The organism is Paludibaculum fermentans (genome assembly GCF_051172195.1).
Classification (GTDB): Bacteria; Acidobacteriota; Terriglobia; order Bryobacterales; family Bryobacteraceae; genus Paludibaculum; species Paludibaculum fermentans_A.
Window position 1 is genome coordinate 411,200 of the sequence record NZ_JBPJAQ010000001.1, and the last position, 56,582, is coordinate 467,781.

Annotated in this window: 48 protein-coding genes and 1 pseudogene (2 of these 49 running past the window's edge); 26 read left to right on the plus strand and 23 right to left on the minus strand. The window is 64.2% G+C overall.

Features of this window, described 5'->3' with window-relative positions:
- The 6 genes from ACR9Y2_RS01660 to ACR9Y2_RS01685 all read left to right on the plus strand — a co-directional run.
- Positions 1–2,969 carry the 3' portion of a TonB-dependent receptor gene (locus ACR9Y2_RS01660; protein WP_435039282.1) on the plus strand. Its footprint begins 76 nt before the window's first position, so the window shows 2,969 of its 3,045 coding nt (coding positions 77–3,045); the start codon falls outside the window, past its left edge; the stop codon is at positions 2,967–2,969.
- A 285-nt stretch (positions 2,970–3,254) separates the two neighbouring features.
- Positions 3,255–5,036 (plus strand): hypothetical protein, encoded by a 1,782-nt coding sequence (locus tag ACR9Y2_RS01665; RefSeq protein ID WP_435039283.1) that lies wholly within the window; start codon positions 3,255–3,257, stop codon positions 5,034–5,036.
- The gene (locus ACR9Y2_RS01670) at positions 5,037–6,044 is read left to right on the plus strand and encodes a tetratricopeptide repeat protein (protein ID WP_435039284.1); all 1,008 of its coding nucleotides are present in this window, start codon (positions 5,037–5,039) and stop codon (positions 6,042–6,044) included. It abuts the gene before it with no gap.
- Positions 6,041–6,943, plus strand: a complete 903-nt coding sequence (locus tag ACR9Y2_RS01675; RefSeq protein WP_435039285.1) for a pseudouridine synthase — start codon at positions 6,041–6,043, stop codon at positions 6,941–6,943. Before ACR9Y2_RS01670 ends, ACR9Y2_RS01675 begins: the two co-directional genes overlap by 4 nt.
- A 33-nt stretch (positions 6,944–6,976) precedes the next feature.
- Positions 6,977–7,741, plus strand: a complete 765-nt coding sequence (locus ACR9Y2_RS01680) for a c-type cytochrome (protein ID WP_435039286.1) — start codon at positions 6,977–6,979, stop codon at positions 7,739–7,741.
- Positions 7,738–9,327 (plus strand): PQQ-dependent dehydrogenase, methanol/ethanol family, encoded by a 1,590-nt coding sequence (locus ACR9Y2_RS01685; protein ID WP_435039287.1) that lies wholly within the window; start codon positions 7,738–7,740, stop codon positions 9,325–9,327. The genes ACR9Y2_RS01680 and ACR9Y2_RS01685 overlap by 4 nt, the downstream gene beginning before the upstream one ends.
- Before the next feature lie 19 nt (positions 9,328–9,346).
- Here ACR9Y2_RS01685 and ACR9Y2_RS01690 read toward each other — a convergent pair whose 3' ends face one another.
- Together ACR9Y2_RS01690 and ACR9Y2_RS01695 are read right to left on the minus strand one after the other, a co-directional pair.
- Complete coding sequence (locus ACR9Y2_RS01690; RefSeq protein WP_435039288.1) at positions 9,347–9,781, minus strand: glyoxalase superfamily protein; 435 nt, start codon at positions 9,779–9,781, stop codon at positions 9,347–9,349.
- Between the two features lie 37 nt (positions 9,782–9,818).
- Positions 9,819–10,538 (minus strand): YciI family protein, encoded by a 720-nt coding sequence (locus ACR9Y2_RS01695; RefSeq protein WP_435039289.1) that lies wholly within the window; start codon positions 10,536–10,538, stop codon positions 9,819–9,821.
- A gap of 146 nt (positions 10,539–10,684) precedes the next feature.
- On the opposite strand from ACR9Y2_RS01695, the gene ACR9Y2_RS01700 reads away from it, so the two are divergent.
- From ACR9Y2_RS01700 to ACR9Y2_RS01710, 3 genes are read left to right on the plus strand one after another with little or no spacing between them, the layout of a single operon-like run.
- Positions 10,685–11,074: a BlaI/MecI/CopY family transcriptional regulator gene (locus tag ACR9Y2_RS01700; protein ID WP_435039290.1), complete on the plus strand. Its 390-nt coding sequence runs from the start codon at positions 10,685–10,687 to the stop codon at positions 11,072–11,074.
- Position 11,075: 1 nt separating this feature from the next.
- Positions 11,076–12,851, plus strand: coding sequence for a M56 family metallopeptidase (locus ACR9Y2_RS01705; protein WP_435039291.1), 1,776 nt, complete (start codon positions 11,076–11,078; stop codon positions 12,849–12,851).
- A 40-nt stretch (positions 12,852–12,891) separates the two neighbouring features.
- Positions 12,892–13,938 (plus strand): hypothetical protein, encoded by a 1,047-nt coding sequence (locus ACR9Y2_RS01710; RefSeq protein WP_435039292.1) that lies wholly within the window; start codon positions 12,892–12,894, stop codon positions 13,936–13,938.
- A gap of 58 nt (positions 13,939–13,996) precedes the next feature.
- Here the strand turns inward: ACR9Y2_RS01710 and ACR9Y2_RS01715 are convergent, their stop codons facing one another.
- From ACR9Y2_RS01715 to ACR9Y2_RS01725, 3 genes are all read right to left on the minus strand, one after another.
- Positions 13,997–15,553, minus strand: coding sequence for a choice-of-anchor I family protein (locus tag ACR9Y2_RS01715; protein ID WP_435039293.1), 1,557 nt, complete (start codon positions 15,551–15,553; stop codon positions 13,997–13,999).
- A gap of 94 nt (positions 15,554–15,647) precedes the next feature.
- Complete coding sequence (locus ACR9Y2_RS01720) at positions 15,648–16,691, minus strand: RcgR family putative quorum lactone hydrolase (RefSeq protein WP_435039294.1); 1,044 nt, start codon at positions 16,689–16,691, stop codon at positions 15,648–15,650.
- 84 nt (positions 16,692–16,775) lie between these two features.
- Positions 16,776–17,366: a TetR/AcrR family transcriptional regulator gene (locus tag ACR9Y2_RS01725; protein WP_435039295.1), complete on the minus strand. Its 591-nt coding sequence runs from the start codon at positions 17,364–17,366 to the stop codon at positions 16,776–16,778.
- 118 nt (positions 17,367–17,484) lie between these two features.
- Here ACR9Y2_RS01725 and ACR9Y2_RS01730 point away from each other — a divergent pair, with 118 nt between their 5' ends.
- Genes ACR9Y2_RS01730 through ACR9Y2_RS01740 form a run of 3 tightly spaced genes read left to right on the plus strand, consistent with a single transcriptional unit; the run spans position 17,485 to position 20,858 of the window.
- Positions 17,485–17,871, plus strand: a complete 387-nt coding sequence (locus ACR9Y2_RS01730; RefSeq protein WP_435039296.1) for a hypothetical protein — start codon at positions 17,485–17,487, stop codon at positions 17,869–17,871.
- A 60-nt stretch (positions 17,872–17,931) separates the two neighbouring features.
- A complete protein-coding gene (locus ACR9Y2_RS01735) occupies positions 17,932–18,273 on the plus strand; it encodes a PadR family transcriptional regulator (protein WP_435039297.1) in 342 nt (113 codons plus the stop codon).
- Complete coding sequence (locus ACR9Y2_RS01740; RefSeq protein ID WP_435039298.1) at positions 18,270–20,858, plus strand: ABC transporter permease; 2,589 nt, start codon at positions 18,270–18,272, stop codon at positions 20,856–20,858. The genes ACR9Y2_RS01735 and ACR9Y2_RS01740 overlap by 4 nt, the downstream gene beginning before the upstream one ends.
- 3 nt (positions 20,859–20,861) lie before the next feature.
- Here ACR9Y2_RS01740 and ACR9Y2_RS01745 read toward each other — a convergent pair whose 3' ends face one another.
- The 3 genes from ACR9Y2_RS01745 to ACR9Y2_RS01755 all read right to left on the minus strand — a co-directional run bounded on the left by ACR9Y2_RS01745 (position 20,862) and on the right by ACR9Y2_RS01755 (position 22,797).
- Positions 20,862–21,632 (minus strand): SDR family NAD(P)-dependent oxidoreductase, encoded by a 771-nt coding sequence (locus ACR9Y2_RS01745; RefSeq protein ID WP_435039299.1) that lies wholly within the window; start codon positions 21,630–21,632, stop codon positions 20,862–20,864.
- Between the two features lie 65 nt (positions 21,633–21,697).
- Positions 21,698–22,099: a GtrA family protein gene (locus ACR9Y2_RS01750; RefSeq protein ID WP_435039300.1), complete on the minus strand. Its 402-nt coding sequence runs from the start codon at positions 22,097–22,099 to the stop codon at positions 21,698–21,700.
- Complete coding sequence (locus ACR9Y2_RS01755; RefSeq protein WP_435039301.1) at positions 22,096–22,797, minus strand: CDP-alcohol phosphatidyltransferase family protein; 702 nt, start codon at positions 22,795–22,797, stop codon at positions 22,096–22,098. The genes ACR9Y2_RS01750 and ACR9Y2_RS01755 overlap by 4 nt, the downstream gene beginning before the upstream one ends.
- Positions 22,798–22,863: 66 nt before the next feature.
- Here ACR9Y2_RS01755 and ACR9Y2_RS01760 point away from each other — a divergent pair, with 66 nt between their 5' ends.
- The 4 genes from ACR9Y2_RS01760 (at position 22,864) to ACR9Y2_RS01775 (ending at position 26,812) form a co-directional block, all read left to right on the plus strand.
- A complete protein-coding gene (locus ACR9Y2_RS01760) occupies positions 22,864–23,685 on the plus strand; it encodes an energy transducer TonB (protein WP_435039302.1) in 822 nt (273 codons plus the stop codon).
- A gap of 127 nt (positions 23,686–23,812) precedes the next feature.
- Positions 23,813–24,808, plus strand: coding sequence for a ThuA domain-containing protein (locus tag ACR9Y2_RS01765; protein ID WP_435039303.1), 996 nt, complete (start codon positions 23,813–23,815; stop codon positions 24,806–24,808).
- The gene (locus ACR9Y2_RS01770; RefSeq protein ID WP_435039304.1) at positions 24,805–25,797 is read left to right on the plus strand and encodes a 3-hydroxyacyl-CoA dehydrogenase family protein; all 993 of its coding nucleotides are present in this window, start codon (positions 24,805–24,807) and stop codon (positions 25,795–25,797) included. The genes ACR9Y2_RS01765 and ACR9Y2_RS01770 overlap by 4 nt, the downstream gene beginning before the upstream one ends.
- A 64-nt stretch (positions 25,798–25,861) precedes the next feature.
- The gene (locus tag ACR9Y2_RS01775; protein WP_435039305.1) at positions 25,862–26,812 is read left to right on the plus strand and encodes a PmoA family protein; all 951 of its coding nucleotides are present in this window, start codon (positions 25,862–25,864) and stop codon (positions 26,810–26,812) included.
- Positions 26,813–26,883: 71 nt separating this feature from the next.
- Here ACR9Y2_RS01775 and ACR9Y2_RS01780 read toward each other — a convergent pair whose 3' ends face one another.
- Positions 26,884–27,858: an alpha/beta fold hydrolase gene (locus ACR9Y2_RS01780; RefSeq protein WP_435039306.1), complete on the minus strand. Its 975-nt coding sequence runs from the start codon at positions 27,856–27,858 to the stop codon at positions 26,884–26,886.
- Positions 27,859–27,950: 92 nt separating this feature from the next.
- Between ACR9Y2_RS01780 and ACR9Y2_RS01785 the strand changes: the two genes are divergently transcribed.
- Positions 27,951–28,898, plus strand: coding sequence for a helix-turn-helix domain-containing protein (locus ACR9Y2_RS01785; RefSeq protein ID WP_435039307.1), 948 nt, complete (start codon positions 27,951–27,953; stop codon positions 28,896–28,898).
- A gap of 292 nt (positions 28,899–29,190) precedes the next feature.
- Here the strand turns inward: ACR9Y2_RS01785 and ACR9Y2_RS01790 are convergent.
- The 4 genes and pseudogenes from ACR9Y2_RS01790 to ACR9Y2_RS01805 form a co-directional block, all read right to left on the minus strand.
- Positions 29,191–29,538: pseudogene (locus ACR9Y2_RS01790) on the minus strand (ankyrin repeat domain-containing protein); the annotation flags it as partial.
- Between the two features lie 237 nt (positions 29,539–29,775).
- Positions 29,776–30,609 carry a winged helix-turn-helix domain-containing protein gene (locus ACR9Y2_RS01795; RefSeq protein WP_435039308.1) on the minus strand — a complete coding sequence of 278 codons (834 nt, stop codon included), beginning with the start codon at positions 30,607–30,609 and terminating at the stop codon, positions 29,776–29,778.
- Between the two features lie 29 nt (positions 30,610–30,638).
- Positions 30,639–31,094 (minus strand): ester cyclase, encoded by a 456-nt coding sequence (locus ACR9Y2_RS01800; RefSeq protein WP_435039309.1) that lies wholly within the window; start codon positions 31,092–31,094, stop codon positions 30,639–30,641.
- A 56-nt stretch (positions 31,095–31,150) separates the two neighbouring features.
- A complete protein-coding gene (locus ACR9Y2_RS01805) occupies positions 31,151–32,887 on the minus strand; it encodes an ankyrin repeat domain-containing protein (protein WP_435039310.1) in 1,737 nt (578 codons plus the stop codon).
- A 208-nt stretch (positions 32,888–33,095) separates the two neighbouring features.
- Between ACR9Y2_RS01805 and ACR9Y2_RS01810 the strand changes: the two genes are divergently transcribed.
- The gene (locus ACR9Y2_RS01810) at positions 33,096–33,947 is read left to right on the plus strand and encodes an aldo/keto reductase (RefSeq protein ID WP_435039311.1); all 852 of its coding nucleotides are present in this window, start codon (positions 33,096–33,098) and stop codon (positions 33,945–33,947) included.
- 24 nt (positions 33,948–33,971) lie between these two features.
- Here the strand turns inward: ACR9Y2_RS01810 and ACR9Y2_RS01815 are convergent, their stop codons facing one another.
- From ACR9Y2_RS01815 to ACR9Y2_RS01825, 3 genes are read right to left on the minus strand one after another with little or no spacing between them, the layout of a single operon-like run.
- The gene (locus ACR9Y2_RS01815) at positions 33,972–34,352 is read right to left on the minus strand and encodes an RNA-binding S4 domain-containing protein (protein ID WP_435039312.1); all 381 of its coding nucleotides are present in this window, start codon (positions 34,350–34,352) and stop codon (positions 33,972–33,974) included.
- Positions 34,353–34,403: 51 nt separating this feature from the next.
- On the minus strand, positions 34,404–37,073 hold the full coding sequence (locus ACR9Y2_RS01820) for an ADOP family duplicated permease (RefSeq protein WP_435039313.1): 2,670 nt from the start codon (positions 37,071–37,073) through the stop codon (positions 34,404–34,406).
- The gene (locus ACR9Y2_RS01825; protein WP_435039314.1) at positions 37,070–37,432 is read right to left on the minus strand and encodes a PadR family transcriptional regulator; all 363 of its coding nucleotides are present in this window, start codon (positions 37,430–37,432) and stop codon (positions 37,070–37,072) included. Before ACR9Y2_RS01825 ends, ACR9Y2_RS01820 begins: the two co-directional genes overlap by 4 nt.
- Before the next feature lie 116 nt (positions 37,433–37,548).
- Here ACR9Y2_RS01825 and ACR9Y2_RS01830 point away from each other — a divergent pair, with 116 nt between their 5' ends.
- A complete protein-coding gene (locus ACR9Y2_RS01830) occupies positions 37,549–39,048 on the plus strand; it encodes an alkaline phosphatase D family protein (RefSeq protein WP_435039315.1) in 1,500 nt (499 codons plus the stop codon).
- 55 nt (positions 39,049–39,103) lie between these two features.
- Here the strand turns inward: ACR9Y2_RS01830 and ACR9Y2_RS01835 are convergent, their stop codons facing one another.
- The gene (locus tag ACR9Y2_RS01835; protein WP_435039316.1) at positions 39,104–39,478 is read right to left on the minus strand and encodes a nuclear transport factor 2 family protein; all 375 of its coding nucleotides are present in this window, start codon (positions 39,476–39,478) and stop codon (positions 39,104–39,106) included.
- Between the two features lie 85 nt (positions 39,479–39,563).
- On the opposite strand from ACR9Y2_RS01835, the gene ACR9Y2_RS01840 reads away from it, so the two are divergent.
- From ACR9Y2_RS01840 to ACR9Y2_RS01850, 3 genes are all read left to right on the plus strand, one after another.
- Complete coding sequence (locus ACR9Y2_RS01840; protein ID WP_435044811.1) at positions 39,564–40,367, plus strand: helix-turn-helix domain-containing protein; 804 nt, start codon at positions 39,564–39,566, stop codon at positions 40,365–40,367.
- Between the two features lie 63 nt (positions 40,368–40,430).
- Positions 40,431–43,676, plus strand: a complete 3,246-nt coding sequence (locus ACR9Y2_RS01845) for a hypothetical protein (protein WP_435039317.1) — start codon at positions 40,431–40,433, stop codon at positions 43,674–43,676.
- An 87-nt stretch (positions 43,677–43,763) separates the two neighbouring features.
- Complete coding sequence (locus tag ACR9Y2_RS01850; protein WP_435039318.1) at positions 43,764–45,011, plus strand: DUF3500 domain-containing protein; 1,248 nt, start codon at positions 43,764–43,766, stop codon at positions 45,009–45,011.
- A gap of 3 nt (positions 45,012–45,014) precedes the next feature.
- On the opposite strand, the gene ACR9Y2_RS01855 is transcribed toward ACR9Y2_RS01850, so the two are convergent.
- On the minus strand, positions 45,015–47,402 hold the full coding sequence (locus tag ACR9Y2_RS01855) for a DNA polymerase domain-containing protein (RefSeq protein WP_435039319.1): 2,388 nt from the start codon (positions 47,400–47,402) through the stop codon (positions 45,015–45,017).
- A 107-nt stretch (positions 47,403–47,509) separates the two neighbouring features.
- On the opposite strand from ACR9Y2_RS01855, the gene ACR9Y2_RS01860 reads away from it, so the two are divergent.
- The gene (locus tag ACR9Y2_RS01860) at positions 47,510–48,010 is read left to right on the plus strand and encodes a hypothetical protein (protein ID WP_435039320.1); all 501 of its coding nucleotides are present in this window, start codon (positions 47,510–47,512) and stop codon (positions 48,008–48,010) included.
- A 10-nt stretch (positions 48,011–48,020) separates the two neighbouring features.
- Here the strand turns inward: ACR9Y2_RS01860 and ACR9Y2_RS01865 are convergent, their stop codons facing one another.
- The 3 genes from ACR9Y2_RS01865 to ACR9Y2_RS01875 are packed head-to-tail and all read right to left on the minus strand — an operon-like array spanning position 48,021 to position 49,980.
- The gene (locus ACR9Y2_RS01865) at positions 48,021–48,599 is read right to left on the minus strand and encodes a class IV adenylate cyclase (RefSeq protein ID WP_435039321.1); all 579 of its coding nucleotides are present in this window, start codon (positions 48,597–48,599) and stop codon (positions 48,021–48,023) included.
- Complete coding sequence (locus tag ACR9Y2_RS01870; protein ID WP_435039322.1) at positions 48,550–49,530, minus strand: SPFH domain-containing protein; 981 nt, start codon at positions 49,528–49,530, stop codon at positions 48,550–48,552. Before ACR9Y2_RS01870 ends, ACR9Y2_RS01865 begins: the two co-directional genes overlap by 50 nt.
- Positions 49,531–49,548: 18 nt before the next feature.
- Positions 49,549–49,980 (minus strand): NfeD family protein, encoded by a 432-nt coding sequence (locus tag ACR9Y2_RS01875; protein WP_435039323.1) that lies wholly within the window; start codon positions 49,978–49,980, stop codon positions 49,549–49,551.
- A gap of 128 nt (positions 49,981–50,108) precedes the next feature.
- On the opposite strand from ACR9Y2_RS01875, the gene ACR9Y2_RS01880 reads away from it, so the two are divergent.
- From ACR9Y2_RS01880 to ACR9Y2_RS01890, 3 genes are all read left to right on the plus strand, one after another.
- A complete protein-coding gene (locus ACR9Y2_RS01880; protein ID WP_435039324.1) occupies positions 50,109–51,446 on the plus strand; it encodes a Gfo/Idh/MocA family protein in 1,338 nt (445 codons plus the stop codon).
- 149 nt (positions 51,447–51,595) lie between these two features.
- Positions 51,596–51,937 (plus strand): PadR family transcriptional regulator, encoded by a 342-nt coding sequence (locus ACR9Y2_RS01885; protein ID WP_435039325.1) that lies wholly within the window; start codon positions 51,596–51,598, stop codon positions 51,935–51,937.
- A gap of 3 nt (positions 51,938–51,940) precedes the next feature.
- Complete coding sequence (locus tag ACR9Y2_RS01890; RefSeq protein ID WP_435039326.1) at positions 51,941–54,568, plus strand: ADOP family duplicated permease; 2,628 nt, start codon at positions 51,941–51,943, stop codon at positions 54,566–54,568.
- A 1-nt stretch (position 54,569) separates the two neighbouring features.
- Here the strand turns inward: ACR9Y2_RS01890 and ACR9Y2_RS01895 are convergent, their stop codons facing one another.
- Positions 54,570–55,919, minus strand: a complete 1,350-nt coding sequence (locus tag ACR9Y2_RS01895) for a Gfo/Idh/MocA family protein (RefSeq protein ID WP_435039327.1) — start codon at positions 55,917–55,919, stop codon at positions 54,570–54,572.
- A gap of 2 nt (positions 55,920–55,921) precedes the next feature.
- Positions 55,922–56,582: the 3' end of a M2 family metallopeptidase gene (locus tag ACR9Y2_RS01900; protein ID WP_435039328.1), read on the minus strand. 1,130 nt of this gene lie beyond the right edge of the window; the window shows 661 of its 1,791 coding nt (coding positions 1,131–1,791); its start codon lies beyond the right edge, outside the window; it ends in the stop codon at positions 55,922–55,924.

Here is a 56,582-nt window from a genome sequence, read left to right on the forward strand (position 1 = left end):
ACGCATCCGGATCAGTCATCCCCGGTGTTTCTGTTACTTTGTTAAACTCCGAAACCGGTCGTCCCACAGCCGTTGAAACCAACGACACTGGCATTTACATCGCCCGCAACCTCGAACCCGGCCGCTATGAGATCAAGTTCGAGAAGACCGGCTTTGCCCGCGTCGACCTCAAGGAAGTCTCCCTCAACCTGGGCCGCGAAACGACGGCCGACGCAGTACTGGAGATCGGTGCTACCCAACAGGCGGTGCAGGTCACTGAAGCGGCTCCGCTCATCGATACGGGCGGCGTCACCATCTCCTCCAACGTCACCGCTGAAGAGTTCAACCTGCTGCCCAAGGCGCGCAGCTTCCAGTCCGTCGTGCTCCTATCTCCCGGCGTAAATTCGGGTCAGATTGAGGGCGGCTTCCAGATCAATGGAGCCAGCGGCGCGGAAAACCAGTTCTTCGTCGACGGCGTCTCCACCAATAGCCTGGTGGATGGCCGCTCGCGTCAGAACGGCGCCTTTGAATTCCTGCAGGAAGTCCAGGTGAAGACCGGCGGCATCGATGCCGAATACGGCGGAGCCCTGGGCGGCGTCGTCAGCGCCATCACGAAATCGGGCGGCAACCAGTTCCATGGCGAAGCCCACTACTTCTACGGCGGCAGCGGGATCTCCGCGGGCCCCGTCGAACGCCTGCTGCTGCTCAACCCCTATTCGAATGCCGGCGTCAATCCCACCTACCAGCAGGATGCGAAGAACCCCAACAACCAGCACGAAGTCGGCGGCTCCCTGGGCGGCTACATCCTGAAGGATCGCCTCTGGTTCTTCTCGTCTTACTCACCTCAGTTTGCCCGCCGCGAGAATACTTATCTCTTCAGCAGCGGCACCGAACGCGACACCATCGAGAACAAGGTCACCAGCCAGCAGCTCTTCAACAAAGCGAGCTGGAACGCGGCCAAGAATGTTCGGGTCACCGCCAGCTGGCTCTGGACCCCCACCAAGAACACCGGCATCCTGCCGGCCTACAACGGCTACGGCAATGCGGTCATCTCCTCTAAAGCCGCCAATGCCCCGCTGAAGACCCAGGGCTGGACCCAGCCGCAGAGCAACTACAGCGGCCAGGTCGACTGGACCGTTTCCAGCACTGCGCTGCTCAGCTTCCGCGGCGGCCGCTTCTGGGACAACTTCCGCACCTGGGGCATCCCCACTACGGCCAGTGTCACCTACCAGACCTCCAGCGTCGGTATCCCCGACGTGCCGTCCAACCTGCAGCAGGCCGCGGGCTACCTCAACACCCCCCGCACCCAGCAGACGTTCTACGACATCACCACCCGCACCTACTTCCAGACCGACTTCAGCAAGTTCCTGAGCGGTTTCCTCGGCAGCCATGATATTAAGATTGGCGCCGGCGTCCAAAAGAACGTAAACTCCGTCGACGTCTCCTATCCGGGCGGCGGCTATGTCTGGGTTTACTGGGGCACCCCGCTCAACATCCCAGGCGGCGGCACCGACGGCGGCAAGTACGGCTACTACGAAGTCGACAACACCGGCACCCGCGGCGGCACCGGCGGACGCATGGTGAACATGTACATCCAGGATCACTGGCGCCTGACACCCCGCCTCAGCCTGACTCTCGGCCTGCGCACGGAGAACGAGCATGTCCCGTCCTTCAACCGCGCGGTCCGCGACGACGCCTTCTCGTTCGGCTTCTCCCAGAAGCTGTCGCCCCGCCTCGGCCTCAGCTGGGATGTCACCGGCAAGGGCAAGATGAAGGTCTACGCCAGCTACGGCCGCTACTACGATTGGGTCAAGTATGAGACCTCGCGCGGCACCTTCGGCGGCGACTTCTGGACCGTCAAATACCGCTCGCTCGATACCACCGACGTCTTCTCGCTCAGCGGCGTCAACATGCCCGGCCGCAACATCTGGCCCTTCGGCGACTACGAAGACCGCCGCCTCGCCAGCTTCGATGCCGTGGCGAAAGACCTGAAGCCGATGTCCACCGACATCTACAACGCCGGCATTGAGTACATGCTCTCCAACACGCTGGCCCTGCGCGCCGGTTACGTCCGCAACCACCTGGTCCGCACCATTGAAGACATGGGCGCCCTGGTGAACGGCAGCGAAACCTACATCTTCGCCAACCCCGGCGAAGGCGACGCCAAGAAGTTCGCTACCAGCACGGCCACTCCGGTGTTCGACACCCCTAAGCCGCAACGCGACTACGACGCGCTGGAACTCTCCATCAACAAGCGCTTCTCCAGCCGCTTCTTCGCCTCGGCCAACTACGTCTACAGCCGCCTCTATGGCAACTACGCCGGCCTGGGCAATTCGGACGAGATCCGCACCCCCACCACCGGCACCTCCTCGGCCACCACCCAGCAGTCCGGCGGCAGCATTGCCCGTCCGGGCAGCACCGGCAGCCGCGCCTGGGATCTCGACCAGTACCTGTTCGACGCCCACGGCAACTTCGTCACCGGCCGCCTCGCCACGGATCGCCCGCACGTCTTCAAGGCGTACGGCAGCTATAAGTTCAAGTGGGGCACCGACGTCGGCGGCTTCTTCTACGGCGGCAGCGGCACCCCGATGAGCACCGTCGTCATGCAGCGCCAGCGCATCCCGCTGTTCGTGGAAGGCCGCGGCTCCATGGGCCGCAGCCCCATCCTCACCCAGACCGACCTGGTTGTCGGACACGAGCTCAAGTTCGGCGAAACCAAGCGCCTCCGCTTCGAGTTCAATGCGCAGAACGTCTTCAACCAGAAGACTTCCCGCCATACCTTCAGCCAGCTCAACCGCGGCAACGCCAGCGGCGACCCCGCCTCGGCCCTCGACCTCACGAACACCAACCTTTTCAACGGCTACGATTACGCCGGCATGTTGAAGTCCATCGCCGCCACGGGCAAGGATCCCTACGATCCGCGCTACGGGATGGCCGACCTCTTCAACCCCGGCTTCACCGGCCGTGTCATGGTGAAGTTCGTCTTCTAGGTCAGACAGAGGTAGTACCTAAGGCCCTGAGGCTCCTACTGGAGTCCCAGGGCCTTTTTGCGTAGGACTTGACCTGTCGCCGTACCACTTACGGAAGATGTGGAGTGAACTGACCTAAATGGACCTACGACGGCTAAAGTGCTAAAGCTATCCGCCGATTTACTCAAGTAGACACTGCTGTTTAGATGGCAGTACAGGACGCGGTGCGGATCCTCCTCTCTGATCTCACATTGAGACGCAGGACCCCAGAGACAGGCCACCCAGGCTGACGCGCAGGCGAGATCGATGAAATGTAGATTCTGTGGAGCACGGATCGGGATTCTGGAGCGTTGGCGCTTTGGCGACTTCTGTTCTAAGGATCACAAAGACGAATTCGCCGTCGATCTCGTTCGGCTGAACGAACAGATCGTCAAGGACCTCCGCCGCATCCCTACGCTCTACAAGTCCGGCACGCATGAAACGGAAGCGGTGGCGGGCCAGCCGCCAGTCGTCGACCAGGCCGATCCGCCCGAAGCCATCTTCCTGTTCGAGGCCGATCCTGACCCCTTAGTGGAGATTCCTCAGCCCAAGGCCGCCGAAGATAACCCCGAGAAGAAGACGAAAGCCAAGCAGTGGCGCATCTTCAGCCAGATGGCCGACATCGAAGGCCTGCCGCCCAGCGCCCTGGCGGCCAGTAAGGAAAAGGAAGACGGCGATAAATTCCTCTGGGTGCAACTGGGCGACGAGCCCCAGCAAGGCCCGCAAGGCGTGCTCCTCGCCACATCGTTTCCCGCCATCCTGCCCCAGCACGTGCTGCGCCGGCTGCAAGGCCATTTCCCGGACTCGCCCATCTGGGTTCCGCCGGACCCGCGCCGCGCTGCCGCCGAAGACGCCCGCCGTTATGCCGTAGGCAAGACCGCCCAGCAATGGATCCAGGAACATGCCTGGAGTTGGATGGCGGAAGCACTCGCCGCCGCCGTACCAAGCCTGGCGCCTGTACTGTCGGCTTACCCGCTCACCGCGCCCTGGAACAATTGGGCCATCGTACCCCCTTCGCGGCCCCAGATGGCGCCCCAGCCCCAGCACGCCATGCCGATGGGCGCGCCACCTTCACCGGCCGGCCAGCCGCAACCGTCCGCTCCCCTGGGCGGCATGCCACCGCCTGCCTCCGCGGGCGGAATGATGGAGCAGCCTCCCACGCCCGGCGGTATGCCCGGGCAGTCCATGCCGCCCGGTGGCATGATGGGCCAGTCTATTCCTCCCGGCGGGCCCATGGGCGGGCAAATGGGCCAGCCCATGCCGTCCAGCGCGATGCTCGGCCAGCCCATGCTCCCCGGAAACCTGCCGCTGCCGGGCGCCCACCCCCCCGGCATGAGGATGCCGCCGCCCACCATGGCCGGCGTACCCATGCCTCAGCCGGTCGGCTTGAATTTTCCAGCTCCGCCCATCGCGGGCATGCCTTATCTCACCAGCGCCCCTGCCGGCGTACCCGGTGTGGTCACCGCGCCGCCCGGCCGCGCCGCCGCCCCGCCGCCCGGCGTCGCCACCGGCTGGCCCATCGCCACACAAGGCCTGACACCGCTTGGGCTCGCCCCCACCGGCGCAGTTCCAGCCGGCGTTGCGCAGGGCTACGCATACGCCGCCCCCAGGATTGTCGAATCCGGACTCACCTGGCGGGAATTGCCGCCGCCGCTGTTTAGCGCCCTCGTCGACCTCGGTGGACTGCTGAAAGCGTCACCGCTGCCATTCGTACAGCTCGTTCCGGAATACTCCAGCCTTCGACCCACACTGCTGATCGCCGGCCATCAGCCGCGCTTCCACGCCGAACTCTCCTGCGGCCTGCCCTTCGTCGACTGCCAGGGCGATCCGTCGGAAGATATGGTCCCGGCAGCCCCCCGGCCGTTCCGTCCACGCAGCCACCCCAGGACCCTCTGGAGACGGTTCCTGGTCCTTCCCCAAGCCTATGGCGACGTGGGCCAGACCCAGGTCCCGCACATTCCTGGACCCGCCTTCGTCTTTTCGCTGCGTAATTCGGTCTCCGCGCCGGAATCACGGCCCCAACTCCAGATCGGGAGGTGGCGCGCCTAAATGTCCGCCCAATCGGCCCGTGTCATCCCGTTGAACCAGAAACCGGCCGCGGCTGGCTCCGCCCCCGGTACCCGCTACCTCACCCCGCTCGAGCCCGATTCCTTCCAACTGGAGGGCGTAGCCCGGTCGGAGCCGGCTGAACGCACGACCACCGCCGTCGAATCGCTGCTGGCCGAGGCGCTGGACGCCCTGGAGAAGGGCAACGCTCCGGAAGCCGCCCGCCTGCTGGAACAGAGTCTCCGCAACTCGCCCAACCACACCGAAACCCTGCTCGCCCTGGGCTACCTCCGCCACGAGGAAGGCAAGCTCGACGACGCCTCCGACCTCTACCGCCGCGCCGCCCTCTCCGATACCTCCGCCTGGCAGCCGCGCTACAACCAGGCCTTGATCCTCGAAACACAAGGCGAAACCGCCGAAGCGATCGCCATGCTGACGCACGCCTGCGCCATCAGCCCCAGTGAACCCGCGCCGCTTTACCGTCTTGCCTGGCTGCTGGAATCGTCCGGCTGCGACTCCGAGGCCGTCTACTGGTACAAACGCGCCACCACCGCCGCCCCGAATCTCTTTGAAGCCTGGCTCCGGCTCGGCTTGCTCCAACTGCGGATGGGCGCTTGCGCCGAGGCCATCGAAAGCCTCGACCGCGCCATGGGCGACGACGCCAACCTGCCCCTGGCGGCCTATCACATGGGTCTCTGCCACCTGAATCTGGCACAGCCGGAACTGGCCCAGCAGGCCTTTGAAGCCTCCTGCAGCGCCGAACCCACCGCCACCGATTCTCTTCTCGCCCTGGCCGCCCTGGCCCTCGCACAAGGCGACCTCGACGCCGCCGAACGCCACGACCGCGCAGTCCGCGCCCTCGGCCAGGTCTCCGCTCCGCTCTCCCTCCGCCTCGCCCAAGCCTGGCAGGCATGCGGCGAAAACGAACTCGCCCGGCTGCACTTCCGCAGGGCCGTCCAGGCGGATCCTTCGTTGGCGGTGGGCTACTTCGGGGTACAATCGCATTCTTGAGGCATCGTAAGCCCGAAAAGCGGCCGGTCGCCCCGGCTCCGCAGAAAACCGCAACTCCCAAGCAGTCCACGCTGAAGACCCTGGATCGCGTTTTGTCCAAGGCCGGCATCTGCTCTCGCACCGAAGCAGCCGACTGGATCGTACGCGGTCGTGTGAGGGTCAACGGCAAACCCATCAAGGATCCCGGGCACTGGGTTTCCGTCGACCACGACAAGATCAGCCTCGACGGCCGCCCCCTGAAGGCCGAGAAACGCCTGCATCTCCTGCTCTACAAACCCAAAGGCTTCCTGACCACCTACCGCGACCCCGACGGCCGCCCCACCGTCTACAATCTCCTCACCGACCTCGACCAGTGGGTCTTCCCCGTCGGCCGCCTCGACCAGGACACCTCCGGCCTGCTCATCCTCACCAACGACACCGACTTCGCCGAGTACGTCACCAATCCGGATCACCACGTCCCCAAGACTTACCTCGTCAAGTCCTCCACTCTCCTCACCGACGAGCAGTTGGACCAGCTCCGCAATGGCCTGGAACTCAAGGACGGCCCCACCCGGCCCGCCAAAGTGAAGCGCATCCGCGACTCCGAGACCCGCACCTTCTTCGAAATCACCATCACCGAAGGCCGCAACCGCCAGGTCCGCCGCATGGTCGAAGCGCTCGACAGCAAGGTCCTCAAACTGGTCCGCGTCGCCATCGGCCCCGTCCGCATCATGGACCTCAATATCGGCAGTTGGCGCCACCTGACCCCCGACGAAATCCGCCAGCTCCGCAAAGCCGGCGGAGGCCGCACCGAGCGTCCGCCCAACAAAGGCGAGGCCCGCGAACGCGCCGGCCAAACCCAGGCCGTTGAGGAAGAGCCCATTCAGGAAGAACCCGTTCACGAAGAACCCCAGGAATAGGTCCGCGAACCTCCGAAGAAGGACGAGCTCGGTATGCGTCTCCTGCTGTTACTGATGGCTGCCGGCGCTCTCTCGGCGCAATCCGGCGACTTGGCGGCAGGCCGCGCCGCCTTCGTCTCAAACTGCGCTTTCTGTCACGGCACCACCGGCGAGGGCGGCCGCGGACCCAACCTCACCACCGCCCAGTCCGTCCACGGCCGCGATGAAGCCAGCCTCCGCCGCGTGATCACCAAAGGCGTCCCGGGCTCCCAAATGCCGGGCTTCGGCAATTTCGAAGAGCCATCCCTCACTGACCTCGTCTTCTACGTGAAGTCGCTCTCCAGCCGCTCCGCCTCGGGCCCGGCCATTTCCGGCGACCGCGCCCACGGCACCGCCCTCTACCAGTCGAACAAGTGCGCCATGTGCCACCGCATCGGCAGCGAAGGCAGCGTCTTTGGACCCGACCTCAGCCGCGTCGGCGCTGGCCGTTCCGCCGCCTACCTCCGCGAATCCCTCACCAAGCCCGCCGCCGACATCATGCCGGAATACCAGGGCGTCATCGTCACCCTGCGCGACGGCACGCGCGTCTCCGGCATCCGCATCAATGAGGACACCTTCAGCGTGCAGCTCCGCGACCTCACCCAGAAGTTCCGCCTCTTCCAGAAGGACGAGGTCCAAACCGTCCAGGACGCGCCCCGCTCCCTCATGCCGCCCTACAACCTGCCGCCCAAAGACCTCGACGACCTCGTCGCCTACCTCGCCTCCCTGCAGGGCGGCCCCGCCGGCAATCAGACCAAACAAGCGGAGGGCATCCGATGAGACCCGTCTGCCCCGCCCTGTTCCTGGCGGCCGCCGCACTAGCCCAGAACGCTCCCTATCCCGTCGACGTGCCCGCCGCCCGCATCGTCAAAGCCCTCGACGAGCCGCAGAACTGGCTCACCTACTTCGGCGACTACAAAGGCGTGCGCCATCGCGCCCTGAACCAGGTCAACACGGCCAACGTCAGGAACCTGCGCGTCGATTGGATCTTCCAGATCCCCACCACCGGCCGCTTCGAAACCGTACCCCTGGTCGTCGACGGCGTCATGTTCTTCACCGCCCAAAACGGCCATGCCTTTTCTGTCGACGCGCGCAGCGGGCGCCAGCTCTGGCACTACCAATACAAGCCTACGGAAGGCACCGCCGACGGCCTGAACCGCGGCCTGGCGATCCTCAACGACAAGCTCTACATGGGCACGGTCGACGGCCACCTGGTCTGCCTTGACAGCAAAAACGGGCAGCTTCTCTGGAACGCCGAAGTAGCCTCGGCCAAGGCGGGTTACAGCATCACGCTCGCGCCGCTGGCCGTGAAGGACAAGATCATCGTCGGGGTCGGCGGCGGCGAGTTTGGCATCCGCGGCTTCATCGACGGCTACGACGCCAAGTCCGGCCAGCGCGCCTGGCGGCTCTACACGATCCCCGAAAAAGGCGAGCCCGGCGGCGACACCTGGCAGGCCGACTCCTGGAAACGCGGCGGAGCGCCCACCTGGATGACCGGCACCTACGACCCCGACCTCGACACCGTCTACTGGGGTGTCGGCAACCCCGGCCCCGACCTCTACGGCCAGGACCGCCTGGGCGACAACCTGTATTCCTGCTCCGTCGTGGCCCTCGATCCCACTACGGGCAGGATGAAATGGCACTACCAGTTCTCTCCGCACGACACGCACGACTGGGACGCCAACGAAACCCCGATGCTGCTCGATCTCCCCTGGAAGGGCCAGATGCGCAAGCTCCTGGTGCAGGCCAACCGCAACGCGTTCTTCTACGTGCTGGACCGCACCACCGGCGAATTCCTCATGGCCAAATCCTACGCCCGCCAGACCTGGTTGAAGGAGTTCGACGCCAAGGGCCGCCCCACGCCCCTGCCCGATACCGAGCCCAGCGAACAAGGCACCCGTCTCTGCCCCGGCCTGGCCGGAGGAGCCAACTGGATGGCGCCCTCCTACAACCCAGACCTGCAGCTCTTCTACGTCCCCTACCGCGAGCAGTGCGACATCTACTTCAGCACCCCGCCAAAGTTCGTGGAAGGCAAAGCCTACTGGGGCACGGCGACCCGGGGCGTGAGCGACGAAAAGGAATGGGGCGTGGTGAAGGCGCTGGATCCGTTGACCGGCGAAGGCAAATGGGAATTCAAGTTCTACCACGCCGGCTGGGGCGGCACGATGTCGACCACGGGCGGCCTGGTCTTTGCCGGAGATGCCGACGGCTACCTGGTAGCGCTGGACGCAAAATCCGGCCAGTTGCTATGGAAACTCCAGACGGGCGCGGAAATCGCCACGGCCCCCATCACCTACATGGTGAACGGTAAACAGTATGTGACCATCGCCTCCGGAGCCGCGCTGATCACGCTGAGCCTGCCGTAGACAGGGCTTCGCCAGAACATCACTCCACCCGCACGCGGTTCAACCACCGCCGCCCGTACATATCCAGCCACTCTCCATCCGGCTCACCGGCGCGTGGATCCGACCCCAGCCGCAGGATATTCCCATCCAGATCCTCCACCTGCATTTCCAGAGCCCAGGAGTAATTCGTGGGCGGATGGCGGATCTTGGCTCCCGAAGCCTGGTACTCCTCATACACCGCATCCACATCGTGCCCATCGATCCAAACCCAACAGCCCGGATGCCCCTGGTCGCCTTCACACAAAAACAACGTGCATCCGCCGCGAGACACGGACACGAAGTCCTCTGTCTCAAAATTCACGCTGAAACCCAGAGCCCGGACATAGTAGTCGCGGCTCGCCTTTGCATTGGCCACCCGCAACACCGGAGTAACGCCGCCAAACACAACCGGCACGGGCTTCGCGGAATCACTCATGGGCACACCCTCCTCGTATCGATCCACCCCAACCACCTCACTTCGGGAACACATGCGCCGCCGACCACCAGCGGTGCGCCTCCACCGTCAGCAAACCACCGCTCACCGCTGGATCTCCAGCCGCCAGCTTCGCCGCCTCGGCATCCGCGATCCGGTCGAAGATCACCAGCCCCACCGCCGAAGCATCCCCATCCACCGCCCCGGCCGCCAGCACCTTCCCGGAGGCCCGCAGCGCAGCCCAATAGGCCGAGTGCTTCGCCATTACCGCCTTGTCCAACCCTTGCCCGGCCCGCCGCAGAATCACAAACGGATGCACGCCCATGTCCTCCGGAGTCGCCGGATTCTCCTTGTGCAGCCGTTTGTACTCGTCCCCCAAACCGGCCGGACCATGCCACGAAAACGCCTCCACCGTATTGCGATGCTCCACCACAGTCGGATCCGCCTCCGCGATCTTCCTGGCCTCCTCCATCGTCGAAGTATTGAAGAAGAAGACGCCGCTGATCACGGAAGGCTTGTCATCGAACGGACCCGCCGAAACGAGCACACCCCGGTCCGCCATGGCGTGGATATTGGCCATGTGGGCAGCCTGGATCCGCTCGCCTTCTTCCTTACTCAACGTCGTCCGGGCGGGATTCCGCTTCAAAAAGACGACCTGATAGACCCGGCCAGGGTGGGCGGAAGAAGCACCCGACTGGCCCCAAACAGACAGCCCGAGCCCCAGTGACAGCACGGCGAGAACGGTACGGCGATAAAGCATAGTGCCCATTATCACCGGACCTCGCCACTTCAGAAATCAACTTTTCGCCCCTGGCCCTTCCGACCCCCACACATCCGCCCGCCCTCTCAATTTTTGTTACGAATAACTTCGTTGACACACGAAAGTATTCGTAATACCCTCAACTCATGCCACGACCCAGCAGCTCCCGCCCCACAGACTCCGAACTCGAAATACTCGGCGTCCTCTGGGATAAAGGCGCCGCCACTGTTCGCGAAGTTCACGAAGAGCTCTCTCTCCGGAAACCAACCGGCTACACCACCGTATTGAAGTTCATGCAGATCATGATGGACAAAGGCCTGATCACCCGCCGCGAACAGCACCGCGTCCACGTCTACGAATCTGCCGTCCCCCGCGAAGCCACACAGAGCGAACTCGTCCGCGACCTCGCCCAGCGCGCCTTTGGCGGCTCGGCGCTCGAACTCGCCATGCGCGCCCTCGAAAGCAACCGCGCCACCCCTGGCGAACTGGATCAGATCCGCCGTCTGCTCGATCAAGCTGAGAAAGGAACGCGCTGACATGCTGAACACACTCGCCTGGACCCTCCTCCACTTCCTCTGGCAGGGAACCCTGCTTGCGCTCCTCTTCGCCCTGGCGCAGCGCTTCCTCGCCTCGTCCTCCGCCCGGGCCCGCTACGCCGCCGCCGCGGCCGCTATGCTCGCCATGCCGCTCTGCGGACTCGCCACCTTCCTCTATCTGGCGCCCTCCACCGCCCCAGCTTCGGCCTCCGCCACGCGTTCGTTCGCCGCAGCCCTCGCGCCCACAGTGCACACGGCCCAAGCCCTCGCCGCCTCCAGCCGCGACTACCTCCCCTGGCTCGCCTACGCCTGGATGACCGGAGTCATCCTCCTCAGCCTGCGCATGCTCGGCCAATGGACCGTCCTCCAGCGCTACCGCCACATCGCCATCCGTCCCGTCCAGCAACAGTGGCAACGCAGCGTCCACATGCTGGCTGAACGCCTGCGCCTGCGCCGCCCCATCCGGCTGTATGAGTCCGCCATCGCCGACGTGCCCGCCGTCGTAGGCTGGCTGCGGCCCGTGATCCTGATCCCGGCCAGCGCCCTCACCCAGCTGACGCCCGGCCAGGTGGAAGCCCTCCTCGCCCATGAACTCGCCCACATCCTCCGCCACGACTACCTCATCAACCTGCTCCAGACCTCCGTCGAAACGCTCTTCTTCTATCACCCCGCCGTCTGGTGGGTGGGCCGCCACATGCGGCAGGAACGCGAGAACTGCTGTGACGACATCGCCGTGCAAGTCTGCGGCGACCCGGTGGTCTACGCCCGCGCCCTGGCCGACCTGGAACAACTCCGCTTTCAGATGCCCGCCTTAGCGATGGCCGCCAGCGGCGGATCCCTGCTCCAGCGCATCGAACGCCTCATCCTGCCCCAGCCCGCCCGCACCGCGCCCGCCGCCCTCTGGCTCACTGCCTGCGGCCTCTTCGCCGTCACCCTGGCCGTCTGGGCCGCTCCGTCGCTGCGCGTCTCCGCCCGGGTTCTACCCTTCGCCGCACAGGCCGCGCAGCCGACCCCCAAACCCGCCACCCAACCAGCCCCCAAACCCAGCCCGTCGCCCAAACCCTCGAACGCCAACGGCGAGAGCTTCCTCGATAATCTCGAGCGCGCGGGCCTCAAAGACCTCACCGTCGACCAGATGGTCGCCTTCAAGATCCACGGAGTCACCGGCGACTTCATCCAGTCCATTCGCTCCGCCGGCTACCAGCCCGATCCCGACCAGCTCGTCTCCCTTCGCATTCACGGCATCACGCCCGAGTTCATCCGTGAGATCAAGGGGCTTGGTTGGTCGCCCTCGCTCGATGAACTGGTCGCCTTCAAGATCCATGGCGTCGATTCCGCCAGCATCGCCTCGATGAAGCAGCTCGGCTATCAGCTCGATCCCGAGAACGCCGTCGCCATGAAGATCCACGGCCTCACGCCGGAAGTCGCCCGTGCCCTCAATGGCCTGGGTTACGGCAAGGCGACCTTCGACGAATTGATCTCCATGCGCATTCATGGCGTCGACCCTGAGTTCGCCGCCTCCTGGAAACAGGCCGGGGTCCAGGATCTCGACATCGACAAATTGATCGCGCTTCGCATCCACAACGCCACCATCGCCGAAGTGAAGGCCGTGGAAGCGCTCGGCTACCGCAATCTCTCGGCCGACAAAATCATCGAGATGCGCATCTTCGGTCTCACTCCGGACTTCATCCGGGAGGCGCAGAAGCGCGGCTTCAAAAACCTCGACTTCGACCGCCTGGTGAAGCTGAAGCAGTTCGGCCTGCTCGACAAGGAATAGCGGCCCGCCCATTAACTCCGGTCACGGAAAGGACAACGCAATGACCCTCAACAAAGCACTGGCCACCAGTGCGCTCACAGCCGCGCTCCTCTGCGCGGGCCTGCTCCAGAAGGCTCCGGCCGCACAGACCATCCAGGGCGGCTGGGCCATCAGCCCCTCCAATCAGGCCGATGAAGTGGAGCTGATGCTCTTCCGCCGCACTGAGCACAGCAACATGAACAGCTCCAATTCGTGGAAGCTGAATCAGCTCACCGGACTGACCGCCGCCCAGCTCAAGGCCGCCTCCAGCCCGGTCCGCTTTGCCATCGCCCGCGAAGCCGGACGCATTGAATGCGCCGGTAACCTGCAGGCCGGCACCGGCGGCGGCTCGTTCACGTTCACACAGAACCCGGCCTTCCTCCAGAACATGCGCAGCCTTGGCTTCGACGGAATCTCCGACGACCTCGTTTTCGCCATGGCCCTCCACGATGTCTCAACGGCCTTTGTGAAGGAGATGAAAGCCGAGGGTGTGCAGATCCCGAACAAGGACACGCTGCTCGCCCTCCGCATTCACAACGTCACCGGCCAGTATGTGCGCGAAATGAAGAGCCTGGGCGCCAGCAATCTCTCGGCGGACAACCTGGTCGCCATGCGCATCCACGGCGTCTCAGCCGCGTTCGCGAAGAGTCTCAAGGATATGGGTTACGACCCCAAGCCGGACAGCCTCATCGCCCTGCGCATTCACGGCGTCACCCCCGATTTCGCTCGTGAAGTGAAGAAACTCGGCTATGGCTCGGTGTCGCTGGACCAGATGGTGTCGATGCGCATTCATGGCGTCACCCCTGAGTTCATGAAACAGTCCTCGGACCTCGGCTATGGCCGCCCAGGCATTGACCAACTCGTGGCCATGCGCATCCACGGCGTCACCCCGGACTTCATGAAGCAGGTTTCCGACCTGGGCTACGGCCATCCCTCCATCGACCAGCTGGTGTCGATGCGCATCCACGGCGTCAGCCCCGAATTCATCCGCAAGGTCCAGGGCCGGGGCATCCGCAAAGCCTCCATCGACGATCTGGTGGCCATGCGCATCCACGGCATAATGGACTAGCCAGCAGCCCGCGCGTGGCAGGGCGCCCCCTCCAGCGCCCCGCCGGCCCGGTCTCCTCCTAGTCGATCCGCCAGACAGTGGTTGTCCCGCTGATCTCGTTCGCCACCACCAGCAAAGGCTTACCCACGGGACTGTCCGCCGCCGGGATGAAGATCAGCCCTTCCGGCCCCAAGTCGCCCGCCTCGGCCGTATCCGTCTTCGCCGTCATGTTCCTGTTCCAGGCCATGCCCACATACTTCGGCGAGTAGGGATCCGTCATGTCGTAGATCATGATGTTGCCGGCCCGCTCATTGCCGATGAACGCATAGTTCTTCCCGTTCACAACGCCTATCACCACGCCTTCCGGCTCAGGTCCTTTGTCGTCGCTGCGCGAATCCACAGTTTGGTCTGTGTTGCTCACGTTGAACGACTCCGGGCGCTCCTTCGCGATCAGAACCTCGAACTGGTTGTGACTGTCCCAGGCAAGCTGGACATCGGCGGTCCAGACGCTGATCGACCGGGCGCCGAACGAGAAAAGCATGTCGTAGTCGCCGTCTCCATCCAGGTCGCCTGAGGCTTTCGACACATTCAGGCGCCCCAGCCAGGACGCCTGCTGCAACTCGCTGGCGTTGGGATAAAAGGCCGGATCCAGCTTCAGCGTCGAGACGCGCCCCGCCTCCACGAAGTTGTCGTACTCACGGGCATCGCCCTCATTGGCCGTCACCAGGTACAGCCGGTTGTCCGGCCCGGTAAACGACGCAACCCCGTCCGGCATATACATGCCCCAGACGGTCCACGTCCGCAGCGATTTCTCATTGTCCCTGTCGCTCGAATCGATCTCGTTGCCCGCCTGCCAGTGAGGCTTCACGCCCAGGGCCGCGATTCTCTGGAACGTCGCCGTCTCCACGTCCAGCACGCCCATCGCATTGTTCTCCTGCAGCGTGACGTAGGCCGTCTTCGAATCGGGCGAAACAGCGATGTACTCGGGCTCCAGGTCCTGCGCCACCGAGGCGTTGGGTCCGAAAATGCGCACACCTGGCTCCAGCGAGGGGAGCGGGAACTGCCCAAACCCGGCCGTCCGCACCTTCGCCTGCGTCAGGCTCGCAATGCCGCCGCTGATGTCGATCACACTCACGCTGCCTTCCGGATCCACAGAGTAGTCCGCCGATGGTTCACCCTCGTTGGCCACCAGGACGTACTTGCCATTCGGCGTAAAGGTGAGCATGTCCGGCAGCGCCCCCACCGTCACCGCCTTCAGTACGCGCCCCTCGGCATCCACGAAAATACAGGTGCCCGGATCCGTCTTGGTTTCCGCCTGCACCGCTATCGCAATCACCCCGTTCTTAGCCGCCACACTGTTCGCGGAGAATCCATACTCGGATGGGATCTGGAACTGCGTGATCCGCACCAGCTTCGTCGGATCCGACATGTCCAGGATGTCGATGGTGCGGTCCGCGCCATTCACGACGAACAAGCGCTGCGACACGGCATCGTGAGCGACGATCTCGGCCGCGCCCTTATCGTAAGGACCGGCCCGGAAACTGCCGAGCAGGCTCAGCTTGGGGGTCTGTGCCTGCGCTACCGCAACTACGCACAGGGAGAGGACGGAGGCGATCCGCGGAAAAAATGTACCCATGAGTAGGGAAGCATAGCAGTTGCAGGTTTCAATACCGTTACTTCGACCCTACTTTCGATAGCAGCCTTCGGTACCCCCCAAAGGTCCCGCTGGCCTATAGGTTCCGGAGCACGAAACTGATCAGCTGATACCCGTCAATGAACTTGAACGGCGACTCGCCCAGTGTGTAATGCCCGCACGGCAGCACGACTTTCTTGAAGTCCAGCTCGTAGTCGTCGCACATCTTGATCGTTTCCTTCGACAGCTCCGGCAGAAACGTCGTGTCGTACTTGGCGTAGAGGAACAGCGACTTGTTCTTCTGCGCCTTGAATTTGTCGAAGTAGACGGTCGGACTGATCGCCAGCCACAGTTCGCGCAGCGTCTCCCGGTCCACCTGGCCCTCCAGGCCCTGCTTCACATGGATCGTGGATAAACCCGTCCACACCACATCGGCAAAGTAGGTGGAGCAGTGGTTGAAGGCGTTCACCCGGAACCGCGAGTCATGCGCGCTCGCCAGGAACGCATAGCACGACCCCAGGCTCGTTCCGACGATGGCGATCTTTTCCGCCCCCTGCGACTCCAGCCAGTCCGCGGCGCACCGGATATCCAGCACCGCCTGCCGCGTCGCATCGATCGTCCTTCCGACATTGGAACTCACCGCATAGTCGGCCCTCTGTAGCTCGGCCGGCATCCGGTAATCGTGATACGGCAGACTCAGCCGGAGAGCGCTCGCCCCGAACTTCTGGAACCCGCGCGCCAGCGCGTTATGCGCATCGTGCGGAGCGTTCCAGTGCGGCAGCACCAGCACCGCCTTCTTCGGGTTCTTGCCCGGAAACCATTGGCCGTGAACTACATTGTTCTCTTCATAGCGCGTCTGGACGCAAGAACTGAAGCGCAGCAGGTTGCCGCTCAAATGGTAGTCGCTGGGTGTACGGTGCCGGAAGAAATCGTCGCTGTGCTCGATCGCGGCACGGTTGATCTTCTTCAGATACTCCAACGGGGAGTCGCCGTTTTGATGCACCTGGTCCGCAATGGGCCAGCGTTGGGACCAGTCCAGCCCCCAGTCAAATGGCCGCACGACACGATTCGTGGCGGCAAAACAGAGGCGTTCTTCCCACTGGCTCATCCAGCGGCCGTACAAAGATCCCATCAGCGGCATGTCAGGAGTAGAAACCTCTAGGGTACCATCCCATCGAATGGGAGTACCTCGGATGGACAGGATTGGCCGGGATTCCGAGACCGTTCAATACCCCGGCTCCGGGTCGTAGATCAGCCGCAGCATCGGCGTCAGCAGGATCGCCACGGTGTCCGCCAGTTCTTCCGGCTTGCCGCGCTCCGGCATGCGGAACGATTCCTTCACAGTTCCGTACAGCGCCCAACTGGCGGCGGCCGCGATCATCTCCGTCGGCGCCTCTGTCGAGGGCAGGTGTTTCTTCAATCCATCCAATAAGATACGACGGACCACCGCGAGGATCGCACGCTCCGTATGCGGTTCCAGGGGCCGCTTCCCGTCGACCCCCTGGAGCATGGTCAGGTAGTCATTCACCGCCAAAACCATCGCCTGGAGTGCCGTAGAACAAGTGTTGTCAAACCGGACGTGGCGCTCCGCCAGCAGTTCCTGGAACCGGTCACCCACCAGGCTCTCCAGCAGGCAATACTTGTCGCCGTAATGGTCGTAGAAGGTCGCCCGGTTGAGTTCCGCCGCTTCCGCGATGTCCTGTACTGTGATCTGCTCAAACTCTTTCTTTTGAAGGAGTTTATCCAGTGCTGACTGCAGCATTTTGCGGGTGCGGCGGGTGCGGCGGTCCAGGCTTGATTCCGTTTCGTGCGTCATGGCAACCGTCTCCAGAATATCAAACCAGAAGACACTCGTTGTTTAAACGACACTTGTTGTTTATTGGTGAATCGACAACTGTTGTTTAAACATCAGATGTCGTGGAACGAGGTTACCAATGAAAACTACCTTCACCGCCGCCCGTACCCTCCTCGGGCTTCTCTTCACGGTCTTCGGACTCAATGGATTCCTGCACTTCCTGCCTATGCAGGCGATGCCCGAAGGTGTGGCGCTGCAATTCGTTACGGCCCTGGCCGCCTCCCACTACATGGTGGTCGTCTTTGCCCTGCAACTCGGCACCGGCCTTCTGCTTCTATCGAACCGGTTTGTCCCCCTGGCCCTTACGCTGCTCGCCCCTGTGATCGTCAACATTGTTTTGTTTCATCTACTTATGGCGCCAGCCGGCCTACCCCTGGCCATTGTGGTAACGATCCTCTGGATGCTGACCGCCTATGGCGTGCGGCCTGCCTTCCAATCGCTCTTTCAGACTCGCGTCCACGCGTAAGCGTTCTCCTTGACAGCTTAGGAGAGCTAGGCTACCCTTAAGTAACTTAGGAGAGTAGCCATGCCGACCCCCGCGTCCATCCTGCCAGGAACACTGGACTTACTCGTACTCAAGGCAATCTCGCTGGGCCCGCAGCATGGCTACGGGATCCTGCTGAGGATCGAACAGACCTCCGGCGGCAACCTGCTCATCGAACAAGGGGCGCTTTATCCAGCCCTCTACCGCTTGGAAACGAAAGGCCTCGTTCAGTCGGAATGGGGCCAGTCGGACAACAACCGGCGGGCGAAGTTCTACACCCTCACGACGGCGGGCGAAGCGCAACTCCGTGAAGAACTTACGGCCTGGGACCGGCTGATGGAAGGCATGCGCCTCGCACTCGCCGCCAAGGCAGGCGGCCAGTGATCAGCACGAACTGGTTCATGCGGCTCTTCCGCCGCCGCTCCATCGAGGCGGAGATGCAGGAAGAACTCGAGTTCCACCGCGAAGCCCGCATCGCCCACCTCGTCGCCCAGGGCATCACCCAGGCGGAAGCGGAACGCCGTGCCCGTCTCGAGTTCGGTGCCGCCGGTCATTACCAGGAAGAGTGCCGCGCCGCTCTCGGCTACCGGTTGCTGGACGAATTGCGGTCGGATGTCCGGTATGCCATCCGTGGATTGCGCAAAAGTCCCGGCTTCTTTGCCGCCTCCATCACCATACTGGCTCTGGCCATCGGCGCGAACAGCGTCCTGTTCACCTTGTTCAACAGTTTTGTCGTGAAGCCGCTCCCTGTCGCCGGGGCGGCGCGGCACTTCGACCTGAACGCCCGCAACGCGGAGGCCCGGCGGATCTCGAGTTGGACCGTGCCGGAGATGCGCCTGCTGGCGAGCGGTGCCTCGAACCAGATCGAGGCCCTCTACTCATACAGTACCTTCCAGGTTCTGATGCTGAAGCCGGTGCAGCGCCAGGTGCTGGTTTCGACCGTTTCTGCGGACTACTTCCAGGTCCTGGGCGGCCGTGCGCGCCTGGGCCGGACCTTTGGAATCAACGAGGACCGGCTGCCGCTGGTGGTGCTAAGCGACTCGGGTTGGCGCAAGCTCTTCGCGGCCGATCCGAATGTCATTGGACAAACCCTGCGTATCCGAGCCACCGCCTATACGATTGCCGGAGTGATGGCACCAGAGTTCACCGGGACCGAACCCGTCGTCCCTGAATTCTGGACACCGACTGGCAGTTTCCTGCTCCTCCGCCCGCGCGAACCCGGCTCACCGGAACCGCGGTTCCTCATATCCGGCTTCCTGCGGCCGGGCATCTCGCTGGCACAGGTACAATCCGCCCTATTGAGTGTTGCTTCTCATCTGGACCGGCGGGACGAGGAGCGCATCGCGGCAGTCGAAATCGAGCCGCGCCCGTCACTTTTTGCACGAAATGAGGAAGTCTCCGCGGCCTGCGGGCTCGTTTTCGCGGCGTTTCTGATCGTGCTGCTCATCGCCTGCGCCAACCTCACCAACCTGCATTTGGCCCGAGCCGCCGCGCGAACCCAGGAGATTGCCATGCGTCTCTCCCTGGGCGCGTCCCGCTGGCGGATCATCCGTCAATTGCTTACCGAGAGCGCCTGCATCGGCATTCTGGGGGCGCTGGCCGCCATCGCCCTGGCCGCGATCGGAATCCGGCAGGTGCAGGACTACCTCTTCTCCAGCATGATGGGCATTGGGATCACCCTGCTCCCGGTGACGATGGATTGGCGTGTGTTCGTCTACACGGCCGTATTGGGCATCGTCGCCGGGATCACTTTCGGTCTTCTGCCGGCACTGGAATCCACGGCGCCCAGCCTGACCGCCTCGACGAAACGCGAGGGCCGGATGCGCCCCCGGCGTCTGCGCGGACTGCTCATCGGCGGGCAGATCGCCGCCTCGCTGGTGCTGCTGATCCTGGCCGGCGTGCTGATCCGGAACATTCGCCAACTCGATTCGGTCGCTACGGGCTACGACCTCGACCACGTCCTTGACCTCAAGGTCGACCAACTCTCACCCGGACTCGTCGACCGGTTGAGCCAGCTCGAATCCGTCGCGGCGATCTCCGCTGTCAGCCGAGTTCCCCTCTATGGGCGGCTGGATCTCCACGCGGCCAGACTCGACGGCAAAGCGACATCGGTCGCATTCAATCAGGTGGACCACCGCTACTTCGAGACGTTGGCCGTACCCCTGCTCGAAGGGCGCGGCTTCACGAGGAATGAAGCGGAGACTCGTGCACGGGTCACGGTGATCAGTACGGCCACGGCACGGAAGTTGTGGCCCGATTCGCCCACCGCCATCGGCAAGAGCCTGGAACTGACTGCCGAACCGGGCGAGGATTCAACGACGGCTGGCCACTATGAAGTAGTCGGCGTCGTCCCGAATGTGGTGAGCGGCTGGATGTTCGAGGGGGCCGATCCGACAGCTGTCTACCTGCCCGCGAGCGCGGGGGCCCGGGGTGTCTCCTCAATCATGGTCCGCGTGAATGACAATCCAGTCGCGGCGGCGGCGGCGCTGCGCACGGCCTGCGCGGAGAGCGTGCAGACCCCGGTGGGTTGTGAACCGGCCAGCCTGCGCCAGGTCGCCTCGCTGCAGCGGTTTCCTTTCCAGGCGGCAGCCGCCGTAGCCGGTGTGTTGGGCCTGCTGGCTCTGCTGCTGACGGGCGTCGGATTGTATGGAGTGGTGAACTATGCGGTAATGCAGCGCCGCAAGGAGTTCGGGATCCATGTGGCGCTGGGCGCCTCGCCGCGGCAGGTGATGACCCGCACCATTTCCGAGGCCGGCCGCTTCATCGCCGGTGGCCTGCTGGCGGGGTTGCCGCTGTGCCTCATTCTCTCGAAGCTGGCCGCCTCTTCCGTCCTCGCCATTAAGACCTTCGATCCCTGGGCGTACACGGCCGTGCCCTGCATGTTGATGCTGATCTCCCTGTTGGCCTGCCTGGGTCCTGCACGGCGTGCGGCCCAACTCGATCCGATGAAGTCGCTGCGCGAGGACTGACGCCTAGATCCGAAAGTTCATGCGCGTGGTGGTGCCGCCGTCGGAGACCATCACCTGGCCGGTGATGAAGCTCGACTCGTCCGAGGCGAGGAACGCGGCGAGGGCGCTGATGTCGGAGGGGAAGCCGACGCGGCCGATGGGCAGTGACTGGCCGACGGCCTGGCGGTCGTAGCCGGGGATGACGTGGATGCTGCGCTCGACTTCGATGAAGCCCGGTGCGATGGCGTTGACGGTGATGCCGTGGGGGGCGAGGTCCATGGCGAGCGCCCGGGTCATCGCTTCCAGCCCGCCCTTGGAAGAGACGTAGGCGCTGCGTCCGGCGAGGGTGACCCGGCCGTGGATGGAACTGATGCTGATGATGCGGCCGGGGCCGCCTTGATTGACCATCTGGCGGGCGGCGGCCTGGGCGCAAAAGAACGCGCCTTTGAGGTTGACGTTCATAACCTGGTCGAAGCGTTCTTCGGTGATGTCGAACAGGCCCATCAGGCCGGGGTCGAGGCCGGCGTTGTTGATGAGGACATCGAGCCGCTCGAAATGGGCGGCGGTGCGCTGGACGAGGGCGAGGCAGGCAGGGACGGAGGAGAGGTCGGCCTGGAACGATTCGGCCTGGCCGCCCGATGCTTGGATGGCTTCGCAGGTGGCGAGGGCGGCTGCGTCTTCGTTCAGATAGTGGACGCCGATGCGTGCACCCTGGGCACCCAGGTCGCGGGCGAGTCCTTCGCCGATGCCGCGGCCCGCTCCGGTGATGAGGATGACTTTGTCTCGCAGGCTCATGGGCTCAGATCCAGGGTACTCGAAGCGGAAGGAACGGCGATTGTCAGGCGGAGGTGACAGTACTGTCAGCCGGCGTTGCCGCGCCGCGGGGCGAACACCCACCATTCGCTGACGGCGAAGTTGGCCAGGGCGGCGAGGCCGATGCAGAGCAGGTTGGCGGGCATGAGGGGCATGTGCAGGGCGCCGGCGAACAAGCGCATGAGTCCGACATTGGCCGCCAGGGAGACGAGGCCGTTGCCGAGATGGAAGCGGAGCAGGCGCCCGGCGAGGGGCTGGGGGTCACCGCGCCAGGTCCAGGCGACGTGCCAGAAGAAGTTGTGGAGCACGGCGGTCTCGACGGCTGCGGCCGTGGCGACGAGATAGTTCCAATGGAGCAGCCCGGCAAACAACTGAAGGGCCGCGAGTTGGACAGCGATGCCCAGCACCCCAACGGCGTTGAATTTGAGCCAGCGGACGCCGACGCTCACCAGCGGGTCTCCTCACGATAGAGCTGAGCGGTGTGCTTCGCCATGGAGTGTACGACGATCACCAGCATACCCGCGATGCCGCAGGCGCCGCCGACGTCAAAGAGCAGGAACGGGCGGCCGAAGAGCAGCACGACGGGTTTCCACAACAACACAACATTGCCGATGACGAGAAGCAGGCGCAGTTCCGTGGGGCTGAAGGCGCCGAAGCTGATCTGGAATTTGCCGACGGTATAAGTGGCGAGAAAAACTTCGATGCTGAGCAGAAGATAAGCCACTAATAATGCGGCGGCAATTCCAGGACTCATATATCCGGAAATAGCGAGGCCGCCGAAGAGGAAGACAGAGCCCGCGGAATCGAGGATGTGATCGAGGTAGAAGCCGTAGCGGGGGCGCTGCTGGTTGCGAACGCGGGCGAGGGTGCCGTCGAGGCTGTCGCCAAACCAGTTCAGGACGAGGCAAAGAGTTACCGCGGTGAGGCCGACTGCGGGGTGGCTGGAGGCCCAATAATAGCAGGCTCCGGCGGCAACCATGGCGAGGAAGCCGAGGGCGGTGAGGTGATCGGAATTGACGGCCTTTGGCAGATGTTGAGCCAGGTGGACGAGGGCGCGTTTCTCGAGGGACGACAGGAGGCTGGTCTGCTGGCGGGCGGCGGCATGGAACTCTTTTTGGGTATCTGGTGTCGGGCTGGGGACTGTCATTTTAGTTGGGCTCCTTTGCATTTATGCGGAAAGAATTCGGGAACAAAGAACGGGTGCGGTTGTCCAATGGTGCAGAAGATTGGAATCGCAGGCGCCGCGACGAACGAGAAAAAGAAAGGCACGTATATGTTTGAGCAAAGCTTCGTCGAGGGAACCGTCAAAACGAATAGGGGCTGGCCGGTGGTGGTCTCCTCCTGCCTGCAGGTCACGCTGATCACCGCGGGGGTGATTGTCCCGCTGATGAATCCGGAAATGTTGCCACGCAATGGAATATTGAGCACGTATCTGGCCACTCCGCCGCTGCCGCCGGCTCCGGCGCCGCCGGCCCAGCCGATGGTGCAGACGACGGCGCGGAAGACGGCACCGCGCCAGGTTCGGGAGGGGCAGTTGATCGCGTACACGCGAGTCCCCACGAAAGTGAATCTGATTGAAGACCCGCCCGACTTGGGTCAAGGGCCCGGAGTGGTGGGAGGAATAGAGAATGGGCTCCCCAATTCGATGGGGAACTCGCTGATCAACCAGTTGGTGAACTCCTCGCAGAAGCCGGTGGAGCCGCCTCCTGTGGTGAAGCCGGTGGTGCAGCAGACGAAGCCTCCGGAGAGGATCCGGGTGGGTAGCACGGTGCAGGAGGCGCGGATCATTTCCCGGAAGATCCCGGAGTATCCACGACTCGCGCTGCAGACGAGGCAGCAGGGCACAGTGACGTTCACGGCGATCATTTCGCGAGACGGCACAATTCAACATTTGCAGCTGATTTCGGGCCATCCGTTGTTTGTGCAGGCGGCGACGGAGGCGGTGAAGCAGTGGCGCTACCGGCCGACGCTGCTCAACGGCGAACCGGTGGAGGTAGTGGCTCCGATCGAGATCAAATTCATCCTCAACAATTGACGATTCTCCATGCCGGGTTTCGGCCCGATTCTCCATCGAGGGCGAGCCTCCCCCCTGCGGCTCTGCTCATTGCGGCAGGTCTCCGTACCCCCGGAGGCCTGCCATTTGTGTTATGCAGGTTACCGGCATGAATCGCCTTATCCTGCTCGCCTCATTTCTCACCGCTTCGCTGCTGGGCGGCCAATGGTTGGACTATCCGGGCGGCCAAGGCCCGGGCAGAGGCAAGCACATTGTGCTGGTCGGAGGCGACGAAGAGTACCGATCAGAGGAGGCGCTGCCGCAACTGGCAAAGATCCTCTCCCTGCACCATGGCTTCCACTGCACGGTGTTATTTGCGATCGATCGCAAAGATGGCACGATCAACCCGGACCAGAATGACAACATCCCCGGCCTGGAGGCATTGGACAAGGCCGACCTGATGATCCTGTTCACGCGCTTCCGTGATCTGCCGGATGAGCAGATGAAGCACGTGGTGGATTATGTGAACTCGGGGCGGCCGATTGTGGCGATGCGGACGGCGACGCACGCCTTCCTGCTCAAGACGAGTGCAACGTACAAGCGTTACAGTTATAACAGCAAGGAATGGGATGGCGGCTTCGGCCGGCAGATTCTGGGAGAGACGTGGATCAACCACCACGGCAGGCACGCGATCGAGAGTACGCGCGGGATATTCGCTCCAGGTCAAGAGCGGCATCCGATTCTGCGGGGCATTCGCAACGGAGAAATCTGGGCACCCAGCGACGTGTACACGACGAAGCAGCCCCTGTTTGGCGATAGCGTGCCGTTGGTGCTGGGTCAGGTGCTGACAGGGATGAAACCGGACGATCCGGCCCTGCCGGGGCCGAAGAACGAACCGATGATGCCGGTGGCGTGGACGAAATCCTACGTTTCGGAAAGCGGCAAGCGCGGCCGGGTTTTTACGACTACAATGGGCGCTGCCAACGATTTACAGAACGAAGCGCTGCGGCGCCTTGTGGTGAATGGTTGTTATTGGGCCCTGGGCCTGGAGAAGAAGCTCCCCGCAAAGAGCAATGTTGAATTAGTTGGAGACTACCGGCCTTCCCCGTTTAAGTTCGGTGGTTTCGTGAAGGGCATTAAGCCGTCGGACCTGGAGTCGAAATGAAGATTGAGAATGCGGTCGTTATAGGGACCGGGATGATGGGGCCGGGGATTGCGGCGACGTTAGCGCTGGGGGGCGTTGCGTCGACGATCGCGAGCCGAACCGAAGCTGGAGCCCAGCAGGGACTCGAGCAGGCCTGGAGACAGTTGTCTCAGCTCGCGGAACATCAACTGATTCATGCCACGGATGTAACACGGGTCCGCATGCTGCTGCGGGCGACCAGCAGCCTGGAAACGGCGGCGGCCGAGGCGGACCTGGTAATCGAGTCGGCTCCGGAGAACATGGAGTTCAAACAGGCGCTGTTCGCGAAGCTGGACAAGCTGACGCGTCCGGATGCGATTCTGACGTCGAACACCTCGGGGCTGAGCATCACGGCGATCGCGTCGCGCTGCCAGCATCCGGAACGCGTGGTGACGACGCATTTCTGGAATCCGCCGCACCTGATGCCACTAGTAGAGGTGGTGCGCGGCGACAAGAGCTCGGACGAAGTAGTGGAGGCTGTCCGGGCGCTGCTGGCGCACTGCGGCAAGGTTCCGGTGGTCGTTAAGAAAGACCGGCCGGGCCAGCTCGGCAACCGCATGCAGATGGCGCTGGTGCGGGAAGCGGTGAACATCGTGCAGGAAGGCATTGCCGACGCGCGCGACGTTGATGTGGCGGCGAAGTTGGGGTTCGGGCTGCGGCTGCCGGTGTACGGCGTGCTGGAGCACCAGGACTTGGTGGGCCTGGAACTGGGCCGGCAGATCTGCGGCTATGTGGCGGCCGACCTGAATAACGACCCCAAGGCTCCGGCGCTGTTCGATAAGAAGATTGCGGCGGGCGAAACGGGCGCCACGGCGGGTCAAGGGTTTCACGAGTGGCCGGCCGGCTTGGCGACCGAGGTGAGGGCGCGGCGCGACCGGTTCCTGATCGACTGCCTGCGGCGCGGTGTGGTGGCCAGTGCGAGCCCGGCGCAGCGCAAGGAAGAAACGAAGGAGGCGGTGCCGCTCTGGTAGCGCCGCTTTCCTGATCCGCTCTGAAATGCCAGTGGCGGTGAGTCGCGATAGAATCGAAGGGCTTATGAAGCCAGTACTTCGATTCCTACTCCCGATACTCGTCCTTCTGCCCGTGGTGACCGCCCAGGTGAAGATCACCTCCGGCCCGGAGAAGGTCAGCGTCGAAATTGACGGCAAGCCGTTCACCGATTTCTTTATCGCCGGCGCTGAGGTGACCAAGCCGTACCTGCATCCGTTGCGCGCGGCATCGGGCACGTATGTGACGCGTATGTGGCCGATGGCGGAGGTGGCGGGCGAACCCACAGACCACAAGCACCAGCGCGGCCTGTGGTTCGCGCATGCGAAGGTCAACGAGCTGGATTTCTGGAACAACGAAGCGTCGTATACGACGAAGAACCGCGGACGCATCGCACTGAAGAAACTGGGCGCTGTGAAGAGCGGTAAGGACCAAGGCTCCATTCAAGCGACATTCGAATGGATGGATATGGCGGGCTCGATTGTCCTGACGGAATCGCGGCTGATGACATTCCGCAAGGAAGGCGACCTGCGAATGGTGGACTTCGACATTTCCTTGACCGCGGTGGTGCCCAGCACGTTCCATGACGAAAAGGACGGGCTGTTCGGATTGCGCATCCGGCCGGACCTGCAGGAGCAGAAGCACAGCGGCAAGATTGTGAATGCCGAGGGCCTGGAGACGGAGAAGGCTGCGTGGGGCAAGCCGTCGAACTGGGTGGACTATGCGGGTGATGTGAATGGAGAGAAGCTGGGCATCGCGATCTTTGACCATCCCGGCAATCCGCGGCATCCGGTGCGCTGGCACGTGCGCGGGTACGGGTTGTTCTCGGCCAATCCGTTCGGGCTGGCTGTGTTCACAGGTGACAAGACGAAGAGAGGCAGCATCACGCTGATGCCGAAGGATTCGCTGCGGTTCCGTTATCGCGTGGTGATCCACCCGGGCGACGCGGCGGCTGCGCACATGGCCGAGTTGTATACGAAGTACGAAGCAACGAAGTAGAAGTGGGTTGAGCCTCCGCGGCGGGAAGTGGTTTCCGGCGCGGAGGCGACAATGACTGCGTCATCCCATCATCAGACCGATCTCTCACCGGTCCACAGGCGCACGGCCTCTTCCGCGATCAGGTCCGGCATCTCCTCGGGGAAGAAGAGCTTTGCCCCTTCCACCCGGCGTACACCCCTCGAATGCGGAAAGGTGCGGTTCAGCCAATCGGCCCAGGCGACGCCGAAGAACTGATCGGCCGTGCCCCAGACCATGCGCACCGGCAGGCCGCGCTTCCTCAACAGGAGCTCGATCTCAGGCAGCGGGTTGGGTTCAAAGGCGAGCATGTAGCCGTGCAATTGAGCGCGCCGAGCCTCGGAACTGACCAGCGGCGAAAGGTAGGTGTCGATGGCGTCGTCCGTCAGATTAGCGGGATTGGTGTAGCAGACACCGCCCAGGCCATCGGCGGATCGAGCCAGCGCCTTGTCTGCGATCTGCCGGGCCAGTGCGGGGGCCAGTTCGCCTTTGCGCGCCGCCTCCAGATGGGGCGCCATGGCAGCAGGTGGACTGTTGGTGTACACGTCGCAGTTGGTCAACAGCAGGGTGCGGACGCGTTTGGGGTAGCGGGCGGTGAGCAACTGCGCCACCGCGCCGCCGCTGTCGTTCGCTACAACGTCCGCGGCCGGGATGGAGAGCGCCTCAAGGAAGGCGTCGATCATAGCGGCCTGCGTAGCCGGCGCCAGGTCCTGGCCGGGGCGGGTTTCGGTGTAGCCGAGGCCCAGGAAGTCGGGGGCGATGCAACGGCGATGCGGGGCAAGACGGGTGAGGGCTCCGCGCCACTGGAAGCCATTCAGCGGCAACCCGTGCAGGAAGACGGCGGCCGGACCACTGCCTCGTTCCACGTAGGCGATGCGGCCGAAGCGTGTCTCCACGAATTTGCGGGACTGGTGGAATTCGCGGGCCGACATTTCACCCGCGGCCGGACCGGAAGTGAGCGGCAGCGCCCGGGCGGCGGAGAACAAACCCGCGACGGCTGCTGATTTCAGAAGGTATGTCCTGCGTGTCATAAGCCCAAGGTAAGGCGGACGCGTCGGCGGGTCTGTCGCAAAACTGCGACAGAGATAACGCGCCGGCTGGGCTATGCTGAGCAAAGGCGGCCGTGTCAGTCCCGTGCGGCGCACTGCTCACCATGGCGCAGATTCGCAGCTATCAAGACTGGTACCGGGACGGTCCGCTCTCCACCGCTCCGCAACATCAGAGGACGCTGGTTCCGCAGGAGGACCGCGTCTTCCAGGCGGGGCCCGTGCAACTGATCAACGTGTCCCCTCCGGCCGGTGCGGTGATGGAGCCGCCGGTACCGGAGTACGCTTTGAATCTGCTGCTGCGGTCGGCTCCGCTGCTGCGCGTGGGGTTCAACCGGAGGCCGAGGTGGCTGGCTGTGTCGCCCGGGTCGATGGTGCTGACGCCGCCGGACACATATTGTGAATTCGTGGCGGACGCCCCGGCTCACGTGCTGGCGGTGACGATGCACAAGGCCGTCGTGGAGGAGTTCGCGGAGGCTTCGGGCCGGCGGGTGCTGGTCCGGCAGGAAGAGGCATTCCGCGATCCGCGGGTGTCGGACCTGGTGATGAAACTATGGATGGCGTTGTCGGAGGATGCGCCGGGTCACCTGTTGTACGCGGATCAGACGCTGCGGGAGTTGTTGATGGCCCTGGCGGCGCGAGGAGGGGAGCGGGGGCCGTCGCGTCATGGCCGCGAACAACTGGCGAATCATACGGTGCGCCGGTTGCAGGATTACGTGGAGAGCAGCCTGGCCGAGGAGTTGGACGTGCCCGTGCTGGCGCAAGTGGCGGGCTTGAGTCCGGCTCACTTCGCGAGGGCATTCGCGGCCACGGTGGGCATGACACCATTCCGCTATGTGATGGCGCGGCGGCTGGCGCATGCCCGGGAGATGCTGCAGAGAACGCGGCGCTCGGCACTGGACATCGCGCTGGATGCGGGCTTCAAGACGCCCAGCCATTTCACGGCGCGGTTCCGGCAGGAGTTCGGAGTGACGCCGAGGGAGATGCGTGGAGACGGGCGACTGGTCCGCGGCCTGGAGCTATAGCTCGAGCTTACCGGCGGACCGCCTTCACCAGCAGATCCCCATCGCGGATGGTCATGATGGAGGCGTCTTCAAAGCGGATGCGGACGCCGCTGGCGCCGGCGGGCCGGAAGGCGCGATCGCCGACGTAGTGAATTGGACGGGCGTCCGTGCCCTTGCGCTGGAAGGAGAGCTGCTTCCCCTTCTGAAGGATGGCAACGCGGTCGTCCGGTCCGGCGCCGAAGGCGTAGTCGCCGACCAGTTTCGACAACTCCTCTTCACTGATAGGCTCCGCGGCGGCGCCGCCGGCATCTCCCAGCTGCTGCAGATAGTGAAAGACAGCTTCGCTGTTCGTTCCGCCTGCCTTGGCGTGGGCCAGCAGGCTGATGCCGTGCGGGCCGGTGGTCCGTTGAACGCCGGGCCTTGCGGCGACCATGGCTTTCACGACCTCCAGGTGGCCGAGCATGGCCGCGGAGAACAGCGTTGGGAAAGCGCCGTGGGTGAGCAGGAGTTCCGCGATCTCGCGATTGCCGACGTGAGAGGCTGCGCCCAGGGCGGTCTCCCAGTCGCCGAAGCCCCAGTCCCAGGCGGCATTGGCGAGTACGGGCCGGACGGCTAGCAGTTCCTTGACCCGGGCCACGTTGCCATGCGAGACGCCGACCATCTCTTTCGCGAGGGCGGCAGGGTGGGCCGGAAAGCTGGTGGGGATCGTCGATTCGACGGCGTCGGCGGCCAGCGCGGCAGCCGGGACGCCGGCGAGAAAACTTCGTCGTGAGGCGGCAGGAAGTGCTCGATTCATAGTGGAGATTGTGCGGCCCGCGGGCCGGCTGCGTGGCTGAGAAAAAGATGAAACGGAAAAGGCGCGCAAGATCAGTGGGTTGGCCTCGAGGCCCGGTTGGGGTTAACGCTGGAGTTTGGCAAGAAACTCACGCGTGGCGCGCCTGGCGATGGCCGACTGTGTCTGGAGGGCGCTGGAGAAATCGGGGTTGTCCACGCGGGTCACCCACAAGTGCGCCTGATCCGGCATGCGGATGAGGTGCAGGAGGACGCGGCCCTGACCGGCCTGCCGCTGGACCTGCCCGAGCACCACCAGCCCGGCCTGCAGTTCGGTGGAGATCCGGACCAGGTCCTGAAAGCCGCGCGGCTGCCGTAGGATGGGAGCGTTGCCGATCACCGCGAGCACGCCGGGCGCGGCGGTGGTCAGCTCAGCGGTCAGGGCATCGGAGAGTCCTTCGGTGAAGTGGTCGAGCGTGGGGTCTCCGCTTTGATTCTGGAAGCGGGCGACCGCGATGCGAACGGGCTTTGGCGGTATGCGGGACCAGGCGTACCAGCCGGCCGCGGCCAGTGCGCCGGCGCCCAGAACGGGGATGAGGGCACGGCGCGAGGGGACTGGAGGCTTCGGCAGCGCCTGCAGGCTGGTGACGGGACCGATGAACTGGTAGCCGCGTTTGGGGATGGTCCTGATGTAAACGGGGGCCTCGGCGGAGTCTCCGAGGGCACTGCGGATCTGGGCGATGCAGAAGTTGAGCCCGCTTTCGAAGTCGACATGGGTGCCTGCGCCCCAGACGGCCTGCCGCAAGGTTTCCCGGGAAACGACCTCACCCGGTTGGGCCAGCAGCGCGGCCAGCACTTGCGATGGCTGCGCCTGCAGGCGGACCAACTCTCCTTCGCGTCGCAGTTCGCGCGTCGGAGAATCGAACTCAAACGGACCGAAGCTGAGCCGGGGGGTCGGCAAGCGAGATCACCAGAGGACACCGGCGCAGTCTAGCCAGCCGATCGCGCCGTTGCTCTCCACGACTCGGCTGCCTTCTCGGGCGGCGCGTTGAGTTGATTCGTGAAGCTGGCGTTATCGAACATCGAGACGATCTTCTTGATCTTGCCCTCGACGATCCGCGCGACCGCCACGCCGTGAATTGTGACGAAGTTGTCTGTCGGCGGGAGGCCGCTAAATACGCCTTTGTGCGTGCCGCTGGCTGTCCACATCAGGCAGACCCGCTCGCCTTCCCCGAACACATCGTCGATGTCGAAATGGATGTCTGGAAACCCTGCGATAAAGGAATCGACCAGTTGCTGGTAGGCGGCGGGCCCGACCGTGGGCTGGTCGACTCCAGGCATGTAATGTTCATAGTCCGGCGCAAGAAGTTGACTGCCTATTGACTTGTTTCGCGCGTTCCAGCATTCGTCAATGAAGCGGGCCAGGATTTCAGGGTTGGAGGCCATGGAGTCAAATCATAGCCGAGTTCTTTGACTTTCGCGAGCAGTTTATTGCGTGGCTTTCACTTGCCGTCCCTGCCCGGAAATGACCGCAGCAGTTCCACCAGATCCTGCCGGCCGGCCTTCTCGGCAAGCTTTGCGGGCGTATGGCCGAAAGCATTGGGACTATCCACATGGATGCCGGCGCCTGCGTCCAGCAGCAGGCGGACTGTTTCCAGGTCCGGATCATTCGCAACGGCCAGGTGAAGTACGGTGGAACCATTGCGATTCTTCACGGCCACGCTGGCGCCGCGCTGCAACAGCAGGGCGACCACTGGCCCGGCTGACGCTGATGCGGCGTACATCAACGGAGTCAGCTGGCTCCTTCCGGCCACGGCATCGACGGGGGCGCCAAGCTCCAGCAGGCGGCGGCACAGCTCCACGTGGCCGCCTTTGGCCGCACCCGCCAGAGCCTTTGCCAACGCATCGGGACCCGGCTCCTCCTGCAGCAAGCGCAGCATGGCTGCTTCATCGCCCAATAAAGCGGCTCCGTCGACTCTTGTGTGCAGGCGTGCTCGAAACACCTCATCAATGGCTGAGTCGCCCAGCGGGTAGTCCAGCGCCTCCCAGGGCGATCCGGCCTCCAGCAGCGCGGCCACCACATGGACGAAGTCGCCCTCGGGATGCCGCTTTTCGACCAGGCAGTCGTGCAGAGCGTAGCCGAGCGGTGTGGCGTGATAGGCGGGATCCTCGATGTCCACGGGGTGCCCGCGCTCCAGCAGCAGGTCGACCAGGTCTGCGCTGCCGGCCCAGGCCGCGTTGTGCAGGGGCGTGTAGCCGTGGCTGCGCTCGGGGTGAGCGAGTGGAAACCCGACATCCAGCATCAGCCGGACTGCCTCGACATTCAAGTTGGTCTCCCAACAATAGCGGGCCACCAATTCGTGTTCCTCGGGCGCCAGCGAAGCCACCAGGCCGGGATGAGCCGCGGCGAGCGCTTCCGCTTCACTCCGGCGGCCGAGCAGGCAGGAGACGATCAGGCGAATGGATAAACCGCTGCGCTCATAGAGGAGATCGAACAGCGCCGGATGCCCTTTCATCAGTGCGATTTGATGGGGATAGGAGTTGAAGGCAAGGGTCCACTGATAGATCGTGCCGCCACGGCCCTGGCCCAATGGAGGGAAGGCCGGCGGGCGCCCGATGCGCTGAGCCACGCAGCCTGGGTCGGCCTTGAGCAGGGATTCAGCCAGGGTCCGGTCACCCAGGGCCGCAGCCAGAAAGATGTCGGGCGAGGCTCCTTGCGCCAGGAGAAATCTCGCAACCTCGGGCGCATCGCCGATCAACCACTGTGCCGGGGTCGACGAATGATCCTCGTCGCGGGCATCGATGCGGGCTCCGCGCGAGAGCAGCAACTGAGCCGTCTCCACGGTGCGCGCGAAGTGCAGCGGTGTGCAACTATCCATGCCCTTGGCGTCAATGAGCGCCGGAGTTGCGTCCAGCATCTGCGCCAGCGGTTCCAGCAAACCAAGGCCTGCCGCCGCATGGACCGTCAAGCGAGCCCCGCGTTCGACCAGGAGCCGGCCGACGGACGAGTCGGTTCGGAGTGTACCCATTCCGCCGGCCCACCACTGGGAGACGGGCTCCAACTGCGCGCCCAGGCTCAACAGCCGCTCGGCCGTGGCAACACTGCGCGCGGCTAGCAGGACCGGACACCGCCGCGGGGCATTCAGAAGCCCGGGATGCGCTGCCAGCAGCGCTTCCACCTTGGGCAGGTCGTCGGCCGACAATGCCCGTTCGAGTTGATGGAGAGGTGATTCAGGCATGATGAATGGTTGTGGCCGGTCTTCCCAGAACGCCGCTTCTGCGAGAGTAGCACCGGAGACCGAGTCACATCATCGCACGGTGTCCGGCCGCTGGGCGTTCCGCAAATAGTTGCCACTCCCAACGGTAGGACGGCATCCGACACAATGTGGCCGCGCCCTGCGGAGCGGCGTGCCGCGAATGTAGTTCCATGCCCGATTGGAGATGGAAATGAGCCCGATCCCCAAGACATTCAGCATCGGCGGCGATATGCAGGTCAACCGCCTTGGATTTGGTGCAATGCGCATCGTTGGTCCCGGAGTGTGGGGCGAACCAGCCGATCCTGCTGAGGCGAAGCGCGTGTTGCGGCGCGCTGTCGAACTCGGCGTGAACTTCATCGACACAGCCGACAGTTACGGCCCGGCGGTCAGCGAGCGTCTGATTGGAGAGGCGCTGGCGCCGTATGCCCAGGGGGTCGTGGTGGCCACCAAAGCCGGCTTCACCCGCCAGGGGCCCAATCAGTGGCTGGCGGTCGGGCGGCCCGAGTACCTGCAGCAACAGGTGGAGATGAGCCTGCGATTCCTGCGAACCGATGTGATCGAACTTTGGCAGTTGCACCGCATCGACCCGAAGGTGCCGGTGGAAGAGTCGCTGGAGGTGATCGTCAAACTCCAGAAGCAGGGCAAGATCCGGCATATCGGCCTGAGCGAAGTGAAGGTGCCTGAGATTGAGCAGGCGCGCAAGGTGGCCGAGATTGTCAGTGTCCAAAATCTGTATAACGTAGGCAGCCGGCAGCACGAGGACGTCGTGCAGTACTGTCAGGCGAATAACATCGCCTTCATCCCGTGGTATCCGGTGGCGGCCGGCAAACTGGCCCAGCCGGGCGGGAAGCTGGACGAAGTGTCGAAACGCCATGGGGCCACGGTGGCGCAACTCTCGGTGGCCTGGCTGCTGCATCGTAGTCCCGTGATGCTGCCGATTCCCGGCACCTCCTCGGTCGCGCACCTGGAGGAGAACCTCAAGGCCGCGGACATCCAACTCTCAGCGGAGGAGATGAAGGAGATCGAGGACGCTGTGAGCTGAGGGACCGGTGTTGTCGCGCAGCTCTCAATCCTCTCCGCGGAAGCGATGAATTGCACGGCGGTCTCGCTTGGAGGGCTTTCCATCCCGCATGGCCTCAAAGTGCGGCATGGTCTTGCGTTCCTCCGCCACCTTCTGGCGCAGGGCGCGGCTCTCGTCCGTCTCGCGGTAGAGAGTCTGCGCCACAGCCGCCGGACCACGCATTTCGCTCAACAGCAGGACCTCCACCTGGAAGTCGCCGCCTTCATTGGTCACTTTGAGCAGGTCGCCCGCTTTCACTTCGCGCGCGGCCTTCGCCGTTTGTCCATTGGAGAGGATGCGGCCCAGCTCACAGGCTTTCGATGCCAAGGCACGCGTCTTGAAGAATCGGGCGGCCCACAGCCATTTGTCCATTCTCACGCCGGTCATGCTCCTATTTTCGTATGAAGGGCACGGCTGGGGAGAGGAGGCTCGCCCGCCTCAGTCCTCACGCAGTACGGTGAGAGGATCCACCCCGAGCGCACGGCGGACCGGTGTCAGCAGGGCCGCCAGCATGGCCAGGCCGAGTACGGCAGCCACTGCGGCCAGGACCCTTGGATCGCCGGGATGCACGTCGTAGAGAAATCCCTGCAGGACTCGGCTGGCGGCGGCCGCACCCAGCGCGCCCAACAGCAGGCCCGCCACGGCTAAGGAGCCCGCCTCCCGCAGCACCAGGCTCGCCACTGATCCCGGCCCGGCGCCAAGCGCCATGCGCACTCCAATCTCGGCGGAGCGGCCGGCGACCATCGCGCTCACCGTGCCAAACAGCCCGATGGCGGCCAGGATCAGAGCCAGCACGCTGAACGAGCCCAACAGGAACGCGTTCAACTTGCGGCCCGCGATGTTGCGATCCACCAGTTGATCCATGGTCATGACATCGGCCGCGGGCTGGTCTGCATCGATCTCCCGCAAGACTTGGCGGAGCGAGGCGGCCAGCGGGGCCGGGTCGTTCGTGGCCCGGACCACCAGCACATTGAGACGAGCGGTCGAGTTCTTCTGCGCCGCTTCGTCCATCTGCTCATTGAGTGTGTAAATCGTCTCCTCCGGCGGGCGGTCGGCCCGCAACTGCCGGACGTCGCCCACCACGCCGACCACCGTAAACCAGTCATCGCCTCCGGTCTCGTCCAGGCGGATCCGGCGGCCCACGGCTCCGCCCTGCGGCCAATAGCGGCGCGAAATAGATTCGCTGACGACCGCCACCCTTTCCGTCTCGGCCCGGTCGCCCTGGGTGAAGTAGCGGCCCGCACGCAAGGGAATGCCCATGGCACGCAGGTAGTCGCCGCTGACCTTGCCAAGTCCGCAGTGCTGCCGGGGCTGGACGGGCCGGCCCTCAATGTCGAAATCCGTTCCGGACATCAGGGTGCCCAGCGGAATCGCATCGACAGTCCCAAGGATGTGAACTCCCGGCAACTGGGCCGCCTTGGCAAGAAGGTCTCGCCGGAAGGCAAGAATTCGCGCCGCCGAGCCGTACTTCTGCTTGGGCAGCGTGACGCGCATGGTGAGCACGCGTTCCCGGTCGAAGCCGAAGTTCACGCTCGAGACGCGGCGGAAGCTTTCTGCCAGCAGGCCGCCCGTGGTCAGCAGCACCAGCGCCAGTCCCATCTCGGCCACCACCAACCCGCGCGCCAGGCGGCTGCGCGGCGCAATCGTGCGGGCGCTCTGCCGCAAGGCGTGTTCGATGGAGACGCGGCTGGCGTGGAACGCCGGGGCGAGCCCGAAGAGCAATCCGCAGGCGAGGGAGCAGGTGGCGGAAAAGGCCAGGACGGCCGGATTCAGCCGGATCTCCGCCATGTGCGGCAAGGACCGCGGCAGCAGGGCCTGCATCAGGGGTAGGCAGATCCAGGCCACCACCAGGCCGGCGGCGCCCCCCAGGAGTCCAAGCAGCGCCGATTCCGTGAGAACCTGACGCAGCAGGCGGCGGCCCGAGACGCCCAATGCCTGCCGGATGGCAAACTCACGGCGGCGCGCTGCTCCGCGCACCAGCAGCAGGTTCGCCACATTGACACAGGCGATGAGCAGCACAAGGCACGCGCCGGCCATCAGCAGCGCCAAAGCCGGCCGCACTTCCCGAGCCTGGCGAGTTTCGGAAAGAGGCGTGACCCAGGCGCCATAGCCCGAATTCTCTTTTGGATACGCTGCCGCCAACCGGGCAACGATGGCTTCCATCTCGGCCTGCGCCTGGCCCAGCGGCAGGCCGGGCCGTCTCCGGCCGACAACGCCCAGGGCATGGCTTCCCCGCTGAATCCGCTGTTCCGCCGTCAGGTTCAGGGAAAGCCACAGCGGCGGCTGATAGACAACCGGCCAGCCAGGCGGAAACGCGAAGCCTTTCGGCATGACACCCACCACCGCGAAGGGTTCACCGTCGACGGCGATGGACCGGCCCAGCACGCCAGGGTCTCCGCCGAAGTGCGTCTGCCAATAGCCATAACTCAGCACGGCCGAGCGGCTCCCTTCCGCCCGATCATCCAACTCACCAAGGCCGCGGCCCAGCGCAGGCTCAACGCCCAGCAAGGGGAAGAGGTTGGCGGAGACACGGGCCAGGCTCACCTCCTCCGGCTCACCACCGCCTGTCAGGCTGGCCAGATGCTGGATGCGGTAGGCGCCCAGGCCGGTGAAGACGTGATTCGCAGCGCTCCAGTCCGCGAAGTTGGCCCAGGTCGTCCCGCCGGTCTGCCACCCGTTCTGCAGGTTCTTCACGCTCACATCGGCAAGCGCGGAAGGTTCGGCATAGTTCATCGGCGCGAACCAGGCCGAATACAGCACGCTGAAGACGCTGGTGTTCACACCGATGCCCAGGGCCATGGTGAGCAGGACCACCGTGGCGAAACCGGGATTGGACCGCAGCGAACGCGCGGCGTAGCGCAGATCCTGCCCAATGGATTCAAGAAACGGGAGGCCACGCTGATCGTGATATGCCTCTTTGATCTGAGCCTGTCCGCCTAACGCCAGGCGCGCGGCGCGAGCCGCTTCCAGCGGAGCCATACCCTGCGCTTCGTATTCGTCGGCGAGCATCGCCAGATGCGCGGAGAGTTCCTCGTCGAGTTCGGTGAGTTCCGGGCGCCTGCCGAATGCGCCGCGCAGGCGTTGCCACCACTCGTGCCTGATGCTCATGCGCCAGCCTCCAGCACACGCCGCATCAAGGCCACGGTGCGCTGCCACTCGCGCTCCTCGTGCTCGAGGTGTTTCTGGCCGGCCTCCGTCAGCGCATAGAACTTCGCACGCCGGTTGTTCTCGCTGATGGCCCAACGGCTGTCGATCCAGCCGCGCTGCTCCAGGCGGAGCAGGGCCGGATAGATGGTCCCCTGGTTCAGGAAGAGCGAACCTTCGGCCGCCTGCTCAATCCGCCGGGCGATTCCAAAACCATGCAGCGGCCCCATGGTCTGCAGGGTCTTCATGACCAGAAGATCCAAGGTGCCGTAGGGCACTTCCGAGCGCTGGGCGTCCATGGGCGGCTCCTGTTGGCTATTCATGTTGTCTATCAACAGAAGAATAGTCCCAGTTAGGATTTCCGGCAAGCCCTAATTCCAGAACGGCTGGTCGACCGGCTGTAACGCTGAATCAATACTCGCGTGGTATTCTTTCGCCCATGCGCCGCCGCACCTTCCTATCCGCACTGAGTTTCGCACTGGCCGATTCATTGGCAGGCCAGGAGACTCCGAAATTCGCAGCGAACCCTTTCCAGCTGGGCGTCGCCTCGGGCGATCCCGCACCCGACGGCGCTGTGCTGTGGACCCGCCTCATGGGCGAAAACCTCAGAGCTCCGATACCTGTGAGCTGGGTTGTGGCCTCTGACGAGAAGTGCTCGAAGATCGTGAAGAAGGGCGTCGCCACAGCGGCGCCGGACCTGGCCCACTCGGTCCATGTCGAAGTCAGCGGACTCGCGCCGAACCGCCCTTACTGGTATCGCTTTACCGCCGGCAAAGAGGAGTCGCCCATCGGCCGCACGCGCACGTCGCCCGCTGCTGCAGCCGGGATCGACCATCTGCGCTTTGCCTTCGCCTCGTGCCAACACTACGAGACAGGCCTCTACACCGCGTACGACCACATGGTCCAGGAGGACTTGGACCTCATCGTATTCCTGGGCGACTACATTTACGAGAACGGCCCCAGCGACGGCCGGGTGCGGCGTCACAACGGTCCGGAGATCATGACCCTGGCCGACTACCGCAACCGCTACACGCTCTACCGCGGCGATGAGAAACTGCAGCGGGCCCACGCCCACGCGCCCTGGATCGTCACCTGGGACGATCACGAAGTGGACAACGACTATGCCAACGATCACCAGGAGCACGGCATGGACCGCGCCACCTTCATGGAACGCCGCGCGGCCGCCTACCAGGCCTACTACGAACATATGCCGCTGCGCATCGGCCAGAAGCACCACGGCACCGCGCTGCAGCTCTACCGCCGCCTGTCCTACGGCAACCTGGCGGAATTCCACGTCCTGGACACCCGTCAGTTCCGCGATCCGCAACCGTGCGGAGGTTCCGGCACACGGGTGGTCTGCGCGGAATCGCAGGATCCGAAGCGCACCATTCTCGGAGCCGCGCAAACCAAGTGGCTGCTCGACGGGCTGGACCAGTCCAAGGCGCGCTGGAATGTCCTCGCCAACCAGGTGATCTTCGCTCCGGCGGACTTCAAGGTCGGCCCGGAGATCGGGTTCTCCATGGACAAGTGGAGCGGCTATGAAGCGTCCCGCAATACGGTGATGGATTTCCTGTCGAAGCGGAAGCCGCAGAATCCCGTCGTCATCACAGGCGACGTCCATTCCAACTGGGCTTTTGACCTGAGGAAGAACTGGCAGGATCCCCAATCGGAAGCGCTGGGCGTGGAGTTCGTAGGCACCTCCATCACCTCCTCCGGCGACGGCATGGACGCTCGTCCGGACACTCCAAAGCAACTGGCCGAGAACCCGCACCTGCGCTTCTTCAACGCGCAGCGCGGCTATGTGAAGTGCACGGTGACGCCGAAGGAATGGCAAACGGAATACCGCGTGATGCCGTTCGTCACCAAACCGGGCGCGCCCATTTCGACCCGCGCGAAGTTCGTGGTCGAGGACGGCCGGAAAGTGCTGCAGCAGGCCTAGGGCGAAGAGAGCGAGGCGGCCTTGCCTGACAGTGCCGGCGAGGCCGCCCAGGCTGCTACTGTGGCTTGGCCGCCAAAGGGGCGAAGTCCAGGAAGCCCGTCACCGTATGCAGGCGCCCATCCGAGATGGCCGCGAAATCGACGCCGCCCGCGATGGCCGTGTCGCCCGCCGGTCTCAATTCCCAGGTGAATCGGGCGCGGTCGTTATGTTCATCCACCTGGCCCGCGCGGTGGAACTGGCAGCCGTCAAATTGCCGCTGGATGCCCTCCACCATGGCATTGATGCCGTCGTGGCCCTGCGCCCGGATCAGCGGATCCACATAGGTCGCATCTTCTGTCCAGGTGCTCGCGATCAGCGTCCGGCGCGCGTCGGCGTCGGTCTCGTTCCAGATCGCAAAATAGCGGTCAATCAGTTCAGTGAGGTGGTTCATGACCGCAGTTTGCGGTGCTTCCGGCGGTTTCTCAATTACCTCACAGGTAATGGAGCCGGACGCCGCGGTTCGCTATCTTGGGCCTATGGAGCACACTGCCCCAGTGGGCGCACTACTCCGCGAATGGCGCCAGCGACGCCGCATGAGCCAGCTCGGCCTGGCCTGCGAAGCCGAGATTTCCAGCCGGCACCTGAGCTTCATTGAGACGGGCCGCTCGCAGCCCAGCCGCGGCATGATCCTGCAACTCGCCGATCACCTGAGGATCCCACCCAGGGAGAAGAACGCCCTGCTGGCGGCGGGCGGTTTTGCTTCGGTCTATCCTGAACGGAGCCTGGATGACCCGGCCCTGGCCGCCGGGCTCCAGGCAGTGCAGTTGGTCCTGCGCGGACACGAGCCTTATCCCGCCCTAGCCGTCGATCGTCATTGGAACCTCAAAGCCGCGAATCGGGCACTCGCCCCACTGCTGGAAGGGATCGATCCGTCATTACTGCAGCCGCCCGTCAACGTGCTGCGCCTGAGCCTGCACCCCGCGGGCCTGGCTCCGCGTATCGGCAATGCGGCCGAATGGAAAGCTCACATCCTGCACCGATTGCTGGAGCAGATTGACGCCACAGCCGACGAAGTCCTCATGGCCCTCTATAAGGAACTGAGCAACTACCCGCTGCCCCCGGGCGCCGGCCGCCGAACACCTGCGCATGAGCAGTACTCCGGAGTCGCCGTCCCCCTCCGACTCGAAACCATCCACGGCCCCGTCTCCCTCATCAGTACGACCATGGTCTTCGGCACACCGCTGGACATCACGCTCTCTGAACTGGCCATCGAGAGCTTCTTCCCGGCCGATGAAGCCTCCGCCGCCATCCTTCGCACGCTGACGGATCCGGCGGGGTAGCACGAGGCGATCTTCCCCTCCAGCCGGATTGCTAATTCTGTCTCAACCGAGAAAGAATGAGGCATGCAGATCCGGTCCTCCTGTGTAATGCCGTCGTTTGCCCGCGTCCCCTCGACTCTGCCAGGGAGGATCACGAGCCGGTTGGACCGCCCCCATCGCGGATCTGCAACCTGCCGGCGCATCCTGCTCGCTGTCGTACTAGCGGCCGCCGGCGCCTTCGCCCAGGACACGTCCAAGTCCGGCAAACCGCAGCCAGCAGCGCAGGAGCCCAGCGCCGCGGGCGGTGAACAGCTCTCCGACAAACAGGTGGCGGCGCTGCCCCTGAACAAGCGCGACTTCAGCCAGTTGCTGCTGCTCGCCGCCGGCACGCAGACCGACACCAACGGCGCCGCGAACTTCACCCAGCAGTTCACCATCAACGGCCAGCGCGGCAGTGCCACTGTGTTCGCCATGGACGGCATCGACACAACGGATCCCGAGATGGGCGGTGCGACCTTCTCCAACTTCAATGTCGATGCGATCCGGGAGATCAAGTCGAGCGCTGGCGTGTTGCCGGCCGAGATCGGCCACGGCGCGGCCGGCTTCACTGAGGTCGTCTCCAAGTCCGGTACGAACGACCTGCACGGCAGCCTGTTCGAGTTCCTGCGCAACGCCGCGCTGGATGCCCGCAATTTCTTCGACCGCCGCAATGTCGCACAGCCCGGCCGCATCCCACCCTTCGTCCGCAACGAGTTCGGCTTCACCAACGGCGGACCGCTGGTGATTCCTGGTCTTTACGACGGCCGCAACCGGACCTACTATTTCGGCCAGTACCAGGGCTTCCGCCAGGTGCTGGGCACCACCCAGATGCTGCCCGTGCCCACCGTGGACGAGCGCGCCGGCCTCAACACCACCGCCTTCCCGGGCGATGTCCTGTACGTGCCGGTCGATCCGCAGATCGCCAAAGTGCTCGCCCGCTATCCGCTGCCCAACGATCCCCAGGGACCCTACGGCGCCCGCACCTATGCCACCTCGTCGAAGGTACGCACCGTCACAGACCAGTTCTCCGTCAGGCTGGACCACAAGCTCTCCGGCAAGGCCCAGCTCTTCGGCCGTTTCAACCTGAACGACGTGGACGGCCCGCAGACCAACCCGGCGCAGCTCGCCATCGATCCCTCGTTCGGGGTGCGCTTCTTTGACCACCAGCGCAACGCCGGCATCTCCTACATCCGGACGCACTCGCCGAACCTCATTCTGGAGACGTACCTGGGCTTTGTGCGTTCGACCCCGAACTTCCCGACATCGAACAGCACGCAACCGGCGCTCGCGTTTGGCGACGGTCTGTACGAGGGCTTCAACTCGGCGGCGGGTTCGACCATCGGCTCGTACGGCAACCTCTTCCAGCTGCGCCAGAACGTCGCATGGACCCGCGGGAAACATGCCTGGAAAGCCGGCGGCGAGGTCCGTGTCAACCGCGACACGACAGTCTTCGGCCTGTCGCCCAATGGCACTTACATGTTCGGCGGCGGCACCGCCTATGCACCGGTTGCCATCCGTTCCCGCAGCGGCGGGCACGACATCTCAGCGGGTGATCCATTGCCCGACTCCCTCACCGGCCTCCTCACCGCCACGCCGTTCTCGTACACCATCACCGCCGCCCCGGCGCTCTTCGGCCAGGGCCAGCGCATGGGTGTCGCCGCCATCCACCGCCAGGCCTACAACTTCTTCCTGCAGGATCGCTGGACGATCTCATCGCGTGTCGCCATCAGCTACGGCCTCCGCTATGAAGTAAATTCCACCGTCACAGAGGGCAAGCAACAGGTCACCGGCTTCATTACCGAGAATGCGGCTGGAGTGAAGATCCACTCGATGAATCTCGGCGCCCGCGGGCGGCTGATCGTTCGTCCCGAACCCTACTATCCGATCGACTGGACCGGCTGGGGCCCGCGCCTGGCCATCGACTGGAACCTTGACTCCAAAACGGTGTTCCGCGCAGGCGGGTCCATCACCTCGCAGCTGATGAACCTCTGGCAGTTGAACATGGTCACAGCCAATCTGCCCATCGTAGTTGCCCCCTACGCCACGGCCGAGCCCGGCCGGCCGCTTCCCTTCCAGAACGCCGTCACCCACGTCACCCTGCCCGACGCCTATTCCGTCTCCGGACAGAAGATCTTCGCCTCAGGACGCTCCACCGAAGTCACCCCCAACACGGAGATGGACGTCCTGCGCTTCGAACGCGACCTAGCGGCGCTGAGCCCGGACGGCCAGGTGCGCGCGCTCAGCGTGCAGGGTATGTCGCCCGATTTCCGCAACGGCTACATCGGCACCTGGACCGCCGGCCTGGAACGGAAGATTCACGACATCGCCGCCAGCCTGGGCTATGTCGCCACCACCGGCATCCGCCTCGGCTGCATCGAAAGCCCTAACGGCTATCCGGGCGCCACACCCGGCTTCGCACCCTTCACTCAATTCGATTCGCAGGGCCGTGCCCAGGGCGGCTTTGGTCCCGTCTGGGCCGTCAGCAGCCACTCCCACTCCACTTATCACTCGCTGCAGGCCGCCGCCTCCAAAACTTCGCTCCGCGCCGGACTCGGCTTCCAGGCCAGCTACACCTACAGCAAATCCATCGACGACACCAGCGCCGTGCTGGGCGGCTTCCTGGGCGGCTCCTCGGGTACACAACTGCAGACTTCGCCGCAGAATCCCCGCAACCGCGCCGCCGAGAAGGGGCCCTCCACCTTCGACATCGCCCACGCGTTCACACTCAGCGCCATCCAGGAATTGCCCCTCACCCGCCTGCTGCCGGCCCTGCCCCGCCGCGCCACCGGCGGCTGGCAATTCCTCGGCATGACCAGCCACATGAGCGGCGCGCCGTTCAGCGTCTACTCCGGCATCCAGCAGACCGGCGTGGGCTCCAACAATGCCGACCGTCCCGACGCCGTGGGTACGCCTGTGTTCTCTACCAATCGCCCGGTCAAGGAAGACTACTTCGGCCTGGGCGAAAAGAACACCTCCTACTTCTCGATTCCCATCAATGTGCCCGGAGGCTCAGGCCCCAACCAGGGCCGCTTCGGCACCCTGGGCCGCAACACCTTCCGCGGACCCGCCTTCCACAACTTCGATTTCTCCCTCATCAAGAACACGCCCATCGGCCCCAGGGGCAATGCGGAGCGGATCGCGCTGCAACTCCGTTTCGAAGTCTTCAACGCCTTCAACATTACGAACTTCAGCCTGCCATCGAACCTGGTTCTGGGCCCTGGTTTCGGAGTCATCAGCCGCACCGCCGGCTCCTCCCGCCAGATCCAGGCCTCGATCAAGATCGTCTACTAAGAACCCGGGCCGCGCGGCCTATCTTCCATCAATCTCGTCTGCAATCGGCGCCATTCGCTGTATACTGGCCCACACCTGGGATTCAGTATGAACACGCCGTCCAAGAAGCATACCCACCATCACCATCATCCGCCGCGCCTCTCCCGGCGCATGCTCTTCTCTACCCTGATCCCCGGCGCCATCCTTGCCCCCCAAGCCTTCCCCCAGAACACCGCGGACATGGCGGAAGCCTTCCGGCGCAGGTCCGCCGAAGCCGAGAGTAAGGGACTCGCCGACCCGTTCAAGGGCATCACGGCCAACGGCAGCATTGAACCCGGCCTGTACGACCTGCACTCCAGCGGCGTCTCCACCGCGCCCGTGCGTACGGCCGTCGAGCGCTTCCTGGCGAGCCTCACCAACGAGCAGCGCAGCCGCACCCTGTTTGCCGTCGACGATCCCGAGTGGCGCAAATGGATGAACCAGCACTTCTACGTTCGCCAGGGCGTCAGCTTCCAGGAGATGTCGGGCACACAACGCGACGCTGCGTTCGGCGTCCTGGAAACCGCCCTCAGCGCTCGAGGCCTGAAGCTGACCCGCGACATCATGCGCCTCAACGAGACCCTCGCCGAACTCAGCGACGACCACGAGTTTCTGGGCGAATGGCGCTATCACATCACCGTCATGGGCAAGCCCTCCCCCACCGAACCCTGGGGCTTCCAGCTCGACGGCCACCACTTCATCATCAATTACTTCGTCCTGGGCGACCAGGTGGTGATGACGCCGTTCTTCGCCGGCTCGGAACCGCTCACCGCCACCTCCGGCAAATACAAGGGCGTCTCGATTCTGCAGGACGAGCAAAGCCGCGGCCTCGACATGCTGCTGCGCCTGGACCCGGCTCAGCGCTCGAAGGCCGTCCTCAATCCGGAGAAGACGAAGAACTACAATCTGACGGAAGCCTTCCGCGACAACATCGTGCTCGACTACGCCGGAGCCCGCGCCGCCTCGTTCACCCAGCCCCAGCGCAAGCAGTTGCTCGACCTCGTCGACCTCTACGTCGGTAACATGGACGCAGGCCACGCCAAGGTCCGCATGGACGAGGTGAAGAAGCACATCGAACGGACGTCCTTTGCCTGGATCGGCGGCTCCGACGATTCCGCTGTGTACTACTACCGCATCCACGGCCCGGTGATCCTCATCGAGTTTGATCACCAGCAGCCGGCGAACCTGCGCAAGTTCGCGAAGGATCCCAGCATGCCCACGCGCCAGCACATTCACTGCGTCGTGCGGACCCCGAACGGCAACGACTACGGCAAGGATCTGTTGCGCCAGCATTACCTGTCGCACACACACGCCTGAGCGTTACTGCCGGTTCAGCACGCTGCGAATGGTGTCGAGCGGCGGCGCAAACAGCGACAACTGGCCAGGATCTTCAAAGACCGCCGCGTAATCGGCCGGCGTAAAGGCTCGCGCCAGGCGCGATGCGAACGTGGCGTGCAGCAGCCGCGCGTAGTGATCGACATCATAGTCCCGCCGGTCGGCGCCGGTCGCCGCATAAGCTGCGTGCTCTGGCGATTCCACCACGCCCCCTGAGCCGCCTTTCGTGCGATAGACGCGCACCTTGTCGCCCACGCTCCAGGTCGTGCGTCCGCTCGCCAGCATGGCCTCATACGCCAGCTCGCGCCGGCTATCCCGGGTCTCCAGGTACTTGGCCGGAGACTTCGTCAACCGCACGAAGGAAGACACCTCGTAGGTGGGCAGCTCTCGCGCGCGCAGTGCATCCAGGGTGGCCAGGTACACCGCGCGGACTCCCGGAATGTCGCCCGCCAGCAACCGCTCAATCGCCCTGCGCAGGAAGATTTCGCCATAAGGCTCCGCACGGCTGGAGCGGAAAGCGACGCCCTTCAGCAGCAGCTTGCCTTCATACGTCAGCAGCGCGTAATTCTTCGGCTCGTGCGACAGCATCGCCGCATAGCGTCCCTCGAACTCCAGGTGCACCAGCGGCGGCAGCAGGGCGGCCACCTCGTCCACCGTCCGCCGTTCATCCGCCTCGGTCCAGCTCTCCGGCACCGCGAAATAGACTCCATCCGTATCCGCTTCCAGCAGCGTCACCCCGCGCGCCGCCAGTTCCCGGCACATCAGGTCCAGCGTCGCCCGGCCCCGCCGTGTCACCTCGTTCGCGGCATGGACATCGGCGAATCGCGTCAAAGTCCCGCCCGCCGCCATATAGCCGTACGCCGTATTCACCACCAGCTTCATCGCAGCCGAAAGCGCTTCCTGCGTATACCGTTCAACCGACCCGGGCGCTGCGGCCCGCGCCGCCGCCTTCGCCGCCAGCCGGCGCTCCACCAGCCGGTCGACAATCGCCAGCAGCGCCCCCAGGTGATCCCGCTTCGGACCGATCCGGAACGCCCGCATCAACGAAGGGTACAGGCTCGCCACATCCGCCTTCACAATCCGGTGCGCCACGCCGCTGGCGAACAGGTGCAGCGCCGCTCCCTGGTGCGGAGTCCCGTCGCCTGCCTGGTGCGGCGGCAGCGCCATGCCCGCCCGCAGGTAGGCCCGCACCAGCAGGGGATCCAGGACACCCGTGGCCGCGCCCGCATCCGCCAGCCGTTCATACCGCCGCGGAGCCATCCTGGCCAGGGCAAACGCCGCCCCGCCCAGCATCCGCGCTACCTCGGCCACTTCCTCCACATCGGACGTCGCATAGCGGCGTACCCGCTCCGGATCGCTGCGGTACACCTCGTAGATCCGATCGCCCGGGATGTACTCCCGATCCTCCTTCGCGATGCCGAGATGCCGCGCCACCGCTTTCAGCCCGTGCTCCGGCAATTCGCGAGTCGCAAAGTCGTAGCGCAGCACCGCATCCAGCGTGTCGATCAGTTCCCGCCCCGGAGCAATGAAACGGACCCGCCGCCGCGCATCCCCCTCGCTCGCCGTGCCACGCCGCGCCGCTCTCTGCCGCAAGCCGCCCGATCCGATGCGCCCCAACGCCAGCAACACGCCCAGCCGCTCAGCCCGCGCATCCAGGAACGGCAGGTCGAACCCGTGCAGGTTGTGGTTCTCAATCACATCCGGATCCGCGGCCTGCACCACCGCCACCAGCCGCCGGATCAGTTCGGCCTCAGCCTCGTCGCTGTCATCCCGAGCTTCCAGCACCTGCGTTGCGCCCGAGGGCTCCCGCACGGAGATCATGAAGATGCGGCAGCTCTCCGGCGACAGGCCCGTCGTCTCCAGGTCGAACTGCAGGCGCCTCAGCTTGTCGAAAGGCAGGTCCCGGAAGTAGGTCCGTCCGGTGGCCACCAGGTATTGTTCTTCGGGCGGCAGCGACAGCACCGTATCCTGACCCAGATCCCGCACATGGCCGATACGCCTCCCCAACCGCTCCGACGCGCCGTGCAACAGCGCCGACGAGAGTGTCCGCCCGTCCTCGGCCGAGACCAGGAATCTGAGTTCCCCCGGCCCATCCAGCACGCGGTACTCCACCAGCGCACCGGGTTCGCCATCCGGCGCCAGCCGGTCCCCCAAGTGCAACAGATCGTGCAGCCGGTCCAACAGCAGCCACGGGCGAAACCGTACGCGTTCCCTCACCAGGGCGCCAGTCTCCGGCAGCCGCCGCCACACCACCGCCCATCCGTCACTCTCAGCCCAAACCGAAACGATGCCTGGAGCCGGATCCCAGCCCCATAGCCATTCGTCCTGCGCCAGGCCGGGCGTTCCGCAAAGCTCTGGTGATTCACTGTGCATGCGATCAGAATCCCCGTCGAACGCCCCTCGCAGCCGTCAGGTCCATTCTACCTGCCAGGCGGAAACGGCCCCCTGGTTCAGGTGGACGCCCCATTGGCTGTCCTCCTATGCACTGCTACGATAGCGCCATGCAGGGTGACTATGCCGTAGCTGTCGAATCCCCCACCTGGCTTTCCGGCCCGATTCTGACTTTCATCAACAAGCTCGTGATGCCCGTCGCCTGGTTCTGCTTTGTGACCGGAGTGCCCGCCTGGGTCTTCATCACAACCGGCCGCATCTCCATTGCACGCGACTTCTACCCCCTCGTCGCCTTCACCCTGGTCACTACGGTTCTGCTGTCCTGGTTTACTGCGCACCTGCAGCTGGTGGGCTACCAGGGCCGTCACCTGATCGTGGCCAACTACTGGAAAAAGGCGCTCATCCCGTTCCGGCAAGTGGAAGCTGTCGAATCCGTCTGGTGGTACAAGGGCCGCGCGGTCCGCATTCGGTTCACTGAACCAACCGCGTTTGGCTCCACTGTCTACTACATGCCGAAATGGGCCCTTTTCGGCGGTATGTTCTCGAAGCCGGAAGAGGATCTTCAGTCCGTCCTCTCCAATCGCGACTGAGGCTGCCTCCCTACGCGAACACCATGTTCGGGCTGTGCCAGCCGTGCTGTTCGCAGTATTCCCGGAACAGGCTCCCGTAGCTCTTCAGGATGTAGTGCGCGGGCGAGAAGCCCAGCTCCACGGCGGTCTTATCGATCCACCCCGCCTCGCCTTCCAACTCCAGGAACACACCAATCGGAGTCTCGTCCAGCACCGCATGGCCTGGTTCGCCCATTCGCGCCAACGTCGTGCGGTACTTCTCATACCGGAACGAGACGACATACCCCAGCCCATTCAGGATCGCCAGCGCGGCGCCGGCATCCGCCACACAGGTCTCCACCTCGGGCCGCGTCTTATGCGGACCAGCCTCCGGCGGACCCTTGAATGTCAGAATGGTCTCGCCGCGAAAATCGCGCAACCGCAGCAGGCGGCGCGAGTGCATCAATTCGCTGCCCGGAGTATCCAGCAGCATATTCGCTTCAAAGGCGCGCTCATGAGCCGCCTCGAAGCCCGCCTTCGTCAGCACCTGCAGCGCGGCTTCAGCGGACGGAACGGCCAGCTTAACCTCGGTCTCGCGGGGCAGGGGTTGGCCTGGTTGGGACTGGAGCATCTCCTCCAGTATGACCTTGCTTGTGGATCACGTTCATCGCCACGCTCAGCATCGACGCCACATCACCCAGATTCGACGGCACGACAATCGTCGAACTCGCCTTCGCAATGCGGCCGAATTCGGTCACATACTGCTCAGCCACCCTCAACTGCACGGCCTCAAATCCCCCAGGTTCGTTGATCGCCTGGGCTACCCGCCGCAACCCTTCCGCCGTCGCACTGGCGATAGACAGAATCGCCGAAGCCTGGCCTTCCGCTTCGTTGATCTGCTGCTGCTTGCGCGCTTCGGATGCCTTGATCACCTTCTGCTTCTCACCCTCGGCCGTATTGATGTTGGCATCCCGGTCGGCTTCGGAGTTCAGAATCGTGGCCCGCTTCTCGCGCTCCGCCCGCATCTGTTTCTCCATCGCCGACAGGATGTCCTGCGGTGGATTGATGCTCTTGATCTCATACCGCAGCACCTTCACGCCCCACGGTTCAGTCGCCTTGTCCAACTCGCTCACCACCAGCGCATTGATGTTCGACCGCTCTTCAAACGTCCGGTCCAGGTCGATCTTGCCGATCTCCGAACGTAACGTGGTCTGGGCCAACTGCCGGATCGCGAAACCGAAATCGGAGATGCCGTAGGAGGCCCGCTCCGGGTTCAGAACCTTCAAATAGAGGATGCCGTCCACCGCCACCTGCACGTTGTCGCGCGTAATGCAGACCTGCTCAGGAATGTCGATCGCCTGCTCCTTCAACGAATGCCGGTAGCGGATGACGTCGACAAAGGGCGTCAGAATGTGGAACCCGGCCTGCAGCGTACCGGCGTATTTGCCCAGCCTTTCCACCACAAATGCCGATTGTTGCGGCACAACGATCGCCGTTTTCGCGAGGATCGTGAGCACCAGCAAAATGAGAACCAGGACGACCAGCAGCGCACCAATTTCCATAATCTCCTCCGGACTTACCTACAGACTTCGCACTTCAAGCGTCAGCCCATCCACCCGCTCCACGCGGCAACGCGTAGATTTCGGGATGGGCGCATCGCTCACATTCCGCGCGTTCCACGACGTGCCGCGCAGCTCCACTTTGCCAATGCCCTGCACCGGGATCTCTTCCATCGCGGAAGCAATTTCGCTGGTCAGGTTATCCACGTCTGATACAGGCGTGAGCTTGCGGAAACGCTCCAGCAAAGGCTTGCGAAAGAACATCAGGCCCGCCACCGAGGCCACCACGAACAGCAGCCCTTCCATCGCCAGCCCAAGCTCAAAGCCCAGCATCTTTGCCAGCCCGACCAGCAGGGCCGCCACACCAAAGAAAATCAGATAGAAGCCGCCCGGCGTCAGAATCTCCCCGGCAAGCAGCAGCAGGCCGATCACCAGCCACGCCCACCAGGTCATAAAGTAACTTCCCATACGGAAGGGATCTCCTTCGTGTGCAGATCATAACGCATCACACGCCTGAGCGTAGGCCCTCGCACGGAGATAAGATAGTTAAGGATTCTGACCCCCTCGAGGTGTGTAAAACCATGTCAAGCGAAAATACGAACCGCCGGCAATTCGTGGCCGGTGCGGCAGCCCTGACGCTGGCCTCCCAGGCTATGGCGAAGTCGGGTGGAATGAACAAAATGGCTCCCGCCCGCGTGATCGGCGCCAACGACAAGATCAATGTGGCCGTGATCGGTGTCGGCGGACGTGGCGCTTACGTGGCAGACAAGTTCGATAAGTACGCACAAACCGTCAAGCCTGGCGCCTGCCAGATCGTCGGCGTCTGCGATACCTACCAGAAGCGCGTTACGGCCGCCAAAGACCGCTTTAAGTGCAAGGGCACGCTCGATTACCGCGAACTGATCTCTGATCCCGGCGTCGACGCGGTCATCGTCGCCACCCCCGACCACTGGCACGCCCCCATCGCCCTCGCCGCCATGGACAACGGCAAGGACGTCTACCTCGAAAAGCCCATGTGCCACACGGTGGACGAGGTGAAGCAGTTGATGGCCACGGTCAAGGAAACCGGCCGCGTCCTGCAGGTCGGCTCCCAGACCACCTCCGCCGATCAGTGGTGGAAAGCCCGCAAGGCCATCGAAGAAGGCCGCATCGGCAAGATGATCATGAGCCAGGGCAGCTACCATCGCAACTCCACCGAGGGCGAATGGAACTGGAAGATCGATCCCGCCGCAGGCCCCGAAGGAAAAGGCGAAGACTTCATCGATTGGAAGATGTGGCTCGGCAAGGCCCCCAAGCGCTCCTTCGACGCCGACCGCTTCTTCCGCTTCCGCAAGTATTGGGACTACTCCGGCGGCATCGCCACCGACCTGTTCTTCCATGTCATGGCGCCCATGAACATCTGCTGGAGCGAGGCCCAGTTCCCCGTGAAAGTCTCCGGCAGCGGCGGCATCTACCAGTTCAAGGATGAGCGCGAAGTGCCGGATACGTTCCACTTCATGGCCGAATACGCCAAGGGCTTCTCCGTCGTGCTCACCAGCTCGATGGCCAACTCCCAGCACATCCCCGGCCTCATTCGCGGCCACGAAGGCACCATCATCATGGTGGAGCACGGCATGTTCGAAAGTTCCACGCCCTTCATCACCGTCAAGCCCGAAAAGCGCGTGATGAGCGCCGATTACAAGTCCAAGTTCGGCGAAGAAGTCGTGAAGATCGACGTCGAGCAGAAGGACATCATGTTCGAGCACATCGGCAACTTCCTGGATTGCGTCCACAGCCGCCAGAAGCCGACCCTCAACGTCGAAACCGCCGGCCACGCCCAGGTCGTCATCACCATGGCCGTCCAGAGCTACCGCCAGGGCAAGGTCCTCTACTTCGACGAGAAGAACTTCAAGATCGTCGACAAGCCCGTCAAGGCATAACACTCCATCCACTCCGAAACTCGAGGGCCGGGGCCGCAAGCTCCGGCCCTTCGTGTCTTCACCCCCGCCATTTGTTTACATCGCTCAGCTTGACGAATTCTGGCGTCCCGGGGCACACTACCATCGACAGTCGATAGGAACGACCATCGATGGGAAAGAAACCAACACCCCCGCCAGACCTGGTGCCCGGCACCCTCGAAATGCTCATCCTGAAGACGCTCACCCGCGGCCCCATGCACGGCTATGGCATCGCCCAAAAGTTGGAGCAGCTCTCCGAAGGCGTCCTCCAGGTGGGCGAAGGATCCCTCTACCCCGCCCTCCAGCGCCTGCTGCTGAATGAATGGGCCGAGGCCGAATGGGCCGTCACCGAGAACAACCGCCGCGCCCGCTACTACCGCATCACCGCCGCCGGCCGCCGCCGTCTCGCCCAGGAACGCGCCGGCTACGACCGCATGAGCGTCGCCATCGCCCGCATCATGGAGGCCGTCTAAACCATGCGCCGCCTCTGGAAACGCCTTCAATGGCTCCGCCACCGCAAGCAGTTCGACACCGATCTCGCCGAGGAACTCGAGTTCCACCGCCAGCTCAAACAGGAAGAACTCCAGGCCGCCGGCCTCCCCGAGGCCGAAAGCCGCTACGCCGCCCAACACCGCATGGGCAACCTGGCCCTCGCCGCCGAGGACGCCCGTGGCATCTGGCTCTGGCACAGTCTCGAAACTCTCTGGCAGGACTTCACCTACGGCCTGCGCGGCCTCGCCCGCCATCGCGGCTTCACCTTCACCGCCGTGCTCACCCTCGCCCTGGGCATCGGTGTCAATACCAGCCTCTTCACCGGCTTCAATGCGATGGTCTTCCGCTCCTGGGACGTCCGCGATCCCGGCCGCGTAGCAGGCGTCTTCACCGTTCACAGCACACCCTCCGGCGAAACCCGCTATCGCGGCATGTCCTACCCGGAATTCACCACCCTGCGTGACCAGACCAAACAGATGGCCGGCCTGGTTGCCCTGAGCAACGGCGGCCCGCAGATGCGTACTGATCCCGGAGCCGCCTCGCGTCTCTCCGTCAACTACGTCTCAGGCGACTACTTCCAGGTGCTCGGCATCGACGCCGCCTGGGGCCGCACCTTCACGCGCGAGGAAGACCAACTGGCCGATCCCCGTGCCATCGCCGTCCTCAGCCACGCGGCCTGGATCAGCCAGTTTGGCTCCGATCGCTCCATCATCGGGCGCACCGTTTCGCTCAACTACAAGCCGTTCCTCATCCTGGGCGTCCTCCCGGAAAACTTCAAAGGCACCGACATGGTCGGCCCGGACCTCTGGGCTCCGATGGCCGCGATAAAGATCCTGCAGCCGCAGAGCCGCGAACTCACCGACGCGGATCAATGCTGCATGGCCGTCTTCGGCCGCCTGGCCCCCAATGTGGATCGCGCCCAGGCGCGCGACGAGCTCACCGCCATCCAACGGCACGCCGCTGAACGCTTCAACCACCCCGCTAACGAAATCTTTCTCACTCGGGCCAGCATCATCGTCACACCCGAACGCCAGAAGAAGATCATGCCCGGCCTGCTGCTGCTCTTCCTGGCCGTCAGCCTGGTCCTGCTCATCGCCTGCGCAAACGTCGCCAATCTCCTGCTCGCTCGCGGCGCAGCCCGCGGGCACGAAATCGGCGTCCGCCTCTCCCTCGGGGCCAGCCGCCTCCGCATCATCCGCCAGTTGCTCACAGAGAGCCTCTCCCTCGGCCTGCTCGGAGGCGCGGCCGGCATCGGCATCAGCTTCGTCCTGCCCGGCTTCGTACTCAACCGGCTCGCCGACGAACCTCTCGCCCTCGATCTTCAGCCAGACTACCGGGTCCTGCTCTACACCCTCCTCATCTCCATCCTCGCCAGCGTTGCCTGTGGTCTAGTGCCCGCTTTCCACACCACCCGCACTGACCTCCACGCCAGCATGAAAGGCGCCAGCGCCAAGGCGGGCCGGGCCTCGAGGCTGAGATCCTCCCTGCTCGGTGCCCAGGTCGCCTTCAGCCTCGTCCTGCTGGCCTGCACCGGGCTCATGGTCCGTGGCCTGCAACGTGCCGCCGAAATCGACCCCGGCTTCGACACCCGCGGCATTGTCCTGATGGCCCTCGACCTCCGCCTGCTCGACTACGACGCCCCACGCGCCCAGGACTACCTGCGCCGCCTCGTGGACCGCGTCGCGGCCCTGCCCGGGGTGACCTCGGTCTCCACGACAGTCATCGCCCCGCTGGGCAATGCCAGAATGCGCACCAGCGTCACCGTCAATGGACAGGAAGCTTTGGCCAAATCCGGGCTGAACAACGTCACTTTCAACGAGGTCTCCCTCGGCTTCCTCGAGACCCTGCGCATCCCCATCACCCAGGGCCGGACCTTTCAGCCTCCCGATCAGGGCCGAAAGGTCGCCATCGTCAATCAGGCCATGGCTCAGCGCTTCTGGCCCGGCTTGAATCCCGTGGGTCGCACTTTCACTTCCGACGTGGACTACGAAGTCGTTGGGGTCAGCCGCAATGCCCAGGAAACGCAGTTGGGCAGGCCCGCCGAGCCGTACTACTACGCCCTCTCCCACGGCTCCGCCAGCAGCCAGCTCATCATCCGCGTCAACGACCCCCAACACCCTCCGCTACCTGAGCTCACCGCCCTCCCCACCCAGCTCGATCCCGCCGTGCGGCCCCGTTTGCAGCTCATGGAGGACTCCCTCCAGTCGCAGCTTCACAGCGCACGCATGGCCACCTCCATCAGCGGCAGCCTCGGTTCACTCGCCCTCCTTCTCGCCTGCGTCGGTATTTACGGGGTCACCGCCTTCGCCGTCCAGCAGCGTTTCCGCGAGATCGGTATCCGCATGGCGCTCGGCGCCCAGCGTCGCGACGTAGTCCTGATGCTGCTGCGGCAAAACCTCCGCGTGGTTGCCGCCGGATCCGTGCTCGGGTTGGCCGCCTCCGTCGCCGCCGCCTCGGCCTTGAGGGATCTCCTCTACGGCGTCAGTCCGCTCGATCCGGCCGCCCACATAGCGATGACCGCCGTCCTATTGAGCGCGGCCCTCCTCGCGACGTTCCTGCCGGCCCGCCGCGCCGCCACCATCCAACCCGTTGTTGTTCTCCGTCAGGAGTAATCTACAGCCCGGCCAGCGTCCACGGCTTGCGGTACTCGCGCCGCAGCATCTCGTTGGCCTTCGCGCTGTTCTTGAACTGTTCTTTCGCGCCGTCCCACTGCAGCTTCTCGCCCGTGCGCAGCGCGATATTGCCGAGGAGACACGTCGCCGTGCTGTGGTGCCCGATCTCGATGTCACCCACCGGCTTCTCCCGCGTCTTCAGGCAATCCACAAAGTTCCGCACATGCGGCTGATGCTGGAACGACGTCGTCGCCCGCTCCGCCGTCGTCAATCCCGTGAAGAACTGCCCCAGGCCGTTCAGGTCGTCGTACGCTTCCCTCGACCCCTGCGTCACCTTCTCCGAATGCATCTCCATCTGCGGGATAATCTCATACCCGGCCCGGTCGATGAACAGCGTCCCCTTCGTCCCCTGCAGCATGATCCCGTAACTGCCAAAGCTCTTGTTGCCGGGATGCCCGTTCGGCCCAAAGCTGTTGTGCACCAGCGTCGAATACCGCACCAGCAGGTTGCCCGGATACTCCCAGATCACTTCCTGCGTGTCCGCGCAGTCGCGGCAGTCGTCGTAAAACCACTTGCCGCCCGAGCTCGTCACCGTCAGCGGAGTATCCACGTCCAAAGCCCAATGCACGATGTCGATCAGATGCACGCACCAGTTCGTCAGCTCCCCACCCGCGTAATCCCAGAACGCCCGGAAGTTCCGCCGCGCCGGGTTATACGGAATCTTCGGCGCCGGCCCCAGCCACAGATCCCAATCCAGCCCCTCCGGCACCACTGCATCCGCCGGATGTCCCATGCCCTTGTTCGAAGCCGAGAACCCGTGATTCCAGCACTGCGCGAAGTGGACCTTGCCGATCCGCCCTTCCTTCACGGCCGCCACCGCCCGCTGGAAGTGCGCGCCCGACCGCTGCTGGATGCCCACCTGCATCACCCGCTTGTGCCGCCGCGCCGCCTCCACCATCAGCCGCCCCTCCCGCACGTTGTGCGAAATGGGCTTCTCGACATACACGTCCTTCCCGGCCTCGCACGCCTGGATCGCAATCAGCGGATGCCAGTGGTCCGGCGTCGCCACCACCACCGCATCCACGTCCTTGCGTTCCAGAATGCGCCGGTAGTCGTTGTAGATGTCCGCCTTCCCGGTCAGCATCTTTGCGGCCGTCTCGGCATTCGGCCGGTAGACGTCGCACAGCGCCCGGATCTCCACCTCCGGCTGCTTCTGGAAATCGGTCAAGTCACTGCGGCCCATCCCACCGCAGCCAATCACCGCCACCCCGATCTTGTCGTTAGCCGCCACCGCCTCAGTTGTCGCCGCGGCCGCCACGGCCGGAGTCGCCAGGAAGGTTCGTCTGTTCATCGTTACCAGCCCACGGGCTTTCCCTTGTTCTGCTCGATCAGCCACTTCTCCAGCGGAGCGAAATACGCCCGCACCGCATTGCCGTCCATCTGCCGCGTCCCGGTCAGCTTCTCCAGCGCGTCCGGCCACGGTTTGCTGATGCCCAGTTCCAGGCCCTCCGCCAGCCGCTTGCCCGCTTCCTTGTTCCCGTAGATCGAGCAGCGGTTCACCGGATCCTTGCAGCCCGCCGTCTCGCTCAACGCCTTGTGAAACTGGAACTGCAGAATGTGCGCCAGGAAATACCGCGTGTACGGCACATTCGCCGGCACATGATACTTCGCGCCCGCGTCGAAGAACTCTTCCCCACGCGCCGAAGCGGCCGCCACACCCTGATACTTCTGCCGCAGCTCCCACCACGCCTGGTTGTACTTGTCCGGCGGCACCTGGCCCGAGTACACCTTCCAGCGCCATTGATCGATCAACAGCCCGAACGGCAGGAACGCCACCTTGTCCAACGCCTTCTGCAACAGCAGCCCGATGTCCTTCGACGCATCCGGAGCCTTGTTGATCAGCCCCAGCCTGATCAGGTAATCCGGCGTCAGCGACAACGCGATCGTGTCCCCAATCGCCTCGTGGAACCCGTCGTTGGCTGAATTGCGGAACAGGAACGGCTGCTTGTTGTAC

What these genes read in the sequence shown, in the direction of transcription:
- ACR9Y2_RS01715 (WP_435039293.1), bottom strand. Translation starts at nt 15,553, where the DNA reads ATGGGTACATTTTTTCCGCGGATCGCCTCCGTCCTCTCCCTGTGCGTA.
- ACR9Y2_RS01780 (WP_435039306.1), bottom strand. Translation starts at nt 27,858, where the DNA reads ATGACACGCAGGACATACCTTCTGAAATCAGCAGCCGTCGCGGGTTTG.
- ACR9Y2_RS01810 (WP_435039311.1), top strand. Translation starts at nt 33,096, where the DNA reads ATGAGCCCGATCCCCAAGACATTCAGCATCGGCGGCGATATGCAGGTC.
- ACR9Y2_RS01865 (WP_435039321.1), bottom strand. Translation starts at nt 48,599, where the DNA reads ATGCTCCAGTCCCAACCAGGCCAACCCCTGCCCCGCGAGACCGAGGTT.
- ACR9Y2_RS01670 (WP_435039284.1), top strand. Translation starts at nt 5,037, where the DNA reads ATGTCCGCCCAATCGGCCCGTGTCATCCCGTTGAACCAGAAACCGGCC.
- ACR9Y2_RS01815 (WP_435039312.1), bottom strand. Translation starts at nt 34,352, where the DNA reads ATGACCGGCGTGAGAATGGACAAATGGCTGTGGGCCGCCCGATTCTTC.
- ACR9Y2_RS01735 (WP_435039297.1), top strand. Translation starts at nt 17,932, where the DNA reads ATGCCGACCCCCGCGTCCATCCTGCCAGGAACACTGGACTTACTCGTA.
- ACR9Y2_RS01760 (WP_435039302.1), top strand. Translation starts at nt 22,864, where the DNA reads ATGGTGCAGAAGATTGGAATCGCAGGCGCCGCGACGAACGAGAAAAAG.
- ACR9Y2_RS01885 (WP_435039325.1), top strand. Translation starts at nt 51,596, where the DNA reads ATGGGAAAGAAACCAACACCCCCGCCAGACCTGGTGCCCGGCACCCTC.
- ACR9Y2_RS01820 (WP_435039313.1), bottom strand. Translation starts at nt 37,073, where the DNA reads ATGAGCATCAGGCACGAGTGGTGGCAACGCCTGCGCGGCGCATTCGGC.
- ACR9Y2_RS01875 (WP_435039323.1), bottom strand. Translation starts at nt 49,980, where the DNA reads ATGACCTGGTGGGCGTGGCTGGTGATCGGCCTGCTGCTGCTTGCCGGG.
- ACR9Y2_RS01665 (WP_435039283.1), top strand. Translation starts at nt 3,255, where the DNA reads ATGAAATGTAGATTCTGTGGAGCACGGATCGGGATTCTGGAGCGTTGG.
- ACR9Y2_RS01840 (WP_435044811.1), top strand. Translation starts at nt 39,564, where the DNA reads ATGGAGCACACTGCCCCAGTGGGCGCACTACTCCGCGAATGGCGCCAG.
- ACR9Y2_RS01860 (WP_435039320.1), top strand. Translation starts at nt 47,510, where the DNA reads ATGCACTGCTACGATAGCGCCATGCAGGGTGACTATGCCGTAGCTGTC.
- ACR9Y2_RS01765 (WP_435039303.1), top strand. Translation starts at nt 23,813, where the DNA reads ATGAATCGCCTTATCCTGCTCGCCTCATTTCTCACCGCTTCGCTGCTG.
- ACR9Y2_RS01800 (WP_435039309.1), bottom strand. Translation starts at nt 31,094, where the DNA reads ATGGCCTCCAACCCTGAAATCCTGGCCCGCTTCATTGACGAATGCTGG.
- ACR9Y2_RS01725 (WP_435039295.1), bottom strand. Translation starts at nt 17,366, where the DNA reads ATGACGCACGAAACGGAATCAAGCCTGGACCGCCGCACCCGCCGCACC.
- ACR9Y2_RS01700 (WP_435039290.1), top strand. Translation starts at nt 10,685, where the DNA reads ATGCCACGACCCAGCAGCTCCCGCCCCACAGACTCCGAACTCGAAATA.
- ACR9Y2_RS01720 (WP_435039294.1), bottom strand. Translation starts at nt 16,691, where the DNA reads ATGCCGCTGATGGGATCTTTGTACGGCCGCTGGATGAGCCAGTGGGAA.
- ACR9Y2_RS01880 (WP_435039324.1), top strand. Translation starts at nt 50,109, where the DNA reads ATGTCAAGCGAAAATACGAACCGCCGGCAATTCGTGGCCGGTGCGGCA.
- ACR9Y2_RS01690 (WP_435039288.1), bottom strand. Translation starts at nt 9,781, where the DNA reads ATGAGTGATTCCGCGAAGCCCGTGCCGGTTGTGTTTGGCGGCGTTACT.
- ACR9Y2_RS01855 (WP_435039319.1), bottom strand. Translation starts at nt 47,402, where the DNA reads ATGCACAGTGAATCACCAGAGCTTTGCGGAACGCCCGGCCTGGCGCAG.
- ACR9Y2_RS01805 (WP_435039310.1), bottom strand. Translation starts at nt 32,887, where the DNA reads ATGCCTGAATCACCTCTCCATCAACTCGAACGGGCATTGTCGGCCGAC.
- ACR9Y2_RS01890 (WP_435039326.1), top strand. Translation starts at nt 51,941, where the DNA reads ATGCGCCGCCTCTGGAAACGCCTTCAATGGCTCCGCCACCGCAAGCAG.
- ACR9Y2_RS01730 (WP_435039296.1), top strand. Translation starts at nt 17,485, where the DNA reads ATGAAAACTACCTTCACCGCCGCCCGTACCCTCCTCGGGCTTCTCTTC.
- ACR9Y2_RS01835 (WP_435039316.1), bottom strand. Translation starts at nt 39,478, where the DNA reads ATGAACCACCTCACTGAACTGATTGACCGCTATTTTGCGATCTGGAAC.
- ACR9Y2_RS01695 (WP_435039289.1), bottom strand. Translation starts at nt 10,538, where the DNA reads ATGCTTTATCGCCGTACCGTTCTCGCCGTGCTGTCACTGGGGCTCGGG.
- ACR9Y2_RS01870 (WP_435039322.1), bottom strand. Translation starts at nt 49,530, where the DNA reads ATGGAAATTGGTGCGCTGCTGGTCGTCCTGGTTCTCATTTTGCTGGTG.
- ACR9Y2_RS01755 (WP_435039301.1), bottom strand. Translation starts at nt 22,797, where the DNA reads ATGACAGTCCCCAGCCCGACACCAGATACCCAAAAAGAGTTCCATGCC.
- ACR9Y2_RS01830 (WP_435039315.1), top strand. Translation starts at nt 37,549, where the DNA reads ATGCGCCGCCGCACCTTCCTATCCGCACTGAGTTTCGCACTGGCCGAT.
- ACR9Y2_RS01680 (WP_435039286.1), top strand. Translation starts at nt 6,977, where the DNA reads ATGCGTCTCCTGCTGTTACTGATGGCTGCCGGCGCTCTCTCGGCGCAA.
- ACR9Y2_RS01845 (WP_435039317.1), top strand. Translation starts at nt 40,431, where the DNA reads ATGCAGATCCGGTCCTCCTGTGTAATGCCGTCGTTTGCCCGCGTCCCC.
- ACR9Y2_RS01770 (WP_435039304.1), top strand. Translation starts at nt 24,805, where the DNA reads ATGAAGATTGAGAATGCGGTCGTTATAGGGACCGGGATGATGGGGCCG.
- ACR9Y2_RS01775 (WP_435039305.1), top strand. Translation starts at nt 25,862, where the DNA reads ATGAAGCCAGTACTTCGATTCCTACTCCCGATACTCGTCCTTCTGCCC.
- ACR9Y2_RS01710 (WP_435039292.1), top strand. Translation starts at nt 12,892, where the DNA reads ATGACCCTCAACAAAGCACTGGCCACCAGTGCGCTCACAGCCGCGCTC.
- ACR9Y2_RS01745 (WP_435039299.1), bottom strand. Translation starts at nt 21,632, where the DNA reads ATGAGCCTGCGAGACAAAGTCATCCTCATCACCGGAGCGGGCCGCGGC.
- ACR9Y2_RS01825 (WP_435039314.1), bottom strand. Translation starts at nt 37,432, where the DNA reads ATGAATAGCCAACAGGAGCCGCCCATGGACGCCCAGCGCTCGGAAGTG.
- ACR9Y2_RS01895 (WP_435039327.1), bottom strand. Translation starts at nt 55,919, where the DNA reads ATGAACAGACGAACCTTCCTGGCGACTCCGGCCGTGGCGGCCGCGGCG.
- ACR9Y2_RS01685 (WP_435039287.1), top strand. Translation starts at nt 7,738, where the DNA reads ATGAGACCCGTCTGCCCCGCCCTGTTCCTGGCGGCCGCCGCACTAGCC.
- ACR9Y2_RS01850 (WP_435039318.1), top strand. Translation starts at nt 43,764, where the DNA reads ATGAACACGCCGTCCAAGAAGCATACCCACCATCACCATCATCCGCCG.
- ACR9Y2_RS01705 (WP_435039291.1), top strand. Translation starts at nt 11,076, where the DNA reads ATGCTGAACACACTCGCCTGGACCCTCCTCCACTTCCTCTGGCAGGGA.